This is a genomic window from Agrobacterium sp. (assembly GCF_032092815.1).
GTDB lineage: Bacteria > Pseudomonadota > Alphaproteobacteria > Rhizobiales > Rhizobiaceae > Agrobacterium.
The window spans coordinates 103,840-150,420 of the sequence record NZ_DAMDBP010000003.1; the positions used below are offsets into that span (position 1 = coordinate 103,840).

The 46,581-nt window shown below is 56.2% G+C and carries 36 protein-coding genes, 1 other RNA gene and 2 pseudogenes; 8 read left to right on the top strand and 31 right to left on the bottom strand.

Annotated features, from left to right (window positions below):
• The 7 genes from RT613_RS02435 to RT613_RS02465 all read right to left on the bottom strand — a co-directional run.
• On the bottom strand, window positions 1-885 hold an 885-nt coding region (locus RT613_RS02435; RefSeq protein ID WP_313612676.1), incomplete at its 3' end, for an AAA family ATPase.
• A gap of 16 nt (window positions 886-901) precedes the next feature.
• The gene (locus tag RT613_RS02440; protein ID WP_313612677.1) at window positions 902-1,768 is read right to left on the bottom strand and encodes an outer membrane protein assembly factor BamD; all 867 of its coding nucleotides are present in this window, start codon (window positions 1,766-1,768) and stop codon (window positions 902-904) included.
• A gap of 236 nt (window positions 1,769-2,004) precedes the next feature.
• Window positions 2,005-2,964 carry a UDP-3-O-acyl-N-acetylglucosamine deacetylase gene (gene lpxC, locus RT613_RS02445; protein WP_313612678.1) on the bottom strand — a complete coding sequence of 320 codons (960 nt, stop codon included), beginning with the start codon at window positions 2,962-2,964 and terminating at the stop codon, window positions 2,005-2,007.
• Window positions 2,965-3,228: 264 nt separating this feature from the next.
• Window positions 3,229-4,989: a cell division protein FtsZ gene (gene ftsZ, locus RT613_RS02450; RefSeq protein WP_313612680.1), complete on the bottom strand. Its 1,761-nt coding sequence runs from the start codon at window positions 4,987-4,989 to the stop codon at window positions 3,229-3,231.
• Window positions 4,990-5,082: 93 nt separating this feature from the next.
• Complete coding sequence (gene ftsA, locus RT613_RS02455) at window positions 5,083-6,414, bottom strand: cell division protein FtsA (RefSeq protein WP_313612682.1); 1,332 nt, start codon at window positions 6,412-6,414, stop codon at window positions 5,083-5,085.
• Window positions 6,411-7,328 carry a cell division protein FtsQ/DivIB gene (locus RT613_RS02460; protein ID WP_313612799.1) on the bottom strand — a complete coding sequence of 306 codons (918 nt, stop codon included), beginning with the start codon at window positions 7,326-7,328 and terminating at the stop codon, window positions 6,411-6,413. The genes ftsA and RT613_RS02460 overlap by 4 nt, the downstream gene beginning before the upstream one ends.
• Window positions 7,325-8,251 (bottom strand): D-alanine--D-alanine ligase, encoded by a 927-nt coding sequence (locus tag RT613_RS02465; protein WP_313612683.1) that lies wholly within the window; start codon window positions 8,249-8,251, stop codon window positions 7,325-7,327. Before RT613_RS02465 ends, RT613_RS02460 begins: the two co-directional genes overlap by 4 nt.
• 582 nt (window positions 8,252-8,833) lie before the next feature.
• Between RT613_RS02465 and RT613_RS02470 the strand changes: the two genes are divergently transcribed.
• The gene (locus RT613_RS02470) at window positions 8,834-10,138 is read left to right on the top strand and encodes an MFS transporter (RefSeq protein WP_313612684.1); all 1,305 of its coding nucleotides are present in this window, start codon (window positions 8,834-8,836) and stop codon (window positions 10,136-10,138) included.
• A gap of 205 nt (window positions 10,139-10,343) precedes the next feature.
• Here the strand turns inward: RT613_RS02470 and murB are convergent, their stop codons facing one another.
• The 18 genes and pseudogenes from murB to RT613_RS02560 all read right to left on the bottom strand — a co-directional run bounded on the left by murB (window position 10,344) and on the right by RT613_RS02560 (window position 29,936).
• Window positions 10,344-11,309 carry a UDP-N-acetylmuramate dehydrogenase gene (gene murB, locus RT613_RS02475; protein WP_313612686.1) on the bottom strand — a complete coding sequence of 322 codons (966 nt, stop codon included), beginning with the start codon at window positions 11,307-11,309 and terminating at the stop codon, window positions 10,344-10,346.
• Window positions 11,306-12,721, bottom strand: coding sequence for a UDP-N-acetylmuramate--L-alanine ligase (gene murC / locus RT613_RS02480; protein ID WP_313612687.1), 1,416 nt, complete (start codon window positions 12,719-12,721; stop codon window positions 11,306-11,308). The genes murB and murC overlap by 4 nt, the downstream gene beginning before the upstream one ends.
• On the bottom strand, window positions 12,718-13,854 hold the full coding sequence (gene murG / locus RT613_RS02485; protein ID WP_313612689.1) for an undecaprenyldiphospho-muramoylpentapeptide beta-N-acetylglucosaminyltransferase: 1,137 nt from the start codon (window positions 13,852-13,854) through the stop codon (window positions 12,718-12,720). Before murG ends, murC begins: the two co-directional genes overlap by 4 nt.
• Window positions 13,855-13,859: 5 nt before the next feature.
• Window positions 13,860-14,988: pseudogene (locus RT613_RS02490) on the bottom strand (FtsW/RodA/SpoVE family cell cycle protein).
• 4 nt (window positions 14,989-14,992) lie between these two features.
• Entirely contained in the window at window positions 14,993-16,402 is a 1,410-nt protein-coding gene (murD, locus tag RT613_RS02495) for a UDP-N-acetylmuramoyl-L-alanine--D-glutamate ligase (RefSeq protein ID WP_313612691.1), read from the bottom strand.
• A gap of 4 nt (window positions 16,403-16,406) precedes the next feature.
• A complete protein-coding gene (gene mraY, locus RT613_RS02500) occupies window positions 16,407-17,507 on the bottom strand; it encodes a phospho-N-acetylmuramoyl-pentapeptide-transferase (RefSeq protein WP_313612693.1) in 1,101 nt (366 codons plus the stop codon).
• 24 nt (window positions 17,508-17,531) lie between these two features.
• Entirely contained in the window at window positions 17,532-18,965 is a 1,434-nt protein-coding gene (locus tag RT613_RS02505) for a UDP-N-acetylmuramoylalanyl-D-glutamyl-2,6-diaminopimelate--D-alanyl-D-alanine ligase (RefSeq protein ID WP_313612695.1), read from the bottom strand.
• Window positions 18,962-20,422: a UDP-N-acetylmuramoyl-L-alanyl-D-glutamate--2,6-diaminopimelate ligase gene (locus tag RT613_RS02510; protein ID WP_313612697.1), complete on the bottom strand. Its 1,461-nt coding sequence runs from the start codon at window positions 20,420-20,422 to the stop codon at window positions 18,962-18,964. The genes RT613_RS02505 and RT613_RS02510 overlap by 4 nt, the downstream gene beginning before the upstream one ends.
• A 59-nt stretch (window positions 20,423-20,481) precedes the next feature.
• Window positions 20,482-22,221 (bottom strand): penicillin-binding protein 2, encoded by a 1,740-nt coding sequence (locus RT613_RS02515; RefSeq protein WP_313612699.1) that lies wholly within the window; start codon window positions 22,219-22,221, stop codon window positions 20,482-20,484.
• Entirely contained in the window at window positions 22,221-22,709 is a 489-nt protein-coding gene (locus tag RT613_RS02520) for a hypothetical protein (protein ID WP_313612702.1), read from the bottom strand. Before RT613_RS02520 ends, RT613_RS02515 begins: the two co-directional genes overlap by 1 nt.
• A 1-nt stretch (window position 22,710) precedes the next feature.
• Window positions 22,711-23,736 carry a 16S rRNA (cytosine(1402)-N(4))-methyltransferase RsmH gene (rsmH, locus tag RT613_RS02525; protein ID WP_313612704.1) on the bottom strand — a complete coding sequence of 342 codons (1,026 nt, stop codon included), beginning with the start codon at window positions 23,734-23,736 and terminating at the stop codon, window positions 22,711-22,713.
• Window positions 23,737-23,750: 14 nt separating this feature from the next.
• The gene (gene mraZ / locus RT613_RS02530; protein ID WP_313612706.1) at window positions 23,751-24,191 is read right to left on the bottom strand and encodes a division/cell wall cluster transcriptional repressor MraZ; all 441 of its coding nucleotides are present in this window, start codon (window positions 24,189-24,191) and stop codon (window positions 23,751-23,753) included.
• A 405-nt stretch (window positions 24,192-24,596) separates the two neighbouring features.
• Window positions 24,597-24,993, bottom strand: an RNA gene (rnpB, locus tag RT613_RS02535) — RNase P RNA component class A.
• 58 nt (window positions 24,994-25,051) lie between these two features.
• Entirely contained in the window at window positions 25,052-26,248 is a 1,197-nt protein-coding gene (locus RT613_RS02540) for an NAD(P)/FAD-dependent oxidoreductase (RefSeq protein ID WP_313612707.1), read from the bottom strand.
• 81 nt (window positions 26,249-26,329) lie between these two features.
• Entirely contained in the window at window positions 26,330-27,517 is a 1,188-nt protein-coding gene (locus RT613_RS02545; RefSeq protein WP_313612708.1) for an FAD-dependent oxidoreductase, read from the bottom strand.
• Window positions 27,518-27,643: 126 nt separating this feature from the next.
• Window positions 27,644-28,183, bottom strand: coding sequence for a lytic transglycosylase domain-containing protein (locus RT613_RS02550; protein ID WP_313612709.1), 540 nt, complete (start codon window positions 28,181-28,183; stop codon window positions 27,644-27,646).
• Window positions 28,184-28,431: 248 nt separating this feature from the next.
• Window positions 28,432-29,199 carry an N-acetylmuramoyl-L-alanine amidase gene (locus RT613_RS02555; protein ID WP_313612711.1) on the bottom strand — a complete coding sequence of 256 codons (768 nt, stop codon included), beginning with the start codon at window positions 29,197-29,199 and terminating at the stop codon, window positions 28,432-28,434.
• Entirely contained in the window at window positions 29,196-29,936 is a 741-nt protein-coding gene (locus tag RT613_RS02560; protein ID WP_313612713.1) for a DnaJ family molecular chaperone, read from the bottom strand. Before RT613_RS02560 ends, RT613_RS02555 begins: the two co-directional genes overlap by 4 nt.
• A 329-nt stretch (window positions 29,937-30,265) precedes the next feature.
• On the opposite strand from RT613_RS02560, the gene RT613_RS02565 reads away from it, so the two are divergent.
• The 7 genes from RT613_RS02565 (at window position 30,266) to RT613_RS02595 (ending at window position 37,808) form a co-directional block, all read left to right on the top strand.
• Complete coding sequence (locus tag RT613_RS02565; RefSeq protein ID WP_313612714.1) at window positions 30,266-31,477, top strand: pyrophosphate--fructose-6-phosphate 1-phosphotransferase; 1,212 nt, start codon at window positions 30,266-30,268, stop codon at window positions 31,475-31,477.
• Window positions 31,478-31,685: 208 nt separating this feature from the next.
• Window positions 31,686-32,321, top strand: a complete 636-nt coding sequence (locus tag RT613_RS02570) for a LysE family translocator (RefSeq protein ID WP_313612716.1) — start codon at window positions 31,686-31,688, stop codon at window positions 32,319-32,321.
• Window positions 32,322-32,433: 112 nt separating this feature from the next.
• Complete coding sequence (locus tag RT613_RS02575; RefSeq protein WP_313612718.1) at window positions 32,434-33,495, top strand: transglycosylase SLT domain-containing protein; 1,062 nt, start codon at window positions 32,434-32,436, stop codon at window positions 33,493-33,495.
• A 76-nt stretch (window positions 33,496-33,571) separates the two neighbouring features.
• On the top strand, window positions 33,572-34,822 hold the full coding sequence (locus RT613_RS02580) for a DUF3419 family protein (RefSeq protein ID WP_313612720.1): 1,251 nt from the start codon (window positions 33,572-33,574) through the stop codon (window positions 34,820-34,822).
• Window positions 34,819-35,502 carry a class I SAM-dependent methyltransferase gene (locus RT613_RS02585; RefSeq protein WP_313612721.1) on the top strand — a complete coding sequence of 228 codons (684 nt, stop codon included), beginning with the start codon at window positions 34,819-34,821 and terminating at the stop codon, window positions 35,500-35,502. The genes RT613_RS02580 and RT613_RS02585 overlap by 4 nt, the downstream gene beginning before the upstream one ends.
• 166 nt (window positions 35,503-35,668) lie before the next feature.
• Window positions 35,669-36,454: a GH25 family lysozyme gene (locus RT613_RS02590; RefSeq protein ID WP_313612723.1), complete on the top strand. Its 786-nt coding sequence runs from the start codon at window positions 35,669-35,671 to the stop codon at window positions 36,452-36,454.
• Window positions 36,455-36,593: 139 nt separating this feature from the next.
• A complete protein-coding gene (locus RT613_RS02595) occupies window positions 36,594-37,808 on the top strand; it encodes a lytic murein transglycosylase (protein WP_409558746.1) in 1,215 nt (404 codons plus the stop codon).
• Window positions 37,809-38,327: 519 nt separating this feature from the next.
• Here RT613_RS02595 and metF read toward each other — a convergent pair.
• From metF to RT613_RS02625, 6 genes and pseudogenes are all read right to left on the bottom strand, one after another.
• A complete protein-coding gene (metF, locus tag RT613_RS02600; RefSeq protein ID WP_313612725.1) occupies window positions 38,328-39,221 on the bottom strand; it encodes a methylenetetrahydrofolate reductase [NAD(P)H] in 894 nt (297 codons plus the stop codon).
• Between the two features lie 2 nt (window positions 39,222-39,223).
• Window positions 39,224-40,237, bottom strand: coding sequence for a metalloregulator ArsR/SmtB family transcription factor (locus RT613_RS02605; protein ID WP_313612726.1), 1,014 nt, complete (start codon window positions 40,235-40,237; stop codon window positions 39,224-39,226).
• Window positions 40,238-40,393: 156 nt separating this feature from the next.
• Window positions 40,394-41,029, bottom strand: coding sequence for a type B chloramphenicol O-acetyltransferase (catB, locus tag RT613_RS02610; protein ID WP_313612728.1), 636 nt, complete (start codon window positions 41,027-41,029; stop codon window positions 40,394-40,396).
• A gap of 312 nt (window positions 41,030-41,341) precedes the next feature.
• The gene (locus RT613_RS02615) at window positions 41,342-43,639 is read right to left on the bottom strand and encodes a methyl-accepting chemotaxis protein (RefSeq protein WP_313612729.1); all 2,298 of its coding nucleotides are present in this window, start codon (window positions 43,637-43,639) and stop codon (window positions 41,342-41,344) included.
• 256 nt (window positions 43,640-43,895) lie between these two features.
• Window positions 43,896-45,545 (bottom strand): energy-dependent translational throttle protein EttA, encoded by a 1,650-nt coding sequence (ettA, locus tag RT613_RS02620; RefSeq protein WP_313612730.1) that lies wholly within the window; start codon window positions 45,543-45,545, stop codon window positions 43,896-43,898.
• A 129-nt stretch (window positions 45,546-45,674) separates the two neighbouring features.
• A pseudogene (locus tag RT613_RS02625) lies at window positions 45,675-46,581 on the bottom strand (hypothetical protein); the annotation flags it as partial.

The window sequence follows — 46,581 nt, forward strand, 5'->3', positions numbered from 1 at the left end:
CCGCGGATCGAATTCGGTGCGACGCAGAGCTGCCTCAACTTCGGTCTGTGCATTGGAAAGGCTGTCCAATGCGGCATCCAGCAGCTGTACCGTGTCTTCCAGCAGACCCGGTGCTTCGTGGCTCTTGCGCTCCAGACGACGCATCATCGACGCGATCATCGGCACAGGCGATGCATTGCCGTTCAGGAATTCGCTCGCCTCGGCGATATCACCGGCAATCCGCTCGGATTTCTGCATCACCGCGCGGCGTTCGGCCAGTTCATCCTCTTCACCGTCCTGTGGTGAGAGTTTCTCCAGCTCCTCGACAGAGGCGCGCAGGTATTCAGCCTCACGTGCTGCCGCTTCCACCTTGGCACGGTGGACTTTCAGGCCGCGCTCGGCATCTTTCCATTTTCTGTAACGGCCCTGCAGCGACATCGTCTCATCGCTCAAACCGGCAAAGGCATCCAGCAGCGCACGGTGCGCGTCAGTATCGACCAGCGCACGATCATCATGTTGCCCGTGAATTTCCACCAGCAGCACGCCAAGCTGGCGCATCAGCTGAACGCTGACCGCCTGATCATTGACGTAAGCCTTGGTGCGACCGTCAGAGGATTGAACACGACGGAAAATCAGATCGCCATCATCATCCAGACCGTTGTCGCGCAACAACAGGCGCGCCGGATGATCATTGCCGAGTTCGAACGTGGCAGTCACCTGCCCCTTGTCCTCGCCATGGCGCACAAGGCCACCATCCCCGCGCCCGCCAAGGGCAAGAGACAGACTGTCAAGAAGAATGGATTTACCGGCGCCCGTTTCACCCGTCAGTACCGACAGGCCCGCCTCGAACGCAAGATCGAGCCGTTCAATCAGGACGATATCCCGGATCGATAACTGCGTGAGCATGGGTTACACCCTCAGATCAAACGCCAAGAAGCTTCAGGCCAGCCTTGGAGATCCACGATCCCTTGTTCTCGCGTGGCTGAAGTCCACCGGACTGCAACAGCTTGAAGGAATCGGCATACCACTGGCTGTCCGGATAGTTGTTGCCCAGAACCGCAGCGGCGGTCTGCGCTTCGTCTGCCAGACCCATTGCGTAATAGGATTCGGTCAGACGCGCCAGAGCTTCCTCGATCTGGTTGGTGTTTGGATATGTCTCGACAACAACGCGGAAACGCTTGATTGCAGCCAGATATTCCTTGCGCTCAAGGTAATAACGGCCGACCTGCATTTCCTTACCGGCGAGCTGGTCACGCGCGAAGCGGATTTTCGCCTGCGCATCGCTGACATATTCCGAATCAGGATAATCGTTTACCACTTTAGACATGGCATCGATGGTGCGGGCAGCAGCGCGCTGGTCCTGCGTCACGTCAACGATCTGCTTGGAATAAGCCAGGCCGACCAGATACTGAACGTAAGCGGAATCTTCGGAGCGCGGATATTGCTTGAGGTAACGGTTACCGGCAGCAATCGCCTGTTCGTTACGGTTCATGCGGGTGCTGACGAATGTCTGCATCACCAGGGCCTTGCGGCCCCATTCCGTAAACGGATGTTGTTTATCAATGGCTTCGAACTTGCGTGCAGCTTCGGTCATGTTGCCGGAGTTCATGTTGGCAAGGCCCTGCTTGTAGAGGGTCTCAGCCGATTCGCTTTCGAAACCGAGTTTGGTAATGTCGATATCAGGATCAGACTGGCATGCGGTCACGAGCGTTGCAGCCCCGGCCAGCAGCATTGATACAAGCGCGACCCGAACCGTTTTCTTCATTGCACCAGACCCTACATGCTTCATTATACAGATCCCATTTCGCGCAAATACATCAACTTCAGCTTTGCACTGGCGTTTCTAGCCATAAAAGCGTCGGTAGAGCAACGCAATGATGACGCATTAACGCATTTTTATGGCGTACCACTTTGGCGAGGGTGAATATTTCAGCTTTTTAGAGAGCAAAATCCCCCTATTCGCCCTCAAACACAAAAAGCCGCATCCAAGGGGGATACGGCTTTTCAATTTTCAATATTTCGAAATCACGCAGACCAAGGCGCAACATCTGCCACGCTGACGCGGACAAATTCTGCAGCACGAACGCGCTGGCTGCGGGAAACCGGAGCCTCGACGATTTCATAGGCAGTCGGATCGCTCAGCAGCGCCTTCAAGGCGTTAGCATTGACCTTGTGGCCGCCGCGGTAAGAGCGGTAGCAGCCAATGAACTGTGCACCAGCAAGTGCCAAGTCACCAACGGCGTCCAGCGTCTTGTGACGAACAAACTCGTCCTTTTCGTAACGCAGACCTTCCATGTTGATGACCGTATGGTCATCGGAAATCACAACCGAGTTCTCCAGCGACGAACCGAGTGCATAACCGGCAGCCCACAGGCGCTCAACATCACGCATGAAGCCGAATGTACGGGCGCGGGACAGTTCCTTGGTAAAGGTTTCAGCGGTCAGATCGCCGCTCCACATCTGGCGACCGATCAGCGGAGTGTCGAAATCGATCTCAACTTCGAATCGCGTGCCGCTATAGGGACGGAACTCAGCCCAGGACGAACCGGCATCGATACGAACCGGTTTCAGAACACGGATATAACGGCGCTTTACTCCAAGGTTGACGATACCAACCTGCTCGATGGCTTCGATGAACGGCAACGAGCTGCCATCCATGATCGGCGCTTCGGGACCATCAACCTCGACAACAAGGTTATCCAGACCGAGCGCGTAGATCGCAGCCATCACATGTTCGATGGTGGCAACGGACTGGGTGGCCGAACGACCAAGTACCGTGCACAGGTCCGTATTGCCGACATTGGCGGAAACCGCCTTGATCTCGGTGATGTTACCATTGTCGTGGTGGCGCTGGAAAACAATGCCCGTTCCAGCTTCAGCCGGATGGAATGTCATGGAAACCGGGTTGCCCGAATGTACGCCAATACCGGAAATCTGCACAGCAGCGGCGATAGTCGTTTGAAAACCCAGCAGTTCGATACTCATTCACATGTGCCTTGTCTAACGAGAACCGAAGACATCCAAGGGTCCGGCTCCCAAATTCCAACATGAGAAAACACACGGTTTTCCCAGAACTTGCATTCATACATACGTATGGTCAGGCCACATAACAAATCACTGTTTCTTTCGCATTGTTACAAGTTTAAGAAATTGAAAAATCAACATCTTTCTTCACATTCAGAAACAATTTGCAACAAAAAACCCGGGCCTTTCGGTCCGGGTTCGATGTTCAGCGGAATCGCCTGGTAATCAGTTCGACTGACGGCGCAGGAACGCCGGAATTTCGAGCTGATCGTCTTCATGCGAGCTTGCAGCCTGAGGCGTAACGCGACCCTGGTTGTCCAGCTGGCCACGACGCGGTGCGTAGAGGCTGGCCTCTGCGGAAAGCGGGCGGCGCTGCTGTGGAGCAAGCGTTGGTGCGTCCATCAGCTCGGACGGAACGTTGTCGTCTTCTTCACGACGTCCCAGCGAATTGGTGATGCGCTTCAACAGACCCATTGGGCCACGCTCTTCAGGAACCGTGGATGCCGGATGGGCAGTACGGTGATCCATCTCAGCCTTCACGACCGGAGGAAAATCCTCGATCTTCGGCATGCGAACAGGCTCTACGCTGCGGGGAGCGGCAGCAACCGGCTCATGGTGGTGTACAGGCGCCTGTGGCTGTTGCATGCGTGGTGCAGCAACTGGCTCAGGTGCGTAGTGTGCCTGCGGTGCAGGTGCAGCCTGGACTGGAGCCTGACGAACAGGCGCAGGTGCAGGTGCAGGAGCTTCAACCGGAGCAGCAGCAAACAGCTTGCTCTGCGGGCGGAATTCAGCCTCTGCCTGAGCCTGACGCAGCTGCTGTTCAGCAGCGGCCAGAGCCAGTTCGCGTTCCATTTCGACTTCAGCCGTGCGGATAGTCTGGGCGATTGGATCAACCGCCTTAGGTGCCTGCATGACGGGGGCAGGCTGAACTGCGGCCGGAGCCGAAGCAACGGCCGCGGAAGGACGGATAAGAGGCTTTGCAGCAGCAGGCTGCGCGAAGTGCAGGTCGTTCTGACCGGCAACGCGGTCGATGCCGGTGGCAACAACCGACACGCGGATGAGGCCCTCCAGAGCTTCGTCGAAGGTCGCACCGAGGATGATGTTTGCATCCGGGTCGACTTCTTCGCGAATACGGGTCGCAGCTTCGTCCACTTCGAACAGGGTCATGTCGCGACCACCGGTGATGGAGATCAGGAGGCCCTGTGCACCCTTCATGGAGGTTTCGTCCAGCAGCGGGTTGGCAATGGCGGCTTCAGCAGCCTGCATTGCACGGCCTTCGCCGGAAGCTTCACCCGTACCCATCATTGCACGGCCCATTTCGCGCATGACAGAACGAACGTCAGCGAAGTCGAGGTTGATGAGACCTTCCTTCACCATAAGGTCGGTGATGCAGGCAACACCCGAATAGAGAACCTGGTCGGCCATTGCGAAGGCATCCGCAAAGGTGGTCTTGTCGTTGGCGATGCGGAACAGGTTCTGGTTCGGAATGACGATCAGCGTGTCAACCGACTTCTGAAGCTCCTGGATACCCTGTTCGGCAAGGCGCATACGGCGCTGGCCTTCAAAGTGGAACGGCTTGGTCACAACGCCAACCGTCAGAATGCCCTTGTTGCGAGCAGCCTGTGCGACGACAGGAGCAGCACCGGTACCGGTACCACCGCCCATGCCGGCGGTTACGAAGCACATGTGGGTTCCGTTGAGGTGATCGACGATCTCATCGATGCACTCTTCAGCGGCAGCGCGACCAACTTCCGGCTGCGAACCGGCGCCGAGACCTTCTGTTACCTGAACACCCATCTGAATGATGCGTTCAGCCTTGGTCATCGTCAGCGCCTGAGCGTCCGTATTGGCCACGACAAAATCAACGCCCTGGAGACCGGCCGAGATCATGTTGTTTACGGCGTTGCCACCACCGCCACCAACACCGAAAACGGTGATGCGAGGCTTCAACTCGGTGATATCAGGCTTATGCAGCTGTATCGTCATTGTCACATTCCTTCTTTGTCTTGGCCGCATCGCCACGCTGGCCGATTCATTACAACTCGTTACACACCTGCTCCGGCACCACGCCGGTTCAGGTCAAAAACTTTCCTTCAACCACTGCCCTACCCGGGCAATCCGTCCGCCACTTGTGCCGAACGGAGAAAACAGACCGCCTTGCGAGGCGTGTACTTCCGTTTCCGCGATCTGCGGATAAATCATCAGGCCAACCGCCGTTGAAAACGCCGGACCCTTGGCTGCAACCGGAAGGCCGGAAACACCCAGTGGACGACCAATACGCACGTTACGGGCCAGGATGCGGCGCGCCGTTTCCGGCAGGCCGGTCAACTGGCTTGCGCCGCCGGTCAGAACCACGCGCTTGCCAACAATCGGGCTGAAACCGGATTTCTGGATCCGATCACGGATCAGTTCCAGGGTTTCCTCGATGCGGGCGCGAACAATGCGCGTGACCAGAGCACGCGAAACCTGGGATGGCTGATCGCGGTCATCTTCGCCGATTGGTGGGATGGAAAGCATGTCACGCTCATCGGCACCATTGGCCAGAGCTGAACCATGAACCACCTTCAGACGCTCGGCATCTTCGATACGGGTCGAAAGACCGCGTGCCAGATCGGTGGTGACGTGGTGGCCACCAAGACCGATAGCATCGGTGTGAATGAGACGGCCTTCTGCGAAAACCGAAATCGTCGTGGTGCCGCCACCCATATCGATGGCTGCGCAACCCAATTCAACTTCATCGTCCACCAGTGCAGCAAGACCGCTGGCGTAAGGCGTGGCAACCATGCCCTCTACCGACAGGTGAGCGCGGTTGACGCAAAGCTCGAGGTTCTTCAGCGCCGAACGTTCTGCCGTCACGACATGCATGTCCACACCCAGAAGGTCGCCATACATGGAGAGCGGATCACGGATGCCGCGCTCGCCATCCAGCGAATAACCGGTTGGCAGCGAGTGAAGAATGGCACGATCCTGACGCAGCGACTGCTGGCTGGCAGCAATCAGCACCTTGCGCAGGTCGCCTGCTTCGACTTCCTGACCACCCAGATCAATGCTGGCGGTGTAGATATCGCTGGCCAGACGGCCGGCAGACACGTTGACGATCAGGCTATCGACAGTCAGGCCAGCCATGCGCTCGGCAGCATCGACGGCCAGACGGACAACGCCTTCCACTGCATCCAGATCGGCAATCACACCAGACTTCACACCACGCGAACGCTGGTGGCCAATGCCGATGATTTCAACCTTGTGGGTACGGCCCGGCAGCACTTCGGTTTCCTGACGTGGCGTCAGGCGACCAATCATGCAGACAATCTTCGTCGAGCCGATATCCAGCACGGAAACGACATGTGACCGCTTGGAAGAAAGCGGCTTCAGGCGCGGCAATCCAAAATGGGAAGAACCGAAAAAGCTCATATGTTCCCCGCTTTCTTGAGCGCCTTTTCGCGTGCCGTAACGGCGGCCTGGCGGCGCTCGGTTGCAGCTTGCGTCAATTGAATGGTGGTGCGGTCCGAAAGCCGCAGATCGATGGCAGCTATGTCTCGCGACATAACCTGCTGCTCGGCATCCAGACGCGACAAGAGATGCAGCGCCTTGGCGACATTTTCTTCCGGCAGCTTGATGATGATGCCATTGTTCAGATGCAAGTCCCAGCGACGACCAGAGATGCGAACATAGGCCTTGACCTTGTTGCGAATGTCCGGCCATGCATCCAGCTGCTCCATAAAGCCGGCAGCGCCAGTTTCAGCGTCACGACCAACAAACAGCGGCAGGGCGGCAAACTTGTTGTCGCGCAGCGGTGCAATTACGCTTCCATTCTTTTCGATGAGCGACAGTTCAGAGCCGTGCTGCCAGATACCGAAGGCATCGCGCTCCTTGAGGCGGATTTCGATGGTGCGCGGATAGACCTTGCGCACATCAACGTCTTCAACCCAGGGCAGATCTGCAAGGCGGCGACGCGCCGTATTCACATCAAGCGCAACAAGTGAGGTCGTGCCATCAAGACCGAGAAGCTGCAGAATGTCGATTTCGGAGGTCTGGGCATTGCCGGAAACCTTGACGTCTTCGATGGCAAAACCGGCAGCAGAAGTTGTTGCCTGCGCAACGGTCTGTGTATGACCACCAAGCGACATGCCGTAGAGACCAGTCGCAGCAAGAAAGGCAAACGCCGAGATCGTGCCAGTGTGCGCTGGAATATTGACGCGACCGGTTGCGAGACTGACACAAAAGCGCACGATACGACGCAGCGGACGAGGCAACACAATGCGCTCGTCAGCAACGGGAGCAAACTGCTCCAGCCGTCTTCTGCCTGCTTTTTTGCCACCGATCATCGTGAACACGAAGCGTCCTCCACCATCCAGCGGACGAATTGACCAAACGTTAAACCATCATGAGCCGCCATTTCCGGCACAAGAGAGGTTGGCGTCATTCCTGGCTGGGTATTCACCTCAAGCCAGATAACCTCACCATCTTCAGACATACGATCATCGTAACGGAAGTCCGATCGGCTCACTCCACGGCACCCGATTGCCCGATGCGCCATAAGGGCCAATGATTGTATTTTTTGGTAAATTTTCGGTGAAATTTCTGCCGGAATGACATGTTTCGAGCCACCCGCAGCATACTTCGCGTCGTAATCATAAAAACCGTGGCCAACCGGCACCACCTCTGTGACACCAAACGCACGATTACCCATGACACCGCAGGTCAACTCGCGACCAGCAACATAACGCTCCACCATGACAGCATCGCCGTAGCGCCATTCGGAAGACGTCAGGACCTGCGGCGGATGAGATTGATCTTCCTTGACGATCACAACACCAAAGCTGGAACCTTCACGAACAGGCTTGACGACGTAAGGCGGCGCCAGCGGATGCTCATTGGTAAATTCAAAACGATTCATCAGGCACGCTTCAGCAACCGGCACACCGGCCGCAGCAGCAACCTTTTTCGCCTGGCCCTTATCCATAGCCAAAGCCGAAGCAAGCACACCTGAACCGGTGTAAGGGATCTGCAGATATTCAAGGATACCCTGAATGGTACCATCTTCACCAAATGGACCATGGAGCGCGTTAAAGGCAACATCAGGCTTCAACTGCGACAACACAGCAGAAACATCACGATCAACGTCGATACGCGTAACCTTATAGCCCTCACCCTCAAGCGCCAAGGCACACGCCTCACCCGAAGACAGGCTGACTGGTCGCTCCGACGAAAAACCACCCATAAGGACAGCGATATGTTTGCCGCTCATTCAAAACCCCGACATCAAACGTTTCTCTGACGCCATTAACGACTGCCTTGCGCCCAAATTCCGGCACTGATTCTCTCAGCACCATCCACTGAACCACTTAAGAGCCATTAAGGTTAATGAAGCGTTTACTTTCGTTAACCAGCGCACCTTCCATGCGGTTTTTTAAACATGAATCATTCAATGTTCGGATTAACGCCTTAGAATCAGAGAGTTGCACTAAATGCAATATGTCCGGGTCAAAAAAAGCAAAAATGAGACAGGGCTTCGCGTCAGAACAATCGTTAACAAGCAAGCCCCAAACCGTTAAGATTCAGGCTTATCCACAACCCTTGAGAGAACCAGCCCCAAACGCAATATTTTGCAGCGCAGCATAATCCTGTTCAAAACAGTGCTCAAACGCAGTCAACCGCGCGCAGCAAGCCGGCAAAAAAGGCCCAAAAACAGCCGGAAATACGCTTATATGACCAAAAAAGAATGGCGCTTTAAATTTTATTGCGCCTGCAGCATTTCATATTTGCAAAAATTGCGTTAACGCAAGGCCACCTTCCAAGGTGATTTCTAATATACAATGGAACCAATACCATGACCGACGCGATATCCCGTGTATCGCCGACCGCTGACAATCCGAACGATGTAAAGACAAATTCGCCTGCACGAGTTCTTACTGCCAGCGTGGTCGGCACGACCATCGAGTTCTTCGACTTCTATGTCTATGCGACAGCCGCAGTCCTCGTGTTCCCCACGCTATTTTTCCCGAACAACGACCCGATGACGGCGCTGTTGGCATCATTTGCCACCTTCTCCATCGCATTCTTCGCGCGCCCGCTGGGTGCCGTTGTCTTCGGTCACTACGGCGACCGTGTTGGTCGCAAGACGACGCTTGTTGCCGCACTGCTGACCATGGGTATCTCCACTGTTATCATCGGCCTGCTGCCGTCCTATGAGACAGCCGGCATCCTTGCACCGCTGCTCCTGGCACTGTGCCGTTTCGGTCAGGGCTTCGGCCTTGGCGGTGAATGGGGTGGCGCAGTGCTTCTGGCAACCGAAAACGCTCCTCCCGGCAAGCGTAGCTGGTACGGCATGTTTCCGCAGCTTGGCGCACCAATCGGCCTGCTGCTCTCGTCCGGCGTGTTCTGGATCCTGCTGCATTTCATGTCGCAGGAAGCCCTGCTGAGCTGGGGCTGGCGCATTCCGTTCATTGCATCGATCCTTCTGATCGCCGTTGGTCTGTGGGTTCGCCTGTCGATCACCGAAACACCGGCCTTCCAAAAGGCTATCGATCAGGAGGAACGCGTTGCCGTTCCCGTTGCTGAACTGTTCCGCAACCACAAGCGCAGCCTGGCGCTTGGCACATTCGTTGCTCTGGCAACTTTCGTGCTGTTCTACATCGGTACCGCCTATCTCTTGTCCTACAACGTCAAGGTTCTGAAGATCCCGTTCCTTGACGCTCTGGAAGTACAGATCCTCGGCTCGATCGTGTTTGGTATCTTCATTCCGTTTGCAGGAAAGCTCGCAGAGCGTTTCGGCCGTCGTGAAATTCTGATGCTGACCACCGTGCTGATTGGCGCATTCTCGTTCCTGCTGCCTGGCCTGATGAGCGGTGGCGAAGGTTCGATCTTCGTCTTCGCCGCACTGGCCATGGCTCTGATGGGCATGACCTACGGTCTGATCGGTACAGCACTTGCTGCACCGTTCCCGACAACCGTGCGCTACACAGGTTCGTCGATCACCTTCAACATGGCTGGCATCTTCGGCGCATCGCTGGCGCCTTACATCGCCACATGGCTGCAGGTGAACTACGGCATGACCTATGTCGGTTATTACCTCTGCGCAGCAGCGGTTATAACGCTGGCCTGCATTCTGCTGTCCGGCAAGAACGAAGTCTGACACTGAATCAAACTGACAGAAAAGCCCGCGAAGCCCTTGGCTTTGCGGGCTTTTTCTTTGCCTGGCTCACGGCTTTAGCCAGCGCGAGGCCCCAGCATCACCGAAATGCAGACAAGGGCAAGACATCCCTCATCGCGCAACCAAAACGGCCGGGTGATAAACCCGGCCGCTTCAAAACCATCAAAATACGTCGTGTCAGGCGATATCAGCCACCAAGGAACGGCTCAACCTCTCGGCCGGGCATGAACAGACCAAGGCGCTTGATTTCCCACTCCAGCTGAATACCGGAGTGATCACGCACCCGACGACGGATCGTCTCACCCAGATATTCAAGATCGTAACCGGTCGCGTTGCCGGTGTTGATCATGAAGTTGCAGTGCAGCGACGACATCTGCGCACCACCGATCACCAGACCACGGCCGCCGGCCTCATCGATCAACTCCCATGCGGAATGGCCTTCAGGGTTCTTGAAGGTCGAACCACCGGTCTTTTCGCGGATAGGCTGCACGGTTTCGCGGTGAAGACGCACCGCATCCATATCGGCACGGATTTTTGCCTTGTCTTCCGGATAACCTTCAAACAGCGCATCTACAAAGATCAGACCTTCGGAAGCGCTGGAGTGGCGATAGGTGTAACCCATCTCCTCATTCGACAGCGTGTGAAGGTTGCCCTGGCGGTCAACAGCACGCACTTCTACCACGCGCTCGCGGGTTTCGCCGCCATTGGCGCCGGCATTCATACGCAGCGCGCCACCGATCGAACCGGGAATGCCATAGTAGAAGTGGAAACCACCGATGCCATTGTCCATGGCCATTGCGGCGATATGCTTGTCCGGGCAGATCGCGCCAGCGCGGATGCGATTTTCGCCTTCCAGTTCAAGATTACCAAAACCCTTGGCGGAAAGACGCACGACAACACCGGGAATACCCCCGTCACGCACCAGAAGGTTGGAGCCAACGCCGACAACCGTCAGCGGTACATCTTCCGGCAGCAGTTTCAGGAAGGTAACAAGATCATCTACGTCGTGAGGCTGGAACATCAGCTCCGCAAGACCGCCTGCGCGGAACCACGTAACGCGGTCCATCGGCGCATCTGGCGTCAGGCGTCCACGCAGTTCATTTACTCCCTCGCCGAGCCTTCCCAGCAGCTTAACCCCATCCACCTGTTTCATGCAGACTTTCCTGATATGCTTTCCAGTTCAGAAGGCAGCGACGCCGCCCATTGCGTAATATTACCAGCACCCAACAGAACCACGAAATCACCGGGATTCGCAATGCCTGCGATCAATTTGGCCAATTCATCCTTGGAAGGCAAAAACCGTGCATCGCGATGACCGGCCGCCTTGATGGCCGAAATCAGGGTTTCGGAGTTTGCGCCTTCGATGGGATCTTCACCCGCCGCATAGACTGGAGCAAGAATAATCGTGTCTGCATCATTGAAGCAATGCGCAAAGTCGTCAAACAGGCTGGAAAGACGGCTATAACGGTGTGGCTGGTGTACCGCGATGATACGGCCGTTGCAGGCTTCGCGTGCTGCTCTGAGCACAGCCTTGATTTCAACCGGGTGATGACCGTAGTCATCGAACACCTGAACGTCATTCCAGGCGCCAGTCAGCGTAAAGCGACGCTTCACGCCACCAAACGAAGCAAGGCCCTTCTTGATGTTCTCTTCAGAGATGCCAAGACGGTTGGCAACGGCAATGGCCGCGCAGGCATTCGACACATTGTGACGGCCCGGCATTGGCAGAACCAGATCCTTGAAGGTGAAGATCTTGCCGGTGCGACGACGACGGATTTCAACATCGAAGATCGAGCGTGTGCCATCGATGCGCACGTTCGAGAAACGCACGTCGGCCTGCGGATTTTCACCATAGGTGACAACCTTGCGGTCTTCGATCTTGCCCACCAGCGCCTGAACTTCAGGATGATCAAGGCACATGACGCCAAAACCATAAAACGGCACATTTTCCACGAACTGGCGGAAAGCGGCACGCACGGCATCAAAATCACCGTAGTGATCAAGATGTTCTGGGTCGATATTGGTGACAACAGCGACGTCGGCCGGCAGTTTCAAGAAGGTGCCATCAGATTCATCGGCCTCGACAACCATCCACTCACCCTCACCCATGCGGGCATTGGTGCCGTATGCATTGATGATGCCGCCATTGATAACGGTCGGGTCCAGCTCACCGGCTTCCAGCAGCGTGGCAACCATAGACGTAGTCGTGGTCTTGCCATGCGTGCCACCAATGGCAATCGCATTGCGAAAGCGCATCAGCTCGGCCAGCATTTCAGCGCGACGTACGATCGGCAGATGTTTTTCGCGGGCGGCAATCAGCTCAGGATTGTTTTTCTTGATCGCGGTCGAAACAACAACCACTTCGGCTTCACCAAGGTTTTCAGCCGTATGGCCGACAAACACATCAATGCCCTTTTCGCGCAGACGCTGCACATTGGCGCTGTCTGACTGGTCGGAGCCCTGAACCTTGTGGCCGAGATTATGCAGCACTTCGGCAATACCGCTCATGCCGATGCCGCCGATACCGATGAAATGAACTAGACCTATGGCTTTTGGCATCTTCATGGATGCTCTCCTTCAATTTTCTTTTTAAATTCGGCAATGGACCCGCCCTGCGCAAGCGTTTCCACCATATCGGCAAGAACCGAGGCCGCATGCGGTTTGCCGGTTGCCTTGGCAGCAGCGGCCGTCGTGGCCAGCCGCTCCGGTTGCGTCAGCGCGTCTGCCAAAATGGTCGACAGCTTCTGCGGAGAAAGGTCGGATTGTTTGATGACACTTGCACCACCGGCACCAGCAAGGGCGGCAGCATTGGCAGCCTGGTCATGATCAAGCGCATGCGGATAAGGCACCAGCACCGAAGGACGGCCAATCACCGACAGTTCCGACACCGTGGAAGCGCCTGAGCGGCTGATCACCAGATGGGCAGCGCCGATCCTCTCGGCCATGTCGCCAAAAAATGGCGAGACATCGGCCTGAACGCCAAGCTTGGCATAGGCTGCAATGACATTGTCCTTGTCTTCCGGGCGTGCCTGCTGGGTCACTGAAAGGCGTGAGCGCTTCTCATCCCCCAAAAGGCAAATGGCAGCCGGAATGGCAGCGGAGAAAAACTGCGCCCCCTGGCTTCCCCCGAACACAACAAGTTTGAACGGCTCGGTATTTTCCGAAGGGTCATAGGCAACATTGGCCGCCTCAAGCACCGCCGGGCGGACGGGGTTGCCAGTGGCAACCGTCTTTGCAGCATATTCGCCACGGCCCGATGGCAGGAAACCACCTGCAATAGCCTTCACCCGCTTTGCCAGCGCCTTGTTGGCGCGGCCCATCACGGCATTCTGCTCATGCAGCATGGAAGGAACGCCAAGCCCGGTTGAGGCCAGCAGTGGGGGGACAGTGGGGTAACCACCAAAACCAACCACGGCCACCGGCTTCAAGCGTGTTATCAGACGTCTTGCTGCGCGAAGCCCCGTCCACAGCTTCAGCAGCGAACGAGCGATTGCAATCGGATTTTTTGATCCGATCGTTGCCGATGGCACCACATGGATTTCATCGGCTGGAAATTTGCCTGCGTAACGCTCGGCACGGCTGTCCGTCACCAGATGCACGGAATAGCCACGCGCCTTCAGCTCATAGGCCAGCGCCTCTGCCGGAAACACATGGCCGCCGGTACCACCGGCGGCGAGCAAAACAATACCTTTGTTCATTCACATTACTCCGCGGGCACGGCCCCTACCCGGAAAAAGCTGCGCTCCTGCGCACGTTTCTCCGGCCTGTGGCGTGTCAATGCCAGAAGGAAACCAGCTGTAACGCTGATCGCCATCATCGATGAACCACCATAGGAAATAAGCGGCAATGTCATACCCTTTGCAGGCATAAGTTCAAGATTAACGCCAATATTGATCATCGACTGAATGCCGATCTGCAACACCAGACCAGCCACCGCAAAGCGGGCAAAATCGTCTTTTTCCTTGAAGGCATGCGACAGACCGCGCAGCACGATGAAGGCAAAAATCACCACCAGCACCATGCAGAACAGAATGCCGAATTCTTCCGCCGCAACCGAGAAGATAAAGTCGGTATGGCTATCAGGAATGATACGCTTGACGACACCTTCGCCCGGTCCCTGGCCAAACCAGTTACCGCGGATGATCGCTTCACGGGCAGTATCCACCTGGAACGTATCACCCTCACCGGTCAAGAAGCGGTCGATACGACCGGCCACGTGCGGGAAAACGAAATAGGCGGAAATAAAACCGGCAACACCCAGACCACCAAGCAGAATGATCCACAGCCATGGCACACCGGCCATGAAGAACATGCCGCCCCACACTGCACTGGTCAGGATTGTCTGACCAAAGTCAGGCTGGGCAATCAGAAGGGCTGCAACAACACCGAAAGTGATGATGGCAAACAGGTTGCCGGGAATTTCCGGATGACGGGCGCGTTCGGCAAACAGCCATGCGCAGACAACCACAAACGCCGGCTTCATGAATTCCGACGGCTGGATCGAGAATGTGCCGATGGAAATCCAGGCCGAAAAACAGCGCAAAGATCATCATCAGCAGCGAGGCGATCAACATGATGATCGCAACGCGGCGGATCTGACGCGGCGACAGGAAGGATAGGCCCACCATGATCGCAATCGACGGCAGGATGAATATCGCGTGCCTCTCCACGAAGAAGAAACTGGTGAGGCCAATGCGCTCGGCAACCGCCGGCGACGCCGCAAAGGAAAGCATCAGGCCGATGCCCATCAGCGCAATGAATGCTGCCAGGAAAAATCGGTCAATGGTCCAGAACCATTCGGCAACCGGACCTCGGTCAATACGGCTTACCATAACGTCAGCCCCCCTTTCCTGAGCCAATCAGCATCGTCACGCCGTCAAGCGCCGCGACATGTGCAACGAACGCATCACCACGCACTTCAAAGTTCTTATACTGGTCGAAGCTTGCGCAAGCCGGGGATAACATCACGACATTGCCGATATTTTCGTCCTTTTGCGCATCCGCAGCGGCGTGTTCGACAGCTTTATCAAGAGTGCCTGAAATTTCATAAGGAACCGTATCACCGAGCGTGGCTGCAAATTCAGCCGCAGCCTCGCCAATAAGGTAGGCTTTGGCGATGCGCGGAAACAGGCTCGACAGGCTGGAAATGCCACCCGATTTCGGCAGGCCACCGGCAATCCAGTAGATGCGATCATAGCTCGACAATGCAGGCGCTGCCGCATCGGCATTGGTCGCCTTGCTGTCATTGATGAAGGTCACCGAACCGCGACGTGCCACCGGCTGCATGCGGTGCTTGAGGCCGGGGAAGGTTTTGAGGCCGGAACGAATATCATCGGCACTCACACCACCCGCAAGGCAGGCAGCAATCGCAGCCGCCGTATTTTGTGCATTGTGGGCACCGCGCAGCGTCTGAATGCCATCGAGATCGACAAACAACGACGAGGTACCACCCTCAGCGCTGATGATCTGGCTACCTTGCGCGTAAAGGCCAGAAGCCACCACATTGCGCTTGGAAATGCGCATGACCTTGACACCCGCCCGCTCAACGCGGTCGGCAATCAAGGCGCAGTAACTGTCATCAACACCGATAACCGCCGTATTGCTGCCAGCCACCAACCGCTCCTTGACGTCACCGTAATGCTGCATGGTGCCGTGGCGATCGAGGTGGTCAGGCGTCAGGTTGAGAAGAATACCGGCTGTCGGGTTCAGTGTCGGTGCCAGATCAATCTGGTAGGACGAGCACTCGACCACATAATAACGCTCTGCCTTCGGCGGATCGAGCGTCAGAACGGCAGTGCCGATATTGCCACCAAGCTGCGTATCACGGCCGCTTTGCTGCAGAATATGGGCGATCAACGCCGTTGTGGTGGATTTGCCGTTTGTGCCGGTAATGGCAATGAACGGGCAATCCGGAGAATGGGCGCGGCGTTCGCGCACAAACAGTTCCACATCGCCAATGATTTCAACACCGGCAGCACGCGCCAGCTCCACCGTCCAGTGCGGCTTGGGATGTGTCAGGGGAACGCCGGGAGAAAGCACAAAGGCCGCCAGAGACGGCCAATGAACAGTGCGCAGATCCGCAACGGTTATGCCTTCGGCCGCTGCCTTGGCTGCACTGTCGGGATTGTCGTCATAAGCAACGACATCAGCCCCGCCAGCAACCAGCGCCTTGGCGGTGGCAAGGCCGGAACCGCCCAGACCGAAAAGCGCGACCTTGCGACCTTTGAAAACCGTAACAGGGATCATGCCATCACCTCAATTTCAGTGTGGCAAGGCCGAGCATGGCAAGGGCAACAGCAATGATCCAGAAACGAATAACGACCTGACTTTCGGTCCAACCCTTCTTTTCGAAGTGGTGATGGATCGGCGCCATCAGGAACACACGTTTGCCGGTGCGCTTGAACCAGAACACCTGGATGATCACCGACAGGGTTTCCATAACGAACAGACCACCAACGATAACCATGACGATCTCGTGTTTGGTGGCAACTGCCACAGAACCGATCAGACCGCCGAGTGCCAGCGAACCGGTATCACCCATGAAGATAGCGGCCGGCGGCGCGTTGAACCACAAGAAGCCGAGACCAGCACCAATAACCGCACCAACGATAACGCCAAGTTCGCCCGTGCCCGGCACGAAATTGATCTGCAGATAGTTTGCAAAAACCGCGTTACCAACGAGATAGGCAATCACGCCAAAGGTTGCAGCGGCAATCATGACAGGCACGATGGCAAGACCATCAAGACCATCCGTCAGGTTGACGGCGTTACCGGCACCAACAATCACGAATGCGCCAAACAGTACAAAGAAGTAACCGATATTGATCACGAATTCCTTGAAGAACGGAAACGCGACCGATGTGCCAAGCGTTGGATTGTGCGGGCTGGAGGCCAGCGCCATCTTCATCATGAAGAACACGGCAATCGCCGCAATCACGAATTCAATGCCCAGACGTGCCTTGCCGGAAAAACCCTTGTCGCTCTGCTTCGTCACCTTCAGATAGTCGTCGTAAAAACCGATGGCGCCAAATCCAAGTGTCACCATCAGCACGCTGACCACGTAAACGTTGGACAGGTCACCCCACAACAAGGAGCCGCCGAGAATACCGGCCAGGATCATCAGTCCACCCATGGTCGGCGTACCAGCCTTCTTGAAGTGGGTCTGCGGTCCATCGGCACGAATCGGCTGGCCCTTACCCTGGCGTACGCGCAGGGAGTTGATGATTGCAGGTCCAAACATGAAGACGATCAGTGCGGAGGTAAACATGGCCGCACCGGCACGAAACGTAATGTACCTGAACAGGTTGAAAATTTGAATATGGTCAGCCAGTTCGACAAGCCAGATCAGCATAATTGCCCTTTCAGCAAGGCAGTTTTAGTTTTGGAGTTCCGTGTCGGGGAATGGTGAATGCTTGTCAAGCAAAGCTGCGACGATCTTGCCGAAACCAATACCAAGAGACGATTTTAACATCAAAATGTCGCCCGCCTGCACCGCTTCAGCGACGAATTCATTCAATTCCTGCGTGGTGGCAAACCAGAACACGTTGACGCTGTCCGGCAATGCGTCGCGCAGATGCGCCATCGCTTCCCCCGCCAGCCAGACATTTTCAATGCCGGCAGCAAGCAGAGGACCGGCAAGCTCTTCGTGAACCTGCGGCGAAAACTCGCCCATTTCCAGCATGTCGCCAAGCACGGCAATGCGCCTGCCCTGCCCCTTGGTATCGGCTGCTGCCAAAACGGCAATGGCAGCACGCATCGAGGCCGGGTTGGCATTGTAGCTTTCATCGATCAGCACGAAGGAACCGTCCCCGACCGTCAGACGGTGGCGCTGGCCACGTCCCTTGACGGCTTCCAGACGGGAAAGTGCAGAAACGGCCCGCTCCAGATCGGCTCCACACAACAGCACCGCACCCAGCGCCGCCATGGCATTGTCAGCGATATGGCGTCCCGGCGCACCAATCCGCAATTCGCGGGTCTCACCGTTTATGATGGCCCACAATGTCGAACCACGTGGCGTATTTTCATAGTCAGCCAGACGGAAATCCGCCTTGGCATGCTGACCGAAGGTATAGATATGTTCGATGCCGACCTTTTGGGCGGTCTCGGCCAGAAATTCGAACTGGGAATTGTCACGGTTGAGAATAACAGCGCCACCCGGCTCGACACCTTCAAAAATTTCAGCCTTGGCAGCAGCGATTTCCTGCAGATCGCGGAAATTGCCGAGATGGGCTGCGGCAATGGTGGTGATCATCGCCACATGCGGACGTACCATCTTCACCAGCGGACGAATTTCATCCGGATGGTTCATGCCCACTTCAAACACACCATAATCGGTGTCGGCAGGCATGCGCGCCAAGGTCAGTGGCACACCCCAGTGATTGTTGAAGGAGGCAACGGCGGCATGCACCTTGCCCGACGGCTCAAGCATCTGGCGCAGAATTTCCTTGGTGGTCGTTTTACCGACGGAACCGGTCACGGCGATGATCTTGGCCTGGCTTCTGGCACGGGCCGCCATGCCAAGCTTGACCAGTGCGGCCAACACATCTTCCACGACGATCATTGGCACGGTCAGGCGACCAAGTGCTGGTAGCTTTCCTTCGCTGATCACCAGCAGTGCAGCACCATTGGCAACCGCAAAGCTGGCATAATCATGCCCGTCTACCCGGTCACCTCTAATCGCAAAGAAAGCTTCACCGGGTTTGACCGTGCGGCTGTCGATGGAAATGCCCGTTATACCGGTTGGCAGGTTGCCAACCGGGCGTCCCGACATGACCGAAATCAATTCCTGCACTGTCCATAACCAGTTCAAAGCGACATCTCCTCCAATGCACTGCGTAGCTGTTGATGATCGGAAAATGGCAGAACTGTCGTGCCGACGATCTGGCCTTCTTCATGGCCCTTGCCAGCAACAATCAGCGTATCGCCGCTTTCCAGCATGGCAACGGCATGACGAATGGCTTGAGCACGGTCGGCAATTTCCAGAGCGCCGGGTGCAGCAGCCAGAATTTCAGAACGAATTGTTTCGGGAACCTCGGAGCGTGGATTGTCATCTGTAACGATCACAACATCCGACAGGCGTGAGGCCACCTCGCCCATGATCGGGCGTTTGCCCTTGTCACGATCTCCACCGCAGCCAAACACCACGACAATGCGACCTGATGTAAATGGCCGCACCGAGGTCAGCACATTTTCAAGCGCATCCGGTTTATGGGCATAATCGACATAGGCCAGCGCGCCATTTTTTGCATGACCGACCAGTTCAAGACGACCAGCGGCACCAACCAGCTTTTCCAGCGCGCGCAGGGCGACAGCAACCGGAACACCGGTGGAAATGGCAAGACCGGCCGACACCAGCGCATTGGCCACCTGAAAATCACCGGCAAGCGGAATATCGACTTCGAAGATTTCGCCCTCGTGATGAATTTCAATCATCTGCTTGTGGCGAAAATGCTCGACCCGTTTCAGCGTCAAGAAATTACCTTTGCGACCGACAGTGCGAACCTCAAGCCCTGCCTCTTCGGCTGCACGAATGGCCTGTGGTGACCATGGATCATCCGAAAAGATAACCGCAGGCTGCCCCTTGTCGAGCAGCTCGTTAAACAGCCGCATCTTGGCTGCCATATAGTTTTCCATCGTCGGATGGTAATCCATATGATCACGTCCGAGATTGGTGAAAGCACCGGCAACCAGCTTCACGCCATCCAGACGATGCTGATCAAGGCCGTGGCTGGATGCTTCCATCGCAGCATGGGTCACACCTTCGCTTGCCAGTTCAGCAAGCAGCGCATGTAGCGAAACCGGGTCTGGTGTCGTCAGCGAACCATAATCGGAACGGCTAGGCGAAATCACGCCAGTCGTGCCGATCTGTGCTGCCGCGTGACCGGCTGTCGCCCAGATCTGGCGGGTAAAGGATGCAACAGAGGTTTTTCCAGCGGTGCCAGTCACCGCCACCATGGTCTGCGGCTGCGCTCCATAAAAACGGGCGGCGGCCAGCGACAGGTAACGGCGAGGATTGGACACGGCCAGAACAGGCACGGGTGCATCGGCCGGATGGCCAGACAGAATGAGCGAAGCGCCCTTGGCAACAGCATCATTGATAAAGGCTGCACCATCCGCCTTGGAACCGGCAAGCGCCACGAAAAGGCCACCGGGCTCCATCTTTCGGCTGTCTGCCGTCAGGGATTTGATTTCAAGCTCTCCAAGTGCGGAGCGCATAACTTCGTTCAGTTCCGGAAACTCGGTTCCGGACAGATCTCGCAATTTCATCGACTGTTTTCCGTCTTGTCCCCCGACTCGAATCGTCGGTTTATAGTAAGCTCTAACAATCAATAAGACACGAGCAAGGCCGAGCCATCCTCACCGAACTTTGGTTTCACGCCAAGGATGGCAGCGGAACGGCTGATGATCTCTTTGACCATTGGTGCCGCAGTGTTACCTGCCAGTGCCGCGCCGTTACCCTTGTCTGTCTTTGGTTCATCAATAAAGGTCAGCACCACATATTGCGGATCGCTGATCGGGAAGGCTGCCAGGAAGGCGTTGAAGTTCTTGTCGCTGGCGTAACGGCCGTTTACAACCTTGTCGGCCGTGCCGGTTTTACCGCCCACGTCAAAACCTTCCACCCGCGCATTGCGGCCGGAACCCTTGGTGCCGTTCCAGTCAAACAGGAAACGCATGTCCTTGCTGGTGGATGGCTGAATGACCTGTGTTGCCACAGCATCAGCATCGGCACGGCTGCGTGGCAGGAAGGTTGGCTCGATCAGCTTGCCGCCATTGACCAGTGCAGCGCCGGCAACCGCCGTTTGCAGCGGCGTTGTCGACACACCGTGACCGAAGGAAATGGTGATCGAGTTGATCTTTTTCCATTCGCGCGGCTGGGTTGGCATCGCCACCTCAGGCAGCTCGGTCTTCATGCGGGTCAACAGACCAAGTTTGGTCAGGAAGTCCTTGTGGCCCTGAATACCCACCACGTCGGCCATTTTGGCGGTACCGATGTTGGAGGAGTACTGAAAGATTTCCGGAACGGACAGAACGCGGCCCTTGCCGTGGAAGTCCTTGATGGTGAAACCGCCGATACGGATTGGCGCAGATGCATCGAAGCTATCGGTAATGCGTACCTTGCCGGTATCCAGCGCCATCGCGGTGGTGAAGGACTTGAAGGTCGAGCCCATTTCGAACGTACCGTTCGACATGCGGTTCAACCAACCTTCCTTGGCACCTTCGGCCGGGTTGTTGGGGTCATAATCCGGCGCAGACGCCATACCGAGAACTTCACCGGTGTGAACGTCGAGCACCACGGCACCAGCACCAATCGCCTGTGTCTTGGCGATCCAGCTATAGATCACTTCACGCAGAATGGCCTGTACGCGCAGATCAATCGACAGTTTGACCGGCTCGAGCGGCTGATCGGTGGTCATGCCAAGCGCTGTAAGATCGGCAAGGCCCTGATTGTCGACATAACGTTCCATGCCGGCAACACCACGGTTGTCGATATTGACGTGACCGACGATATGCGCGGCAGTCGGACCACCCGGATAGAAACGACGTTTCTCGGGACGGAAACCAATGCCGGGAATGCCAAGCGCCAGGATCTGGCTCTGCTGTTTCGGTGTCAGCTGACGGCGCAGCCACTGGAACCGCGAATTGGAAGAGAGCTTCTGATAGGTGCCGCGCGCATCAAGGTCAGGCAGAACGGTTCTGAGTTTTTCAATCGCCTCGTCGACATCGACGATACGATGTGGTTCGGCAAACAGCGACACGGTACGAATGTCGGTCGCCAGCACTTCACCGTTACGGTCCAAAAGGTCAGGACGCGACGCCATCAGGCGGTCGGCTGGTGCGATGCTGGAAACGACCTCAGGCTTTTCCATACCATATTGCACGAGGCGTCCGCCGATCACGCAATAAAAGGCGGTAAAGCTGAGCGCGATGATGCCAACGCGGCTTTTCGCCTGCCCGGCTCTTTTCTTGCGTGCGCCCTCAAAGGCGGCGTGGTCGGTCACCCCTCCGGTGGATACGGAGTAATGTGCCCGGCTTTTGTGAACCATGATACGGGAAAGAAATGACATCAGCGGTTCACCGATCCTGTTGTCGTTGCATCTACACCACGCACCGAAGCGCGCGGCAGCGGCACCGGAATACCGGACGAAGCAAGCCCGCCGGTTGTTGTGCCACGATTGGCCAGCTTCGTGTCATTGGACCCGGCTGTCGCAGAGGCAATTGCATCCTCAACGCTCATGCCTTCCGGCTCTGGCGGCTGGGGCAACTGTGAGCGCAGCATCGGCAATTCATTGGGCTGGGCCAGTTGGGTGGACAATGTCGGCTCCAGCTTCAGCTCATCCCCATAAACAGTGATAAGGCGGTGCAGGCGGTTCGGCTGTGTCAGCAAGGCCCAGTCAGCACGCAGAAGGTCAATCGTGTCCTTCTCCAGCTTGATTTCGGTTTCCAGCTTGCGAACCTCGGCCAGCTTTTCATCCGCGCGGTGCTTGATCGTATAGGTTACGACAGCTGCGGAAATCATCACACCGACCAGAACGAGATCAAGAGTACGCAGCATGTCAGCCTCCCAGTTTTTCAAGGCTGGCGAGATCGGGTAACTCGAAGATCGAGACATCCGCCTTTGGCGCCGCGGCTGTGGTGCGCACACCGGCCCGCAACTTTGCGGAACGGGCACGTGGGTTTACTGCAGCTTCTTCTTCACTGGCAGCGATCATCGGCTTGCCCAGCGCATCAAAGATGGCTGGCTTTTCTTCGACCATCGGCATGTGGCGTGAGCCGGACGCACGACCGGAACGATCAGCAAAGAACTTCTTGACGATGCGGTCTTCCAGCGAATGGAAGGTCACGACCACCAGTCGGCCACCGGGCTTCAGGGCCTGTTCGGCAGCAAACAGCGCCGAAGCCAATTCACCCAATTCATCATTGACGAAAACGCGCAGCGCCTGAAACACCCGGGTTGCCGGATGGATCTTGTCCTTGGCTTTGCGTGGCGTGACGATTTCAATCAGGCCAGCCAGATCACGCGTGGTGCGGAAAGGTTCTTCGGCACGCTTCTTTTCGATAGCGCGTGCGATGCGACCGGCCTGTTTTTCCTCACCGAGGAAACCGAAGATGCGCGCCAGATCACCCGGCTTGCAGCGATTGACCACATCGGCCGCAGATACGCCCGATGACGACATGCGCATGTCGAGAGGGCCATTTTTCTGGAACGAGAAACCGCGATCGGCTTCATCGATCTGCATGGAGGACACGCCAATATCCAGAACCACACCATCAAGACCACCTTCCGGCGCATGACGGGCAAGGTCGGAAAACCGTGACTGTATGAGTTTGAGGCGTCCACCATTGGCAGCAACTTTTGCCTGACCGGCAGCAATGGCATTCGGATCGCGATCAAGCGCGATGACCTCTGCGCCCTGATCGATAATGGCCTGCGTATAACCGCCTGCCCCGAACGTACCATCAAGAATGATCTTACCGGGTTGCGGGTCGAGAGCGACCAGCACTTCCTTCAAAAGAACAGGAATATGACGAACGGTTTCGCCACCGGCATCATCAATGCCTTCGTCGGAATTCACTGTCATCTTGTTTCCCCGTATCAAACCGGACGCGCTACCGCAAAATTGCGTCCGGATCTTGCGGCTGCCTGCGCTTCCTGAAAAGCCTCCGGCTGCCAAAGCTGAAAATGATCTGCCCGACCAACGAATGTGACCTCGGAGGAAATCCCGGTAAATTCCCGGATGAAATCCGTCACCATAAGCCGCCCTTCGGAATCGAGCTTCATGAAAACGCCGCCGCCGTGAACCAGCAACGACATCATGTTGGCCTCCGGCGAAAAAGCATCCATCGCCGCGATTTGCCGCTCGTAACGATCCAGCAAATCCGGCCCACCGACACTGATCGCCGGAAACGCGAAATCCTGTAGACAATACAATTCTTGAACACCGCGAACGGCCAGAACGGAACGAAATGCCGACGGAACGGAGACCCGCCCCTTTGTATCGATCTTGTTCGTAACGTTCGACAGAAAGCGGTTCATTGCCCGTCCCGTTTGAAACATCACCCGAACGACGGACCAACCGCCACCCAAGCCACACCGATACACACGACAGATCGCTGGCCGCCGGAACAGCATGTTCCGCAGCAGCCCCAGAGAGGCTTCCCGTAGATTTCAGCGATTGCGGGCCAGAAACACGACCCTTTGCGATGTGCATTTGGGATACCATGGGACACTATGGGCGTCAATGGGAGAAGCCAGCACAATACCGTCTTCCGCATCGTATATTCATAGACCGTTAAGTTTAATGAATGGTTTATGCGACGCGCGAAAGCGCAACCGAAACGGCGCGCAGAACCGCGTGATAAAACGCGATTTATCGATATATTTCAGCACAATAACAGGAAAATCGGAATCAGATCCGCAACACACCTCAAGAAGAGGAAATTTGCCAGTTGGCCTATAAGCCGGGTTTTGTATGGCCCCGGTTTGACCCGGAACGTGGCAGCCATTCATCTGGGACGATGTTTGCACACCGCCTCTCGCAACCCACCCGGATGACTGGCCCGAAAACCGGCTGTAAGCGCTTGCGCACCCCGCGTCATCCCTATTCGGTCTTGCTCCCGGTGGGGTTTACCTTGCCGCTTCTGTTACCAGTCGCGCGGTGGGCTCTTACCCCACCCTTTCACCCTTACCACGCATGCGTGGCGGTTTGCTCTCTGTGGCACTTTCCCTGGGGTCACCCCCGCCGGACGTTATCCGGCACCGTGTTTCCGTGGAGCCCGGACTTTCCTCACCTTACCGTCTTTCGACATTGGTAAAGCGCGGCTGCCCGGCCAACTGGCATCGGCTCCTTAAACGGCTTTCGGCAGGAAAGCCACAGCAAAAATCGGCTATCCCATTCAGGATGCAGCAAAGGCCGGCACGAAATCCGTGGCATAGGCGCCATCACCGATTTGCCCGTCGCGCAACAGCGTCGCCCCCAAACGGCCGATTTCATCGGAACTTTTGGCAGCCATGCCGCAGCCACCGGTCAAAACCGCGATACGGGGTGAGGATGTAAAGCCGATAGAGGGGTAACCGCCCGGTGTTTTGGACACCACGCAAGCGCCAGTGGAAACCCGCGACAGATCAACCGATGGCACAAGGGTTGCGACAATAGCCGTCAGATGATCTTGCGCGACCTGTCGGCCGCCGGAGCGGAACCAGTCACGCATATCGGCATCACCGGCAACCAGCTTGTCATCAGGATCACCGCCAATCTTCAGATAGACCTTGCCATCGGGATACCGCACCGGCGGCAACATGTAGATGTGTTTTGTCGGGTCGCTTGGCTCATAAATCAGAGAAGGCATGCCAGCATAGTGATGCAGCTCGTCCTCAGGAATTTCAAAAAACGTCACGGTCCGCTTGTAGACATCCAGCGCCACGGGCTGCGGCAACAACCCTTCCATGATCGAGAAACCACCAGCGGCCACCAGCACATTGTCAGCGCGGTATTCTTGGCCTTGCGACGTAGTAACGACGGCAACACCGCCTTCATCACGAACAGAAACCGCAAAGTCACGAATGACTGTCGCCCCGGCTTTTTCAGCCAGAATGCTCTGCGCCTTCACCAGCGCCCGCGGATTGACATATCCGGCATTGTTCGCCTCGAACACGCCTTCACAGCCGGCCTCAAAGGAAAAATAGGGAAAGCGCTGTTCCAGCGCATGATCGTCAAGCAGCTCGGTCGTGACATTCAGCTTGGTGGCGGCATTGCAAATATTCTGGATGAAGGGGTTTGCACCGCCACGCTTTGGGCCAACCACTAGGCAACCGACAGGCGCATAAAAATCAATACCACTGTCGCGGGCTATCTCGTCGTAACGGGCAATCGAGCGATTGGCCATCAGCGCCCAGTCGGCATCCGGATCGATCGTGCGCGTAATGCGCGCCTCATCATAATGGCTGGCGAAAACACCCTGATGGGTTCTGGCATCCTGTGGTTCATCCGGCCCGATCACCGCCACACCATCACCCTGCTGCGCTAGATATTTGGCAGCGGCCGCCCCCATCATGCCGCGCCCAATGACGATATGTTTGAAATGTGCTGACATGCTGTTCCCTTATTCTTTTAAATATGCGCCCTGCTTTTTGGATTCAGGATCAACACGTTCTAGCGATCCGTTGAATCAAAGTCAGATGAAAACCGGGTTCATCGCTGCGGCGAATTCACGCTCCTGCAGCGCTCCGTCAAATAACAGCTGCGCGCCAAGCCGGCCAATTTCATCGGAGGATTTTGCGGCAACAAAATTGCCACCCGTCAGCACCGCAATATTGGGCGCATCCGTGTAACCGATATAGGGATATCCGGTTTTGGTAATCGATGCGACGCAGGAGCCTGATGTGACAGGCGCACCGGCTAGATCAGGCATCAGCGAAAGCGCACGTTTGGTCAGATAATCGACCTCCCCAAGACTGCCATCCGACTGGAACCACGACACCGCTTCATTGAGCGAAGAGAGCGCGCCCTTTTCCCCTTCACCGCCAATCTTCAGATAGACCTTGCCATCCGGATAGCGCACCGGCGGGAGGATATAGACGACATCATCGTCATTATCAGCCAGCACAATCGTTGATGGCATGCCCTTGAATAGAGCCTGTTTCGCCTCATCAAGTTCAAAAAATACGATGGTTCGGCCAGTTGCGGCCATGTCGACCGGACGTGGCAAAATCTCGGCCATATTGGTGAAGCCACCGGCCGCCACCAGCACCTTGTCCGCCGTATAGCTGTTGCCATCCGCGGTCTCGACAAGCACGTGCCCAGCATCATTTCTAACACGCGTGGCGGTCTGCCGCAGAACGGTAACACCCTGCTTTTCGGCAATCACCACCTGCGCCCGCACCAGAGCACGCGGATTTACATATCCGGCATTGCGTGCTTCAAAGTAACCATGATGCTCGCTCGGCAGAGCAAACATTGGGAAACGCTCCGGTACAGCATCCGGCTTGATGGCCTGAATTTGAAGACCAAGTTTTGCGGAATTGGTCAGGGCTCTGCTGACATAACTGGCGTCAGACACTGGTGCTTCACCTGTAAACAGGCAGCCTACCTCGCTATAAAACGGAATACCGCTTGCCGCTTCAATTTCGGCGTAACGGGCAAGAGATCGCACCGCGAGAGTGCCCCATATCCTATCGCCATCAAAACCGCGCGTGATGCGCGCTTCATCATAATGGCTGGCAAAAACACCTCTGTGGTTTTTGCGATCTGCAGGTTCAGCAGGACCAATCAGCGCAACGCCATCGGTCATTTGGGAAAGGTGGCGGGCTGCGGCAGAGCCCATCATGCCCGCACCTATGATTATGTATTTGAAGTCCGTCACTGCATTCTGCTCCACATTCGGGGAGCAGAGCTACCATGAGCGGCCGTCCGCCTGTCAACATAAGATATCAACACAAACAGCAACAACGCAGCCGTTTATTGGCGGCATCGGCAAGGGGAAGCACAATCAGCCTTCCAGCAATGCCTGCACCTTACCACAATACCGCTTCGAAACCGGGTTCATGCGTTTTGCGCCATGGCCTGCATTGTAACGCAGAATGGTGCCGCACGTCTGGCCACCGCCAAGCTGATGTGCTCTGGCAAGATATTCCATGCCCCAACGAATGTTGGTTTCAGGGTCATACAGGCCCTTTGTTGTCCCACGATAACCGAGCATGCGTGCTGTTGCTGGCTTGATCTGCATAAGCCCAACTTCACCGGCACTGCCACGGGCCTTCGGGTTGAACTTGCTCTCCACGCTGACAACAGCATGGGCAAGACCAACAGGCACACCGTATTTCTTGGCGTATTTGACGATGATCGGGGAGTAAGAATTCTTGAGCGCCGAAGGAACGGCCTTTTCCGGCATTGGATAACCGGGCTTACGGATCATGGTTTCAAGTGTAACGGTTTTGGTTTTAACCTGCTTATCACGGGCAAACGCAGTTCCACCCTGTGCGACAAGCATGGCAAGACATGCTGCACCGGCAACAACAACTCTTCTCATATTTAGAAAAAATCTCCAGACGTAAGACTGAATTGGCGCCTCGACGCAACAACTCACCTAACGGAGTCCATCACGGATACTCCGACCCTAAATGTCTTACTTGTTGATATTCACGACAGTTGCTTAAATGAGCGTCCCACCGCAGTTCAATGGTGACGTTTAAACAGCTCATTAAGGATATACTGTGGCAACGAAGAAAAACCGATCTTCAAAGCCGCCAATTCAGGAACAAAACACCTTAAAACAACTTAAACAGAACGATATTTTGGAAGTTCTGTTAAAAGCCTGTGCAGCGTGTCGATTGTCGAGAAATCCGCGATGCCATCGACCCGTGATGGACGGAAATGGCGCTGGAAAGCAGCAACCACACCTTCGGTTTTCTCACAGAAAGATCCTGTGATTTCAACGTTGTAACCGTAAAACGACAGCATGGATTGCAGCGCCTCGACCGGCTGGCCAGCATCACCGCGCTGGAAAAAGCGGCCACCGGTTACGGAACCGGGTTCAACCCAGTGCCCTACCCCGTTTTCATGCAGGGTCTTCCAGGGGAAGTTTTCGCCCGGATCAACCTTGCGAACTGGCGCCACGTCAGAGTGCGCAAGCACCCTTTCCGGCGCGATAGACCAGCGCTCGCCACAATCTGCGCACAATTGAATAACCGTCCTGATCTGCTCGGCAGGAAAATCCGGCAAACCACCAACGTGGCCGGGATTGGCGATTTCAATACCGATGGAGCGAGAGTTGATGTCGGTTGCGCCAGCCCAGAAGCTTTTGCCCGCATGCCATGCACGACGCCCCTCTGGTACAAGCTGCACCACACGCCCGTCTTCATGGACAAAGTAATGGCTGGAGACTTCGCTTTCAGGGTTACACAGCCACGATAGCGCCCCATCGGCGCTTGGCATGCCCGTGTAATGCAGAATGATCATGTCGGGCGAACAGTTGTCTGCCCGCTCGCCATGGTTCGGCGAAGGTGCAACGGAAGCACCCGCGTAGTCAGGTGTAAAAGCAGTCATGCAGCGCGGCGTTCTTTCTCAATCGCCGCATAGGCGGCATTGAGTGCAGCCATACGTTCATTGGCTGCAGCATGCAACTCCATCGGCACACCACGGGCAATCAAACGGTCCGGATGGTGTTCTGCCACCAGACTGCGATAACGCTTGCGGATTTCAGCAAACGCATCAGAACGCGAAACGCCAAGAACACGGTAGGGATCACGACCATCAAGATGGACGTGCCGTGCCATGATGGTTTCAAAATGGTCTTCGCTAATGTGGAAGATTTCCGCTATGCGGCCAAGGAACGCCAGTTCGCGCTCATGGATCAGACCGTCAGCCTTGGCAATGTGAAACAGGCCATCAATGACGCTTTCCAGCATCTGGCAATTGTCCTGCCCCGAACCACACAGTCCAGCCAGCCGTTCGGCGTATGCCTCGTAACCGGCCACGTCCTGACGGGCGAGGTTGTAAAGCCGAGCAACGTTTTGCGCTTCTTCTTCAGGGAAATCGAAAATCTGCCGGAAGGCTTTCACCTCGGCATCATTCACAACGCCGTCAGCCTTGGCCATCTTTGCAGAGAGCGCAATGATGGCAACAGAGAATGAAACTTTACGACGGGTTTCCGGGTCGCCTTCAAACAGCGTGCGGATGGCTTCCACCACGCGACCGAGCGTATTGCCCGCTACTTCGCCTATCGCACCGAGCAGCCGTTCCCACAGAGATGAAATTTGCAGACAGGCGAAATCTATAATCATAATCCAGATTCACCAGATAACGCCCGAAAAAGCAAGGCGTCAGGCGGTCTGGCATTATTAAGTTTTATTCATCTTTGGTTGAGGTGAAACTGCTGTTTGCCCCCTTGAAAACACTGATGTGGTTACACACGAGTTTATCCACAGCCACGCAAAGCACCGTCGCAACACCGTTATCAATTGAAACGATTATATTTGCCCGCACCTGCAATAAGCTTCAAAAACCGGGCGAAACACCCGTTTTTCTTGATAAATTCACTTTACAGCCGCGGCCTGCTGTCGCATCCATTTGCCCACAAACCAGATTTTCATGACCTAAAAGGAGTGCCGTGATGGCCAAACAGAAAGTCGCAATGCTGACCGCCGGTGGACTTGCTCCCTGCCTTTCTTCCGCTGTTGGCGGCCTGATTGGCAGATACACGGACATCGCACCGGAGATCGACATCGTGGCCTATCGGTCCGGCTATCAGGGTGTTCTTCTGGGTGACCGCATCGAAATCAACAAGGACATGCGCGAAAAGGCGCATCTCCTGCACCGTTATGGCGGCTCGCCAATCGGTAACAGCCGCGTCAAGCTGACCAATGCTGCCGACTGCGTAAAGCGCGGTCTTGTCAAGGAAGGCGAAAACCCGCTGCGCGTTGCGGCCGAACGTCTGGCCAATGACGGCGTGACCATTCTGCACACCATTGGTGGCGATGACACCAACACGACAGCAGCTGATCTCGCCGCCTATCTCGGCGCCAATGGCTATAACCTCACCGTGGTTGGCCTGCCAAAGACCGTCGACAATGACGTCGTGCCAATCAAGCAGTCGCTGGGTGCCTGGACGGCAGCCGAAGTTGGCGCCAATTTCTTTGACAATGTCAGCAACGAACAGAGTGCCGCACCGCGCACGCTGGTTATCCATGAAGTCATGGGCCGTCACTGCGGCTGGCTGACAGCGGCAACTGCCCGCGCCTACATCCAGAAAACCAGCGCCAATGAATATGTCGACGGTTTCATGATGAATGCCGCCATGAAGAATATTGACGGCCTTTTCCTGCCGGAAATGGCATTTGACCTGGAAGCTGAATCTGAGCGCCTGCGCGCCATCATGGACAAGTCGGGTTACGTGACGTTGTTCGTGTCGGAAGGTGCTGGCCTCGACACCATCGTTGCCGAACGCGAAGCCTCTGGCGAAGCCGTCAAGCGCGATGCCTTCGGCCATGTGAAGATCGACACCATCAATGTTGGCGGCTGGTTCCAGAAGCAGTTCGCCAGCCTGATCGGTGCTGAACGCTCCATGGTTCAGAAATCGGGTTATTACGCACGCTCCGCTCCAGCCAACCAGGATGACCTACGTCTCATTCAGAGCATGGTGGATCTGGCGGTTGAAAGCGCCCTCAACAAGGTATCGGGCGTGACCGGCCATGATGAAGAACAGGGCGGCAAACTGCGCACGATCGAATTTCCGCGCATTAAGGGTGGAAAGCATTTCGATATTTCGGCACAATGGTTTACCGACGTTATGGATCATATTGGCCAGAAAGCTGTGTCAGCTTGACGCATAACAGCACTTTATTGCTTTAAAGGGGGAAATCCCCTTGCAAGACGTCAGGAGCATGGCATCATGCTTCTGACGTTGCTAATTTAAGGCATGTCACACAAAACTGTGTAGCGGTTTTGAGAGAAGAACATGCAATATAGAAGCCTTAAGGCGCGTCAGGCGTATCCTGAACAGATGGCGCGCTTTGGGAGGAAAGGGAGCCGAAATGATGAACGCAGAGCTATGGATCACATTTGCCGCAGCTTGCGCCATTTTATTCTCACTCCCCTCACCTCTGTCGCACCGCGTGGCCTCCTACAGCGCCATCAGGGGTAAAAAGACCATCCTTCCCGCGATTACCGGCGCATCGACCGGCGTTGTCACCGCAATGACCGCCGCCGCGATCCCAACTCTCGGTTTTGCCTATATTTCCGTATCACTGTTGGAAATCGTGCAATGGGCTGGCATAGGCTGGCTAATGCTGTTCATGTTGTGGGTGTTTGCCAGCCCTGCAGTACGTCTTGCCAAGGCTGACAATGACAATCTACCGTTTGAAACCGCCGGTGGCATTTTTACCGACTGTTATTGCCAGGCGCTTAGCCCACGTTTCATCGCCGTGTTTCTTGCGCTTTTGCCGCAGTTCGTGACGGCGGGTGCCGACAATATTACGCCGCTTGCGGAAATGCAGGCCGGCGTGCTGCTGGTGTCGCTTGCCCTTGCCCTCGCACATGCTGTTTTTGCCGAAAAGAGCCTGTCTCTCGCACGGCAGATGAGCAACCAAAAACGCAAGCCTTATCAACGCCGTAGCTACTTCATCAGTGGCCGTGCAGTGACCGCTGGATACCGCCGAATCGCTGCCTGATGCGACGGCCGTATTGCCGCCCGGTTCACAATAGGTTAATGGACGAAACATCCAATAGCCTGCTTCGTTCGCGACGGGGGCGTCGAAAGACAGGCAAAACGAGAGCGGCAACATGACAATACGCCTGGGTGCAAGCCGGAAAACGGCACTCCTGATATCGACCACATTTGGTATCGCGGCCACTTTGGCGGGTTGCACCAGCGTAGAATATGCCTCCAAGCCAGAGCTCGAAACCACGCAGCCAAGACTGCAGGCACAGGCTTCGCAGCCAGCCGCCGATGGTACCGTAGCCGCTGCCACGACAGGCGAAGCCGGCACCGAGGTTGCAGCGCAGTCTGCTACATCAGCGCCAGCAGAAGGCCAAGTCGCAGCTTCATCCACCGTCGCCGTTGATGCAGCGGGCAAACTCATTCTTCCTCCCGCCACGGAAATTGCCGCCGCTGCCGAACAGCCGGTCAGCGATGCGCAGCCGCAGTTAGTCGCTCAGACCGAAGTCACCGCTCCGGTCGGCGAGCAGGCACAGCCGCAGGTTCCGGGAACACAGGTTGCTACTGCGACCACCGCAACCGCTGCGCCAGCCTTCACGCAGGTCACTGCCGTCAAGGGTTCCTTCCCGGCCAAACAAACCGAAGCCGCAGCCATGCGCATTTCTATGGCCATGCAGCCCTTCGATGATGGCAAGGCTGCGCAGGCCGCCATCTCGGCGCAAACCGTCGTGCCCTCGCAAAAACCGCAAGGCGTGATGATGGCCTACGCCTCCGCGCCGCAAAATGCCGCCCTTGCCGCCATCAACACCCGCGAAGGCATGGAGACCTCACCTGTTGGACGCGAAAAGCTCAGCGGCCTGATTTCCAAATATTCGCAGATGTATGACGTGCCGGAAGATCTGGTGCACCGCGTCGTACAGCGTGAAAGCCGTTATGTGCCATCCGCCTTCAATCGCGGACATTACGGCCTGATGCAGATCAAACATGCCACCGCCCGCTCCATGGGCTTTGACGGCCCTGCCTCTGGCCTGTTTGATGCGGAAACCAACCTGAAATACGCCGTCAAATATCTGCGCGGTGCATGGCTGGTGGCAGACAATGACCGCGACAATGCGGTTCGCCTTTATGCCCGTGGTTATTATTACGATGCCAAGCGCAAGGGCATGCTGCACGTCCTGCGCAAATAGGGCAATCCACAGCACGTCATCAAACTGTAGCGTAGCAGAGATAAACGCCTCTAACCCAATGTAGAGGTGGAATCATATGACGAGCGCCACACACAAGACCAGCTTTCGCAACAATGGAAAGCTGAAGAATGCCCTTCTCCAGCACAAGACACTGTCAACGGACGGCTTTTCTGAGCGTCTGTTCGGCGTGTTGTTTTCAGGCCTTGTCTATCCGCAGATCTGGGAAGATCCTGAGGTGGACATGGAAGCCATGGAACTGCGCGATGGACATCGCATCGTGACCATCGGATCCGGCGGCTGCAACGTGCTGGCCTATCTGTCGCGCAACCCTGAAAGCATTGATGTCGTCGATCTCAATCCGCATCACATTGCCCTGAACAAACTCAAGCTGACGGCATTTCACCATCTGCCCGGCCATGGCGACGTGGTTCGCCAGTTCGGCCAGTCGAATGTGCGCAGCAACAGCGAGGGTTATGACCGCTTTATTGCCCCACATCTCGATCACCAGACCCGTGCCTATTGGTCAAAACGCACCATGACCGGCCGTCGCCGCATTTCGGTGTTCAATCGCAATATCTACCGCACCGGCCTGCTCGGCCGTTTCATTGGTGCCGGCCATGTGATTGCCCGCCTGCACGGCGTCAAGCTGACCGAGATGACCGAGGCGCGCACCATGGATGAGCAACGCCGCTTCTTTGATGAGAAGGTCGCGCCGCTGTTCGACAAGCCGATGATCCGCTGGTTGACCAAACGCAAAAGCTCGCTGTTTGGCCTTGGCATCCCGCCACGCCAATATGATGAACTGGCTAGTCTCTCGGACGGCAACACCATCACGCCGGTTCTACGTGCCCGATTGGAAAAACTCGCCTGCGATTTCCCGCTGAAGGACAATTACTTCGCCTGGCAGGCCTTCGCCCGTCGGTACCCGGAACCGCATGAAGGTGCCCTGCCCGCCTATCTCAAGCCGGAATATTACGAAGCCATTCGTAACAACGCGCTCAAGGTCTCGGTCCACCATGCAACCTTCACGGAGCTGCTGGCCGGAAAACAGGCTTCGAGCCTCGACCGCTACGTGCTGCTCGATGCGCAGGACTGGATGAACGACACCCAGCTCAATGATCTCTGGGGCCAGATGACCCGTACGGCGGCGCAAGGTGCACGTGTCATTTTCCGCACCGCTGCGGAAAAAAGCGTGATCGAAGGCCGCTTGTCACCGGAGATCCGCAACAACTGGGTCTATCTGGAAGACCGCTCCAAGGAACTGAACAGCAAGGACCGTTCAGCGATCTATGGTGGCTTCCACATCTATGAAAAGACCTCAGCATGAGCGGTCAGCGCCAGGGCTTTCAGTCGCTTGACAGCAATGAGCAGGCTGGACTGATGGATGATATGTACCGCTACCAGCGGTACATCTACGATCTGACCCGCAAATATTATCTGCTGGGTCGCGATGGCACCATCACTGGGCTGAACATCCCGGTGAACGGCACCATGCTGGAAGTTGGTTGCGGCACAGGCCGCAACCTTCTCCTCACCCGCAAAGCCTTTCCATCGGCGCGTTTGTTCGGCTTGGATATTTCTGCGCAAATGCTTGAAACAGCCGCCGCAAACTTCAGATCTGAATCGGAAAAACCGGTTTTTCGGGTAGCCGACGCCACTGCCTTCAACCCCGCCGATTTTGGTCTGGATGGGGGATTTGACCGGATCATGATTTCCTATGCCCTGTCAATGATCCCCGACTGGCAGGGTGCAATCGATGCCTCACTGGCGGCACTGGCACCTAGCGGCAGCCTGCACATCGTCGATTTCGGTCAGCAGGAGCGTCTTCCAGCCCTGTTTCGCCGTCTGCTGCGTGGCTGGCTGACCCGCTTCCACGTCACCCCCAGAGCGGATTTGCGCCAGGTTCTCGAAGACCGTCTGAGCCGCCATGATGCCAGCTTGCGGTTCGAAACCATTGGCGGTGGTTACGCCTGGCGCGCCGTCATCACCAAAGCGGCCGGCAAATAAACGCTTCCCAGCACAAACCATGTCAGATTTTCTTGAGGCAAAACAGTGTTTTGCCTCTTGTCATAACCGGTTGTTTACCACGTTATGCTGAAGTATGAATATCCGACACCTTTCCGAAGCAGGAAAGCCGTGTGGGGGAATATTCCTTTTAGAGAACGAGACAGACATGGGGCGACGGCTTTTACCGGTGGTTCTTTCCACATTGTTGCTGGCAAGCGGCTGCACCTCGGCCAGCTATGACCTGCTGGAAACGGCATCCCTGGGCAAACCGCGTTTCCATGACACCGACCCGCAGGATTTTGGCCCCAACAATCCGCATCGCCATGAAATCCATGGCATCGACGTCTCCAAATGGAATGGCGATGTTGACTGGCAGCAGGTGCGCAAGTCTGGCGTATCTTTCGTTTTCATCAAGGCGACAGAAGGTTCGGATCGGATCTACCCGAAATTCAATGACCACTGGCGCCTGGCCGCCAAGGCGGACATTCTGCATGCCCCCTACCATTTCTATTATTTCTGCTCGACGGCGGATGCGCAGGCTGACTGGTTCATCCAGAACGTGCCAAAGGAAGCGGTGACGCTGCCGCCGGTTCTCGACGTGGAATGGAACCCTTCTTCACCGACCTGCAAGACACGCCCTGCCCCGATGGTGGTGCGTGCCGAAATGCAGCGCTTCCTGGACCGTATCGAAAAACATTACGGCAAACGCCCGATCATCTACACCTCGGTCGATTTCCACCGCGACAATCTGGTCGGCCAGTTCCAGAACTACCATTTCTGGGTGCGCTCCGTCGCCGCCCACCCTGCCAAGATCTACGAGGATCGCCGCTGGGCATTCTGGCAATATACCGCCACCGGCGTTGTTCCCGGCGTCAATGGCCCGACCGATATCAACGTTTTTGCGGGCACAGAAAAGCACTGGAAAAACTGGGTTACAACCGCTAGCAAATAATGCTGGAACAGTTTGGACACCATCACCATCAGTGAAACGGGCTTTGCCCCGAACCATTGCGTATTTTTGTGCCTGATCTCATGCTTTCGTCACAAATCTTGCCGAAAGCAGGACAAATTCATTACCAAGGAACCACACGATGTTCATGCCATCCCTCCGCAGCGCGGTTCTCGCCGCTGCCACCTGCCTTCTCACATCAGGCACTGTTCTGGCCCAGACAGCCACGCCTGCACAGGCTGCCGCTTGCGGTGGCGATCTCTCGACGTTCCTTCAGGGCGTCAAGGCAGAGGCATTGGCAAAGGGCATTCCGGCAGATGCAGTGGACAAGGCCCTGGCTGGCGCACAGATCGACCAGAAGGTTCTGTCGCGTGACCGCGCCCAGGGTGTTTTCAAACAGACCTTCCTTGAGTTTTCGCAGCGCACCGTCAGCCAGTCGCGTCTGGATATTGGCCGCAAGAAAATCCAGGAGCTTTCCAGCACCTTTGAACGCGCCGAGCGCGAGTTTGGCGTTCCCGCCGGTGTGATTGCTGCCTTTTGGGCCATGGAAACCGATTTTGGTGCCGTTCAGGGCGATTTCAACACCCGCAACGCGCTGGTCACCCTGTCGCATGACTGCCGCCGGCCGGAACTCTTCCGTCCGCAGTTGATCGCGCTGATCGAGATGGTTCAGCATGGCGATCTCGAGCCCTCCACCAACACCGGCGCGTGGGCTGGCGAAATCGGTCAGGTACAGATGCTGCCGGAGGACATCATTGCCTTTGGCGTCGATGGGGACGGTGACCACCACATCAACGTCAAGTCCAGCGGACCGGATGCGATCCTGACGGCTGCCAAGTTCATTCAGAGCCTCGGCTTCCGCAAGGGCGAGCCCTGGATCCAGGAAGTCAGCGTACCGGAAAACCTGCCTTGGGAAAAATCCGGCCTCGGCGGCCCGCTGACAGCTGGTGAGTGGTTTGCGCTGGGTGTGACCCCGCGCGATGGCAACAAGAACTTTGCAAACCTGCCGGCTGCCCTGGTGCTGCCGCAGGGCCGCAAGGGCCCGACCTTCATCACTTACCCCAACTTCAACATTTATCTCGAGTGGAACCAGTCGTTCATCTACACGACCTCTGCCGCCTACTTCGCCACGCGTCTGATGGGCGCTCCTGTCTACAACAAGGGCAACCCGGATCAGGGTCTCGACGACGCAGCCATGCGTGAGCTTCAGACCAAGCTCGACAACCTCACCCATGATGTTGGCAAGATCGACGGCATTCTCGGCTCCGGCACCCGTATGGCCGTGCAGCGTGAACAGAAGCGTCTGGGTCTGCCGGCCGATGGTTGGCCAACCAGAGAGCTGCTCAACGCCCTTTGATCGAAAATCAGCGATGCGGCCCCTGTCCGATTCCGGGGCCGCGTTTACCATGTCGTTTAAGCATTGTGTCTTAATCTCGACCAATCGACTGGGGAAAAGCACCACCCGCTTTACTTTTTCTCAACAAAACAACCAAATTCGAATATTAAAATATTATTTGATTTTCAATGGATTGAGGAAATTCATTCCAAAAAACCAGGCAAATGCACTGCACTGCGGCATAAAATACGCTTTTCAAGCGACACAAAACGGTCATATTATCCTCCAGTCAACACAAGGAGGCAGACCATGGGACTCACGAACTCTCTTAATGCCTTGATAGTCGGTGTGGCGTTTGTGTTCGTCGGAGCAATGCTCTTTATCTGACGAGGACTTCAAGGCTCGATCAAGCATCCAACGAAGTTGATAGCTCAAAAATTTAAAAGCGCAGATTGGGGAGGATCTGCGCTTTTTGCATTTCAGACCTATTGATCGGTCCGCACGGTCGCGCCTTTCGGCGCGCCGACACGCTCAATCTTTTCAGGCCGCCGACCGCCGCTCAGGCGAAAGGCCCAGATTTTCCAGAACTGCATTGACCAATGGCGCGCGGTTCATGGTGTAGAGGTGGAACTCGTGAAAGCCGCGACGCTGCAAATCCTCGATCTGTTCGGCAGCAACATCGGCTGCCACCTTTGCGCGGTCAGTCGGGTTCTCATCCAGCCCTTCGAAACGAACATCCAGGAATGACGGCACGCTTGTGCCGCAACGACCGGCAAAGCGCTTGAGCTGCGTCAGGTTCTGGATCGGCATGATGCCAGGAACCACCGGAATGGTGATGCCGGCCGCAACGACACGTTCCATGTAACGCTCGTATACATCATTATCGAAGAAGAACTGTGTCAGGGCACGTGTAGCACCGTTGTCGAACTTGCGCTTCAGCATGTCGATGTCAGCCGCCTCATCGGCGCTCTCCGGGTGTTTTTCCGGATAGGCAGACACGGAGATTTCAAAATCGCTGATTTCGCGCAAGCCCTTCACCAGTTCGGCTGCATTGGCATAACCGTCCGGATGCGGTGTGTAGGCCGTGCCGATACCGGTCGATGGGTCGCCACGCAACGCCACGAAATGGCGTACACCGGCCGCACGAAACTCGTCCACCACCTTGTGCACGTCGTCACGGCTGGCATCCACGCAGGTCAGATGGGCGGCCGTATGCAGCTTGGCATCGCCAATCATGCGGCGCACAGCCTCAAGTGTTGGTGCCTTTGTCGTGCCACCAGCGCCATAGGTCACCGAAACGAAATCCGGATTCCAGCGCGAAAGCTCGGCCACGGTTTCCCACAACTGCTTGTCCATTTCCGGCGATTTCGGCGGAAAGAATTCAAAGGACAGATGAAGACGGCCATTGGCGCGGTTTTGTTCTGTCGTGGCCATTGTCATGCCCTCCCCGAGGCAACTAACGGAGTGGATGCTGCTGCCTCGTTTGCAATCAGCAAACGTTGGTCCTTTGCAATCCAGATTGTAACATCCAGTGACTGGCTGCCGGTTTTGCCGGAGCGCAGATCAACCGCCTTGAGCAGCTCGAGATCGGACTTCTTCAGCCAGTCCTCAAGCGTTTGATGGGAGAAACCAAGCCTGACATGGGCATGGTCTTCCCGCAGATAATCGAATGAATGTGGCGCCAGATCGATGATGACAAGACGACCGCCTGGACGCAGCAGACGTGCTGCCTCGGCAATGGCACGGTCCGGCTCATCAAGGAAATGCAAGACCTGATGAATGACGATCAGGTCGAAATCCTGGCCCTCAAGCGGCAAATTGAAAATATCGCCATGACGGACCGATGCATTGGTAATGCCTGACTTGTCGAGATTGGACCGCGCAACAGCCAACATGTCGCGGCTGGCATCGATACCGATTGCCCGGCGGTAGACACCGCTCAGCAATTGCAGGATGCGGCCCGTGCCCGTACCGAGGTCAAGCATGGAATCGATCGGGCTCTTGCCGATCAGCCCCAGAAGCTGATTTTCAATCAGTTCGTCGCTGACATGCAGCTTGCGAAGTTCATCCCATGCGGCCGCGTTGCGGCTGAAATAATCCTGCGCACGCTCGGAGCGCACACGTTTGACATCCGCCAGGCGCTCGCCGTCACGCAGCAGCACAGCATCATCCTTGGCCGTCGCATCCAGCAACTGGCGCACCAGCGCGGCAGCATCACCATCCTGTTTCAGACGAAAATAGGCCCAGGCGCCTTCCTGGTAACGGTCGATCAGGTCTTCTTCCGTCAACAGTTTCAGATGACGCGAAACACGGGGTTGGGATTGGCCGAGAATTTCGGTAAGATCGGTGACAGTTAAATCGCCAGCAGACAGCAACGCCAGAAGACGCAACCGCGTCGGCTCACCAGCCGCCTTCAATAAATCCACCAGATTGTTCAATTCAAACTGCACGACACGCCTCGCCAAGACCCAATCAAGACATAAAGATATCTTTATGTGATTTGACGAAACGATGCAAGCAGTAATGCGGGATCATGTAAGCCATTTTATGGTCACGACAGGTCCCTCAGGGCAGCGTTCCGGCCGCCCTGAGTTGAACAAGCAAACTCAAACGACGTTGATGCTGACCTGCCAATGTTCGTAGAGCATTTCAACATCACCGCTTGTCAGCAATGGCATCACCGGATGCAATTGGTCATCGGGCCAGTTCCACCACTGCATTTCCAACAGCATCGCAATCAGACGCTCATCGAAGCGCGACCGAATGGTTCGGGCAGGATTGCCGCCAACAATGGCGTAAGGCTCGACATCACGGGTTACCAGCGCCCGCGTACCTATCACCGCACCATCACCGACTTTGACGCCCGGCATGATAATGGCCTCGGAGCCGATCCACACATCATTGCCGATGATCGTATCGCCAGCTGGTTTGTAACCGTTCTGAGCACCAACAAATGCCGGCACTTCCGGCATCCAGTAAAATGGAAATGTGCTGATCCAGTCGTTTCTGTGGCCCTGATTGCCAGCCATGATAAAGGACGCACCTGATCCAATCGAGCAAAAGCTGCCGATGATCAACCTGTCCGCACCGTCATCCGGCAAAAGATAGCGGGCACAATCATCAAAACTGTGACCATGGTAATAACCGGAATAATAGCTGTAGCGGCCAACTACGATGTTTGGGTTGGTGACCTGCTTGTCGAGCGTAATGCCCCTGAACGGGCTTTCAAAATAGTTCTGCATTGAAGTTCTCTCTGCATGTGTTTCGCCGCGGTGCACTTGCAGGCACGCGGCATCATCGCGAAAGATCAACAGATCTTGTCGCCACAGCCCCTCACGTCAGATGCGTGGGAGCACTATGCAGATGGTACACGGTGCAGACTTCATCCGTCGTTCGTAGCCTTTTTCCCAGCTGGAGGGAAGCCGGCACACCTCTTTCAAAGCCAGCCCCACAAATCGAACGTCAAAACGCAGCGCAATTGACAACGGCCGCAGAAGGTTCCCCTCATGCGGCCGCTTATGTCCACGTTGCGCTTAAGAGTGCGACCTATGGCATCAGAACTCGGTCCAGTCCTCGGCAACTGCCGCATTGCCGTGTGCAACTACGGCAGGGCGACGAACCGGTACCTGCCGTTGCGCGACGGGAGCAGCCCCCGCCACACGACGCATGGCGTCTGCTGTCGCATGCAGCTGCCCGATTTGCTGACCAAGCTGGAACTGCGACAGCAGCGAATTGAGATTGACGCTTTCCTGCGCAAGGGCTGCACCGGCCGCGTTCATCTCTTCCACCATCGCCGCATTCTGCTGGGTGGACTGATCCATGTGATTGACCGCCGTATTGACCTGCGCAAGCCCTGCAGATTGTTCGTGTGCCGCTGTGGCAATGGCTTCCATATGCACGTTGATCGACTGCACAAGTTCAGCAATTTCGCCAAGACCTGTTCCGGTATCGCTGACCAGGCGCACACCTTCACTGACAGCAATTTCGGAATTGCCGATCAGCGATTTGATTTCCTTGGCAGCATGGGCAGAGCGCTGCGCCAGTTCACGCACCTCCTGCGCAACCACTGCAAAACCTTTGCCCGCCTCCCCGGCCCGGGCTGCTTCAACACCGGCATTGAGAGCCAGAAGATTGGTCTGGAAAGCGATCTCATCGATCACGCCAATGATCTGACTAATCTGCTTGGAGGAGTTTTCAATCTTCTCCATGGCAGCGACAGCATTGCGCACCACATTGCCCGAGCTACCAGCCCGGTCACGTGCATTGCGCACCACATCACGAGCCTCACCGGCACGTCGCGAAGTAGAGGTGACATTGGCAGTGATCTGTTCCAGAGCCGCCGCCGTTTCCTCAAGCGAAGCGGCTTGCTGTTCGGTACGGCGCGAAAGGTCATCCGAGGCAGACGAAACCTCTTTCGATCCGCCTGTCACAGTGGCGACGGAGTGACCGACACTGGCCAGCGTTTCACGCAACTGGCGAACCGAACTGTTGAAGTCCTGCCGAAGAGCCTCGAACTGCGATGACAGCGGTTCATGCAACTCACATAACAAATCGCCGGCTGCCAGACGTTTCATGCTGGCCGCAAATGTGTTGGTTGCCGCAACCAGCCGCGCTTCAGCCTCCGCTTCGGCAATACGCTGCATTTCCAGCCGCTCGCGTTCTGCGCGACCTCGTGCCTCCGCCTCGGCGGCTTCCAGCTCTCGGTTGCGAATGGCTGCCTGACGGAACACTTCAACAGCATGTTCCATATCCCCGATCTCGTCCTTGCGGCCGGTAGACACCGTGTTGTTATCGATTTCACCCTGCGCAAGCCGTCCCATGATCTGCACCATCCGAGCAATCGGGCGCACCACGGTCATCGCCATCAAGCCGGAAAAGACGATCATGACACCGCCTCCGAGCACACACAGCACTGCAATCATCACAAGATTGCTGTATGCGCCACCTGCCCGCGTTTGCGCCATAGTCGTAATCCGCTGCAAATCCTCATTTTCGATCTGTTTGAGCGTTTCAATACGTTTGGTCGACACGCCAAACCAATTGGCACTGTCGAGCGCGCTAAGGTCGGAATTTTCACCGTTGGTAAGAATGACCGTGCGGATGGCCGTGACATCCCCAGTGACATCGGCAATCATCGCCTGATACCTGGCGCGTTCGCTTTCATCCAGCACAGATAGGGATGCATTGATCAGCGCCGTCTGCCCTCCAGCCATGGATGCAAATTCTGCAAATCGGCTTGGGTCGACGCGTTTTGCAGTAATAAAGCCATTGCCAAGTGCACGCTCCTGACCGGCAATTTCCTTGGCCTGCATCAATTGAACATAAGCAGACATCTGCTGCGCTATCGCCGCATCCTGCGCGGTCGCAGCGATCGTGCCGGAAAGGCCAACAATTCGACCAACAACACCGGTGTAGAAACTGAAGGATTGGGCACCGGTGGCTGACAGGCTGTCTACCGAGCGGCGCAGAACGGCAATTTCGCCAATACCTGCGCTGATCGATTGTTGCGAGCCCGCAAGATCAAAATCGACGGACTGCGCCAGTTCCTGCGACACGGCCTGGAACTGACCAACTGCCGCATCTGTCTGCGAACGGGCGCTGGAAAGCTGCGAGGCATTTTGCGTACCCTTTGAGGCAATAAACCCTGCTGTCAGGCCACGCTCTACTTGCAAGGCATGCACCATGTCGCTCAGCTTCTTGAGCTGTTCGCTGGCAGTGCTGATCTGCTGCATGTCATTATAGATGAACAAACGATCCGCTATCTGGACATAGGCAAGGTAAGCGGCAGCAAGCATGGGCAGGGTGACTGCCGTCCACAGTCGTTTGCTGATGGAAATATCGACCAATCTCATGAGACACTCCTGAATTCTGGCCTCATGCCATCAAAAATTGTGCCGATCATGCACCGACACAACTTACGGGTCGCCCGTTAAGGAAAACTGAAAACAAGTGCCGAAACAATGGCTTAAAATGACAACAGTCAAGCTGCACACAAATGTCGCAGGCCATATTGTCTTCATGAAGCGGAAATATTTGCCGCACAAAATAAAAGCCTCTGCACACATAGCGTGCAGAGGCTTCGAGGACTTATCCGTATTTGGACAGGTTTTAGCGCGTCAGGCGCTTATAGGCCTGGCTGCCCGGGTTGAGGGCATCCGGACCGAGACGACGAATCTTGTCTTCTTCGTAGTCTTCGAAGTTGCCTTCGAACCATTCAACATGGCCGTCACCCTCAAAAGCGAGGATGTGAGTCGCCAGACGGTCAAGAAACATGCGATCGTGGCTGATGATGATGGCGCAACCAGCGAAGGCTTCGAGCGCGCTTTCCAGAGCACCCAGCGTTTCCGTATCAAGGTCGTTGGTCGGTTCGTCGAGAAGCAGAACGTTGCCGCCGGCCTTCAGCATCTTGGCAAGGTGAACGCGGTTACGCTGACCACCCGACAGATTGCCAACCTTCTGCTGCTGGTCGCCCCCCTTGAAGTTGAACGCACCGCAATAGGCTCTGGAGTTCATGTCGAACTTGCCAAGCTTGATCACTTCTGCGCCGCCGGAGATTTCTTCCCATACGGTCTTGTCGGCATTCAGCGCGTCACGGCTCTGGTCGACATAACCGAGATGTACGGTCTCACCGATGCGGACAGAACCAGCATCCGGCTTTTCCTGACCGGTGATCATCTTGAACAGTGTCGACTTACCGGCACCGTTCGGGCCGATGATGCCAACGATACCGCCCGGAGGCAGCTTGATCGACAGGTCGTTGATCAGCGTGCGGCCTTCAAAGCCCTTCTTGATGCCTTCAAGTTCGATAACAACCTGACCGAGGCGCTCAGACACAGGGATAACGATCTGCGCATCGCCGGGACGAATGTTTTCAGCTGCATCAACCAGCTGTTCGTAAGCCTTGATACGGGCCTTCGACTTTGCCTGACGGGCCTTCGGGCTGGACGCAATCCATTCCTGTTCACGCGACAGAGCCTTCTGGCGACCGGCTTCTTCACGGGCTTCCTGCTGCATGCGCTTGGCCTTGGCGGTCAGGTATGCAGAGTAGTTGCCTTCGTAAGGAATGCCGCGGCCACGGTCGAGTTCGAGAATCCAGCCGGTGACGTTGTCAAGGAAGTAGCGATCGTGGGTGATCATCATCACGGCGCCAGGGTAATCGCGCAGGTGCTTTTCGAGCCAGGCGATCGTTTCCGCGTCAAGGTGGTTGGTCGGTTCGTCGAGCAGCAGCAGATCAGGCTGCGACAACAGCAGACGGCAGAGCGCGATACGACGACGCTCACCACCCGACAGAACGGTTACATCAGCATCCTTTGGCGGGCAGCGCAGGGCTTCCATCGCCATTTCAACCTGCTGCTCCAGATCCCACAGGTTCTGGCTGTCGATGATGTCCTGCAGCTTTGCACCTTCATCGGCAGTTTCGTCGGAGTAGTTCATCATCAGTTCGTTGTAACGGTCGAGGACGGCCTGCTTGTCAGCAACGCCTTCCATCACGTTTTCGAACGCAGTCTTGGCCGGGTCGAGCTTCGGTTCCTGCTCGAGGTAACCGACAGTCGCGCCTTCAGCGAGCCAGGCTTCGCCGGTAAATTCCTTGTCCTGACCAGCGATGATGCGCAGCACCGTCGACTTACCGGCACCGTTCGGGCCGAGAATACCAATCTTGGCATCCGGGTAGAACGACAGGTTAACGTTTTCGAGGATCTTCTTCGCCCCGTAGGACTTGTTAAGACCAGACATATGATAAATGAACTGACGTGCCATTAAAGGAATGCTCCGCGCCATGAAATGAGTTTTGCCGCTATGTAGGCGAAATGACCGTGTGGGGCAATGTCGAAACGGGAAATATCCCATTTTGAAGACAGGCCGACCGTGGAAAGACCGGTCAAAATCCTATTGCAAACGGCTGTGATCGATGCGGAAAACCTGCAGACGTGATACACCGCCATCCGTCAGCCTTTCCAGACCCGGCCAATCCTGTCCCTGTGCCAGCGCCGTATAAAGCGCGCCATCGGTGGTATTCAGCTCAAATGTCAGACGGCACACCGCCACATAGTCGAACGGTGCCAGCGCTTTTATCCGGTCTTCGGCCTTGTCGGAGAGAAATGCAGTCAAAACCCGACGCATGCCCGGTGCCGTGCGATGGAACGGCGCAGATGCAATCGTAAAACCATTAGGCATTGCCGCTGCGAGCGGCATCGCCAGCCCCTGCGGCGCGATGATGCGCCCCGGCGTTAGCCTTGCCAGAACAGACATGTCCTGTGCCTCGCACTGGTCAAACGCCATCAGGTCAACGGAATGATAGGTGCCCGCGCCTTTTGAAAAACCAAGCACCACACCGGCAAACACCAACACGCTGACCACGGCAAGTGAGACAGCAGACATGATCGGGACCAGACGTCCGTTTTGCAGCCGGAACCAGTAGAGAGAATAAACGACGAAGAAAGGAACAAGCAGGCTCGGGAACTTCAGATACCGCCCCATCAGCAATGCCAGCACAAGTGCGCACAGCAGTACGGCATAAAGGATAATGCAGGCCGGGCTTTGCCGAAATCCCCTGCCAGCAACCGGAACGAGGGCAAAAAACACCAGCCCGCATAGCGTGGCGAGAGCGACCACAACCCCACTCGTATCAACACCATAGAGATCAATGACATTCTTTTCCTGCAGCAACCTGTTGAGCCACAGCTCACGCTCGAGCGGTCCCAGCATGCCATATGGACCTTGCAGACATTCAGGGAAAAGATAGGCAGTGACGGCGATGATGATCAGTAGCGGCACCGTTATGGCCAACACCTTG

Excerpts from the sequence above, each read along its gene's own strand:
- RT613_RS02440 (WP_313612677.1), bottom strand. The coding sequence starts at position 1,768 with ATGAAGCATGTAGGGTCTGGTGCAATGAAGAAAACGGTTCGGGTCGCG.
- lpxC (WP_313612678.1), bottom strand. The coding sequence starts at position 2,964 with ATGAGTATCGAACTGCTGGGTTTTCAAACGACTATCGCCGCTGCTGTG.
- ftsZ (WP_313612680.1), bottom strand. The coding sequence starts at position 4,989 with ATGACGATACAGCTGCATAAGCCTGATATCACCGAGTTGAAGCCTCGC.
- ftsA (WP_313612682.1), bottom strand. The coding sequence starts at position 6,414 with ATGAGCTTTTTCGGTTCTTCCCATTTTGGATTGCCGCGCCTGAAGCCG.
- RT613_RS02460 (WP_313612799.1), bottom strand. The coding sequence starts at position 7,328 with ATGATCGGTGGCAAAAAAGCAGGCAGAAGACGGCTGGAGCAGTTTGCT.
- RT613_RS02465 (WP_313612683.1), bottom strand. The coding sequence starts at position 8,251 with ATGAGCGGCAAACATATCGCTGTCCTTATGGGTGGTTTTTCGTCGGAG.
- RT613_RS02470 (WP_313612684.1), top strand. The coding sequence starts at position 8,834 with ATGACCGACGCGATATCCCGTGTATCGCCGACCGCTGACAATCCGAAC.
- murB (WP_313612686.1), bottom strand. The coding sequence starts at position 11,309 with ATGAAACAGGTGGATGGGGTTAAGCTGCTGGGAAGGCTCGGCGAGGGA.
- murC (WP_313612687.1), bottom strand. The coding sequence starts at position 12,721 with ATGAAGATGCCAAAAGCCATAGGTCTAGTTCATTTCATCGGTATCGGC.
- murG (WP_313612689.1), bottom strand. The coding sequence starts at position 13,854 with ATGAACAAAGGTATTGTTTTGCTCGCCGCCGGTGGTACCGGCGGCCAT.
- murD (WP_313612691.1), bottom strand. The coding sequence starts at position 16,402 with ATGATCCCTGTTACGGTTTTCAAAGGTCGCAAGGTCGCGCTTTTCGGT.
- mraY (WP_313612693.1), bottom strand. The coding sequence starts at position 17,507 with ATGCTGATCTGGCTTGTCGAACTGGCTGACCATATTCAAATTTTCAAC.
- RT613_RS02510 (WP_313612697.1), bottom strand. The coding sequence starts at position 20,422 with ATGAAATTGCGAGATCTGTCCGGAACCGAGTTTCCGGAACTGAACGAA.
- RT613_RS02515 (WP_313612699.1), bottom strand. The coding sequence starts at position 22,221 with ATGTCATTTCTTTCCCGTATCATGGTTCACAAAAGCCGGGCACATTAC.
- RT613_RS02520 (WP_313612702.1), bottom strand. The coding sequence starts at position 22,709 with ATGCTGCGTACTCTTGATCTCGTTCTGGTCGGTGTGATGATTTCCGCA.
- rsmH (WP_313612704.1), bottom strand. The coding sequence starts at position 23,736 with ATGACAGTGAATTCCGACGAAGGCATTGATGATGCCGGTGGCGAAACC.
- mraZ (WP_313612706.1), bottom strand. The coding sequence starts at position 24,191 with ATGAACCGCTTTCTGTCGAACGTTACGAACAAGATCGATACAAAGGGG.
- RT613_RS02540 (WP_313612707.1), bottom strand. The coding sequence starts at position 26,248 with ATGTCAGCACATTTCAAACATATCGTCATTGGGCGCGGCATGATGGGG.
- RT613_RS02550 (WP_313612709.1), bottom strand. The coding sequence starts at position 28,183 with ATGAGAAGAGTTGTTGTTGCCGGTGCAGCATGTCTTGCCATGCTTGTC.
- RT613_RS02555 (WP_313612711.1), bottom strand. The coding sequence starts at position 29,199 with ATGACTGCTTTTACACCTGACTACGCGGGTGCTTCCGTTGCACCTTCG.
- RT613_RS02560 (WP_313612713.1), bottom strand. The coding sequence starts at position 29,936 with ATGATTATAGATTTCGCCTGTCTGCAAATTTCATCTCTGTGGGAACGG.
- RT613_RS02565 (WP_313612714.1), top strand. The coding sequence starts at position 30,266 with ATGGCCAAACAGAAAGTCGCAATGCTGACCGCCGGTGGACTTGCTCCC.
- RT613_RS02570 (WP_313612716.1), top strand. The coding sequence starts at position 31,686 with ATGATGAACGCAGAGCTATGGATCACATTTGCCGCAGCTTGCGCCATT.
- RT613_RS02575 (WP_313612718.1), top strand. The coding sequence starts at position 32,434 with ATGACAATACGCCTGGGTGCAAGCCGGAAAACGGCACTCCTGATATCG.
- RT613_RS02580 (WP_313612720.1), top strand. The coding sequence starts at position 33,572 with ATGACGAGCGCCACACACAAGACCAGCTTTCGCAACAATGGAAAGCTG.
- RT613_RS02585 (WP_313612721.1), top strand. The coding sequence starts at position 34,819 with ATGAGCGGTCAGCGCCAGGGCTTTCAGTCGCTTGACAGCAATGAGCAG.
- RT613_RS02590 (WP_313612723.1), top strand. The coding sequence starts at position 35,669 with ATGGGGCGACGGCTTTTACCGGTGGTTCTTTCCACATTGTTGCTGGCA.
- RT613_RS02595 (WP_409558746.1), top strand. The coding sequence starts at position 36,594 with ATGTTCATGCCATCCCTCCGCAGCGCGGTTCTCGCCGCTGCCACCTGC.
- metF (WP_313612725.1), bottom strand. The coding sequence starts at position 39,221 with ATGGCCACGACAGAACAAAACCGCGCCAATGGCCGTCTTCATCTGTCC.
- catB (WP_313612728.1), bottom strand. The coding sequence starts at position 41,029 with ATGCAGAACTATTTTGAAAGCCCGTTCAGGGGCATTACGCTCGACAAG.
- RT613_RS02615 (WP_313612729.1), bottom strand. The coding sequence starts at position 43,639 with ATGAGATTGGTCGATATTTCCATCAGCAAACGACTGTGGACGGCAGTC.
- ettA (WP_313612730.1), bottom strand. The coding sequence starts at position 45,545 with ATGGCACGTCAGTTCATTTATCATATGTCTGGTCTTAACAAGTCCTAC.